This window comes from Bifidobacterium sp. ESL0798 (genome assembly GCF_029395415.1).
Taxonomy (GTDB): Bacteria; Actinomycetota; Actinomycetes; order Actinomycetales; family Bifidobacteriaceae; genus Bifidobacterium.
The window spans coordinates 2,190,249-2,236,570 of sequence record NZ_CP113914.1 but is presented as its reverse complement, the minus strand read 5'-3'; the positions used below and the strand labels follow the sequence as shown (position 1 = coordinate 2,236,570).

Annotated in this window: 24 protein-coding genes and 5 pseudogenes (1 of these 29 only partly in view); 14 read left to right on the top strand and 15 right to left on the bottom strand. The window is 56.4% G+C overall.

Features of this window, described 5'->3' with window-relative positions:
• The first annotated feature begins 403 nt into the window (after positions 1-403).
• From rpmH to OZX74_RS09035, 8 genes and pseudogenes are all read left to right on the top strand, one after another.
• Positions 404-538 (top strand): 50S ribosomal protein L34, encoded by a 135-nt coding sequence (rpmH, locus tag OZX74_RS09070; RefSeq protein ID WP_277145976.1) that lies wholly within the window; start codon positions 404-406, stop codon positions 536-538.
• Positions 539-556: 18 nt separating this feature from the next.
• On the top strand, positions 557-1,072 hold the full coding sequence (gene rnpA / locus OZX74_RS09065; RefSeq protein ID WP_277156577.1) for a ribonuclease P protein component: 516 nt from the start codon (positions 557-559) through the stop codon (positions 1,070-1,072).
• Between the two features lie 248 nt (positions 1,073-1,320).
• A complete protein-coding gene (yidD, locus tag OZX74_RS09060) occupies positions 1,321-1,611 on the top strand; it encodes a membrane protein insertion efficiency factor YidD (protein ID WP_277157485.1) in 291 nt (96 codons plus the stop codon).
• Positions 1,611-2,633, top strand: a complete 1,023-nt coding sequence (gene yidC, locus OZX74_RS09055) for a membrane protein insertase YidC (RefSeq protein ID WP_277156576.1) — start codon at positions 1,611-1,613, stop codon at positions 2,631-2,633. Before yidD ends, yidC begins: the two co-directional genes overlap by 1 nt.
• A 98-nt stretch (positions 2,634-2,731) precedes the next feature.
• Positions 2,732-3,259, top strand: a pseudogene (locus OZX74_RS09050) (R3H domain-containing nucleic acid-binding protein); the annotation flags it as partial.
• A 343-nt stretch (positions 3,260-3,602) separates the two neighbouring features.
• Complete coding sequence (gene rsmG, locus OZX74_RS09045) at positions 3,603-4,289, top strand: 16S rRNA (guanine(527)-N(7))-methyltransferase RsmG (RefSeq protein WP_277156574.1); 687 nt, start codon at positions 3,603-3,605, stop codon at positions 4,287-4,289.
• A 339-nt stretch (positions 4,290-4,628) separates the two neighbouring features.
• On the top strand, positions 4,629-5,576 hold the full coding sequence (locus OZX74_RS09040; RefSeq protein WP_277157484.1) for a ParA family protein: 948 nt from the start codon (positions 4,629-4,631) through the stop codon (positions 5,574-5,576).
• Between the two features lies 1 nt (position 5,577).
• Positions 5,578-7,101 (top strand): ParB/RepB/Spo0J family partition protein, encoded by a 1,524-nt coding sequence (locus tag OZX74_RS09035; RefSeq protein ID WP_277156573.1) that lies wholly within the window; start codon positions 5,578-5,580, stop codon positions 7,099-7,101.
• A gap of 530 nt (positions 7,102-7,631) precedes the next feature.
• Here the strand turns inward: OZX74_RS09035 and trxB are convergent.
• From trxB to OZX74_RS09020, 3 genes are all read right to left on the bottom strand, one after another.
• Positions 7,632-8,675, bottom strand: coding sequence for a thioredoxin-disulfide reductase (gene trxB, locus OZX74_RS09030; protein ID WP_277156572.1), 1,044 nt, complete (start codon positions 8,673-8,675; stop codon positions 7,632-7,634).
• Positions 8,676-9,036: 361 nt separating this feature from the next.
• On the bottom strand, positions 9,037-10,134 hold the full coding sequence (locus tag OZX74_RS09025; RefSeq protein ID WP_277157483.1) for a class E sortase: 1,098 nt from the start codon (positions 10,132-10,134) through the stop codon (positions 9,037-9,039).
• Between the two features lie 556 nt (positions 10,135-10,690).
• The gene (locus OZX74_RS09020) at positions 10,691-11,488 is read right to left on the bottom strand and encodes a DUF881 domain-containing protein (protein WP_277156571.1); all 798 of its coding nucleotides are present in this window, start codon (positions 11,486-11,488) and stop codon (positions 10,691-10,693) included.
• 87 nt (positions 11,489-11,575) lie between these two features.
• Between OZX74_RS09020 and crgA the strand changes: the two genes are divergently transcribed.
• Positions 11,576-12,097: a cell division protein CrgA gene (gene crgA / locus OZX74_RS09015; RefSeq protein WP_277156570.1), complete on the top strand. Its 522-nt coding sequence runs from the start codon at positions 11,576-11,578 to the stop codon at positions 12,095-12,097.
• Between the two features lie 823 nt (positions 12,098-12,920).
• On the opposite strand, the gene OZX74_RS09010 is transcribed toward crgA, so the two are convergent.
• Positions 12,921-16,397 (bottom strand): hypothetical protein, encoded by a 3,477-nt coding sequence (locus OZX74_RS09010; protein WP_277156569.1) that lies wholly within the window; start codon positions 16,395-16,397, stop codon positions 12,921-12,923.
• Positions 16,394-18,301, bottom strand: a complete 1,908-nt coding sequence (locus OZX74_RS09005; RefSeq protein ID WP_277156568.1) for a BspA family leucine-rich repeat surface protein — start codon at positions 18,299-18,301, stop codon at positions 16,394-16,396. The genes OZX74_RS09010 and OZX74_RS09005 overlap by 4 nt, the downstream gene beginning before the upstream one ends.
• Before the next feature lie 860 nt (positions 18,302-19,161).
• On the opposite strand from OZX74_RS09005, the gene OZX74_RS09000 reads away from it, so the two are divergent.
• Positions 19,162-21,201, top strand: coding sequence for an isopeptide-forming domain-containing fimbrial protein (locus tag OZX74_RS09000; protein WP_277156567.1), 2,040 nt, complete (start codon positions 19,162-19,164; stop codon positions 21,199-21,201).
• Positions 21,202-21,372: 171 nt separating this feature from the next.
• Positions 21,373-22,497 carry a class C sortase gene (locus OZX74_RS08995; RefSeq protein ID WP_277156566.1) on the top strand — a complete coding sequence of 375 codons (1,125 nt, stop codon included), beginning with the start codon at positions 21,373-21,375 and terminating at the stop codon, positions 22,495-22,497.
• Positions 22,498-22,759: 262 nt separating this feature from the next.
• Here OZX74_RS08995 and pknB read toward each other — a convergent pair whose 3' ends face one another.
• From pknB to OZX74_RS08950, 9 genes and pseudogenes are all read right to left on the bottom strand, one after another.
• The gene (gene pknB, locus OZX74_RS08990) at positions 22,760-24,841 is read right to left on the bottom strand and encodes a Stk1 family PASTA domain-containing Ser/Thr kinase (protein ID WP_277156565.1); all 2,082 of its coding nucleotides are present in this window, start codon (positions 24,839-24,841) and stop codon (positions 22,760-22,762) included.
• Positions 24,842-25,692: 851 nt separating this feature from the next.
• Positions 25,693-26,523, bottom strand: a pseudogene (locus OZX74_RS08985) (serine/threonine-protein kinase); the annotation flags it as partial.
• Positions 26,520-27,989 (bottom strand): penicillin-binding protein 2, encoded by a 1,470-nt coding sequence (locus OZX74_RS08980; RefSeq protein WP_277156564.1) that lies wholly within the window; start codon positions 27,987-27,989, stop codon positions 26,520-26,522. The gene OZX74_RS08980 and the pseudogene OZX74_RS08985, both read right to left, overlap by 4 nt.
• Positions 27,986-29,650, bottom strand: coding sequence for an FtsW/RodA/SpoVE family cell cycle protein (locus tag OZX74_RS08975; protein WP_277156563.1), 1,665 nt, complete (start codon positions 29,648-29,650; stop codon positions 27,986-27,988). Before OZX74_RS08975 ends, OZX74_RS08980 begins: the two co-directional genes overlap by 4 nt.
• Before the next feature lie 911 nt (positions 29,651-30,561).
• Positions 30,562-31,506 (bottom strand): annotated as a pseudogene (locus tag OZX74_RS08970) (PP2C family serine/threonine-protein phosphatase); the annotation flags it as partial.
• A gap of 222 nt (positions 31,507-31,728) precedes the next feature.
• Positions 31,729-32,286 carry an FHA domain-containing protein gene (locus OZX74_RS08965; RefSeq protein WP_277156562.1) on the bottom strand — a complete coding sequence of 186 codons (558 nt, stop codon included), beginning with the start codon at positions 32,284-32,286 and terminating at the stop codon, positions 31,729-31,731.
• A 25-nt stretch (positions 32,287-32,311) separates the two neighbouring features.
• A complete protein-coding gene (locus tag OZX74_RS08960; RefSeq protein WP_277145993.1) occupies positions 32,312-33,013 on the bottom strand; it encodes a DUF3662 and FHA domain-containing protein in 702 nt (233 codons plus the stop codon).
• A 226-nt stretch (positions 33,014-33,239) separates the two neighbouring features.
• Entirely contained in the window at positions 33,240-38,540 is a 5,301-nt protein-coding gene (locus OZX74_RS08955; RefSeq protein ID WP_277156561.1) for a BspA family leucine-rich repeat surface protein, read from the bottom strand.
• A 730-nt stretch (positions 38,541-39,270) separates the two neighbouring features.
• Positions 39,271-39,741: a hypothetical protein gene (locus OZX74_RS08950; protein ID WP_277156560.1), complete on the bottom strand. Its 471-nt coding sequence runs from the start codon at positions 39,739-39,741 to the stop codon at positions 39,271-39,273.
• A gap of 257 nt (positions 39,742-39,998) precedes the next feature.
• Between OZX74_RS08950 and OZX74_RS08945 the strand changes: the two genes are divergently transcribed.
• The 3 genes and pseudogenes from OZX74_RS08945 (at position 39,999) to OZX74_RS08935 (ending at position 45,376) form a co-directional block, all read left to right on the top strand.
• Positions 39,999-42,479 carry an alpha/beta fold hydrolase gene (locus tag OZX74_RS08945; RefSeq protein ID WP_277156559.1) on the top strand — a complete coding sequence of 827 codons (2,481 nt, stop codon included), beginning with the start codon at positions 39,999-40,001 and terminating at the stop codon, positions 42,477-42,479.
• A gap of 115 nt (positions 42,480-42,594) precedes the next feature.
• Positions 42,595-43,938 carry an alpha/beta hydrolase gene (locus OZX74_RS08940; RefSeq protein ID WP_277156558.1) on the top strand — a complete coding sequence of 448 codons (1,344 nt, stop codon included), beginning with the start codon at positions 42,595-42,597 and terminating at the stop codon, positions 43,936-43,938.
• 225 nt (positions 43,939-44,163) lie between these two features.
• Positions 44,164-45,376 (top strand): annotated as a pseudogene (locus tag OZX74_RS08935) (aminotransferase class I/II-fold pyridoxal phosphate-dependent enzyme).
• A gap of 178 nt (positions 45,377-45,554) precedes the next feature.
• On the opposite strand, the pseudogene OZX74_RS08930 reads toward OZX74_RS08935, so the two are convergent.
• Positions 45,555-46,322, bottom strand: a pseudogene (locus OZX74_RS08930) (2-dehydropantoate 2-reductase) (it continues 236 nt past the right edge of the window).

Below are 46,322 nucleotides of genomic sequence, written 5' to 3'. Positions count from 1 at the left end.
GCTCTTTCCTAGTTTCTTCGTACATTCCCGGCAACGATGCCTTGTCCATCGCACCAGTTTGATTCAATGTGGCACCACACTGCTGACTTCCGCGATGCAGTACTCTATATGTACTCCGACCTATAGAAAAGTTATCCACCGCCTTGCGTGTTGAAAACATTGAATTGTGAATAACATCAATGTAATTTGTGGATAACTTTCGGACGATAAACCGCGTAACTCCAACCTTTTATCTGTGTTGAGGTGCTGCCGTGAATTGTGAAAAAACTTGAAAAGTTATCCACATTTTAATTAGTGAAATTCTGTTTGGTTTGACTTGAGACTAGGGGTAAGAGTAATTTGGTAGAGCTTGACTCATGAGGAGCCATGCTTTTGCATGGCTGAAAACAACCGGGAGCATATTATGAAGAGGACATTCCAACCGAATAACCGTCGTCGCCACATGAAGCACGGATTCCGCGCTCGCATGCGTACCCGTGCAGGCCGCGCGGTACTCAACCGTCGTCGCGCCAAGGGCCGCAAGAACCTGGCTGTCTGATCAATCGGCGGCAAGGGCATGGATCGGCTGAAAAGCCATCGTGATTTTGTCCGGGTGCTGAAGCGTCGCAGAAAAGTCACTGAAAAGGATATCGTCGTGCATTTCTTGGTGTACGACGATTCTTGTTGCGGTTATGGCAATGGCCACAATACCGTCGAAGCACACGCGCAACTGGCTGGCAAGGCTATGGAAGCTATGAAAGGTTCCATAGCCTTAGACGCGGTCCGGCAAGGCAAGTCGGGGCGGCGCCTTGGGCTTGCCGTGTCAAAAAACGTCGGCAACGCCGTGGCGCGCAATCACGTCAAACGGCGTTTTCGAGTGTTGGCGAAAGCTTACGAGGGCTCGTTGCCGCAGCATTGCGATATTGTCATGCGCGCTAAACCAAGTGCAGCACGTGCCGATTTCTCGTCTTTGGATGCCCAGGTCAGTGAGCTGTTTGATGCGGTCAACCGCAAGGTTGGCCAAAACGGCAAGTTGCGCAAAGATCGGAATAAGGAACAGCCGATTACCAATCGCCAAGGTGGCCGATCATGACTGCGATGAGTATATCGAAAACCTGGCTGGCATCAGATGCCCGAACTCCTTCAAAGACGCCGGATCGAACGGTGCGGGCCGCAAAGACGGGTGAAACGGGCCAGATGGCTTTCCATGCTGACCAAGCCCCCTCTTCGAATGTTCCGCAAGTTTCGGAAGTCACGGAAGCGGGGAACATGCTTGTTGTCGCGGGTACAAGAGTGCCGGCAACTCCCGGCGACCAATCGCATTCCGCCGTCTGTCGTGCAATGCTTGCCGCCGTGCGCTGGTATCAGATCCATATTTCCGCCGGAAACCCACCTTGCTGCAAGTATTATCCGTCTTGTTCCAACTATGCGATCCAAGCGGTGACCCGTTACGGTGCCGCACGCGGGGGATTGCTTGCCGTGCTGAGGTTGTTGCGCTGCCGGCCTTGGAGTAATGGCGGCATCGATGACGTGCCCCAGCATTATTCGATTTTTTATAGATTTTCCTGGTCCAAGGCTCACGAAGAGCCGCGACTGACACCATTGGCCTCAGATGTGAAGGAGACGGCCTAATGCAGTTCACCAATCCCGATTACAACCACTTCCTTCTCGACCAAGGACTGTTTGGCTGGGTATACAAGATCCTGACACCCATCGAATGGCTGATGAGCGAGATCATGTATTGGTTCCACAAGCTCATGACCCTCATCGGTCTGCCGTCTAGAGGGCTATCGTGGATTTTCGCCATCGTCTTCCTTGTGCTCGTCGTCCACGCTATCATCCTGCCGATGTACATCAAGCAGATGCGCGGCATGATGAAAATGCAGGCCTTGCAGCCCAAACTGATGCATATCCAGAAGAAGTACAAGGGCAAGAAGGATCCGGCAAGCCGTGAGGCCATGGCTCGCGAGACCCAAAAGCTGTATTCGGACAGCAATTACAACCCGGCAGGTTCCTGCCTGCCTATGGTCATTCAGGGTCCCGTCTTCATGTGCATGTTCTACTTGCTTTCGGCCATCCCCTACATCGCGCACGGTTCCCGTGAAACGCTCGGTGCTTTCGACAAGGCCACCGCTTTGGAATTCGCCGACACCCATCTTTTCGGTCTGAAGATCTCCAATACGTTTGGCATGGCCAACGCTTCCGGCAAGATCGTCATCGGTATTTTTACCGTCCTGATGTGCTTGGCGATGTGGTACATGCAGTTCAACAACATGCGTAAGAACCTGCCGCCTGCCCAGATGGAAGGGCAGCAGTACAAGATACAGCAGATGATGACCTGGGTCTTCCCGCTGATGTACATCTTCTCCGCAGTCTCCATGCCGTTCGCAGTTCTTGTGTACTGGCTGACTAACAACATCTGCAATATGCTGCGTTCGCTTTGGCAGGTCCGTGAGTTCCCGACGCCGGGATCTCGCGCGGATGATGAGAAGAAAAAGCGCGACCACATCAACGAGAACAAGCGTCGCGAGAAGGCAGGCCAGATCTCGCTGGAGGAAGAGGCCTTGCAGAAGGCCGAAGAAGCGGCGAAAATACGCGAAGAGCATGGCTATCAGCGTGAGCAGCCGAAACGCAAACGTAAGAAGAAGAAGTAAGTTCGGGCCCGACCTCGTTGGTGTATGTGATACATATGCTATACGGGGTCGGGTTTGGGTTAGACTTAAGGACAATACGTCGGATAAAGGAGTTGGATATGTCTCGTGATGAGGAAAAGACGGTCGAGCAGCTCAATGACGAAGCTGACATCGCTGCTGACTATCTCGAGGGGTTGTTGGATATCGCGGATTACGAAGGTGATATTGAGATGGGAGTGCGTAACGGGCGCCCCACCGTTCAGATTGTCGCCGATGATGACGAGGATATCAGAAACCTTATCGGGCATAAGGGCGAAGTCGTTGATGCATTACAATTATTGACTCGTTTGGCTGTTCAGCAGAAGACCGGCGATAGGTCCCGTCTGATTCTTGATGTGGATGGTTACCTCAAGAAGCGCCGCCAGCATTTGCGCGATCTGGCGCTCGATGTGATTGACGAGGTCCGTGAGACCGGGGACCCCGCAAACCTTGACCCGATGAATTCCTTTGAACGTAAGGTTGTTCATGATCTGGTACGCGAAGAAGGTCTGAAGTCTCGTTCGCATGGCGAGGAGCCTCATCGCTATGTCACCATTTATGTAAAGCCACGTCCTGCGGAAGATGAGCTGGATGACGATGACGAGGAGCCTGAGGATACTGTTGTCGAAAATGTTTCACGTGAAACAATCGTTGATGACGATGAATCCGATGAAGATATTCAGGATCCAGAGGATGATCGTGAGTCTCGAGATGCTTTCGAAGATTCCGGTGATTCCGAAGATACGTATGATGACGATACTGATGAACAGCGATGATTCCAAGCATACGCAGTTCTGATTGATTGCATTCTTACGAAAAACGAGGCCACGGCTTATACAGTCTTGGCCTCGTTCTGATTTCGGTCCTTTCGAATAAAGAAGTTGGCGTCACATTCAACATGTGTAAAGCCTCTGGTAAATTATATAGTTATCTTGATAGATAGGGGATGAGATGGACGTTAAGATTCACACTGATGAAGAGCTGGAGAAGTCCGGATTATTGGAAAACCTCTTTGGTGATGTTTTCGACAAAATGGCGACCTTCAAGGAAAAACTTGCGAAAGAAGGCGAGGAGCGCGGCATTATCGGCCCACGAGATATCGATATTATATGGGAACGTCATATCTTGAATTCTGCAGCTGTCGTTCCGTTTATCGAGTCTTCAACTGAAGGTGAACGGTTCAAGACCGTAGCCGACGTCGGCAGCGGCGGTGGATTCCCAGGCATCGTCATGGCGGCGTGTCTGCCTGACCATGAAGTTACGCTCATTGAGCCGATGGAGCGCAGGGTAGAATGGCTCGACGAGTGTGTCGATCAACTCGAACTCGGTAATGTTCGCGTCATTCGTGCGCGGGCTGAAGAGTATGTCAAAGAGCTGAAGCATGATAAGAGCCTGCATCCTTTTGCAGTCGTCACCTGTCGAGCAGTAGCACCGATGACCAAACTGAGTGGATGGACGTTGCCGCTGATCAAACACGGAGGACAGTTCATAGCCCTCAAAGGACGTTCCGCGCCAGCTGAAGTTCGCAAAGCGGCAAAAGAGATTCAGAAGAACGGTGGCCGGAATCCTAACGTACTCGAAGCTCCAGTTGCCGAAGGTTTTGAGCCAACCCATGTAGTTATCATAGATAAGAAGTAATGGTAGCGTATTTGGTAATGTTGAATGTTTCACGTGAAACAATCCCTTATGAACGGAGTTATCCACATTTTCAACAATTCAAAAAGTTATCCACATTTTTAAATGCATTTCAAGGAGGTTCTGTAATTATTGAAATTTCAACGATTAAGCGAACAAATTTTCGAACACAAGAATTTGTGCACAAAAGTTACGCACACTTATCCACATCGGTGTGGATAAGTGTGTAGATGCAGAATCTGTCCATACGAATGACGAAACTAGAAGAATTAGAACAAGTAATTACTGTGCTGATCCCACAGTCTGTTATGTGCGGCGGATAGTCGTAGGGAGTTGATGGATATGGAATCTGCCTCGGAAACAATCAGACGTATCTTCGGCAGTAAAGGTGATTCTCTCGGCTCTGAGATGGCCGAGATTCGATCAAGGTATGAAGCCTTGAATAAGGTTCGTTTTCCGAAACCAAAGTCGACTCGGCTTATTGCGGTAGCCAACCAAAAGGGTGGCGTAGGGAAAACGACGACTACTGTTAACCTTACGGCTGCGTTGGCTTTTCAGAAGCAGCAGGTTTTGGTTATCGACATGGATCCGCAGGGCAACGCTTCTACAGCACTTGGGGTTAAACACAACACAGGGGAGCCGTCTATCTACGACGTGCTTGAAGGCAGGCTGACCATTGATGAAGTGAAACAGACTTCAGGCACTTTTGAAACATTGGATGTAGTTCGCTCGTCCATTGACTTGAGTGGCGCTGAACTAGAAGTCGCGGATTTAACTGATAGAAATGATTTGCTGAAAAAAGCATTGAAAAAATTCCTATCTTCTTCCACAAAGAAATATGATTATGTCATTATTGACTGCCCTCCAAGTCTCGGACTTTTGGTGATCAATGCTATGTGTGCAGTCAATGAAGTGCTGATTCCGATACAGGCCGAGTATTATGCGCTCGAAGGTTTGGGGCAACTCATTCAGACGATTGGTCTCGTTCAGGAACATTACAATCCTTCGCTGCTGGTGTCGACGATGTTGGTCACCATGTTCGATAAGCGTACGTTGCTGAGCAAAGAGGTGTATGACCAGGTTAAAGATCATTACCCAGACATCGTTTTGCGAACCACTATTCCCAGGTCGGTAAAGATATCCGAAGCGCCGAGTTTTGGTAAAACAGTCATCGAATATGATCCAAGGGGAACCGGGGCGGTGTCCTATCGCGAGGCTGCATTGGAAATAGCCAGAAGGTCGCCACAAGTATTGAAAGCGTTGGAAGATAGAAAGCAGAGGAGAAACTGATATGGCAGCGAAGTCACGTTTAGGAAAAGGCCTTGGCGCACTATTTCCAGCTCTGCCCGGGGAGCAGGAAAAAGTGAGTCAGGAGACTGACGTAGTTTCGGATGCTTCTCAGCGATCTTCAAAGCTCGATGCTGCTGATAATGTTTCACGTGAAACATCTGCTCAAAATAAAGTACTGGCAACTAACAAAACCGCGAGCAAGCCTTCAAAGACTTCAAGTAAAGGCAAAACGAAGAATGTTTCACGTGAAACATCCAAGAAAAAGAGCTCCGGAAGTGCAAAGTCGACTGTGCCTTCCTCATCAAAGGGTTTGGCCTTAAAAAGCAACAATGTCAAAAAGGATGGGGCAAAAAGCAGGAATGTTTCACGTGAAACATCCGTCAGCACGACCAGAAGACGTGTGTCCATGCCGTCGCTGAAAGAAGGAATGGCTCATCCGAGTGACCTGTTCTTCGGTGCTACCGTTGGCGATGGGGAAATCGATACTATAGATAAAGCGACTTCTGAAAAGAGAACAAAAAGCTTGGCCAAATCGGCGAACAACGGTAGCGAAATCGGATCTTCAACCAAGAAACCTATCAAAAACAATGATACAAGTCAGCTGGAAGCCAAAGAGTTGAAGCCGGTAGCTGGTGGATATTTGGTGGAACTCGACCTTGATGCCATAGGTCCAAATGCAAATCAGCCGCGAACGATTTTTGACGAAGACGAGTTGAAAGAACTTGCAGCATCGTTGAAAGAAGTCGGGGTGTTGCAGCCCGTAGTGGTGCGTAAGCGTCCGGCAAATCAGAAAATCGCTGATTCGGCTGACGCTAGCCATGGTGTAATCAGCAGACATGTGCAGAAGAACATGGATAGCGAATATGAGCTAATCATGGGCGAGAGGCGTTGGCGTGCGGCTCATTTGGCGGGATTGAAATCGATTCCTGCTATTGTGAAAACGACTTCTGATAATCAGATGCTTCGCGATGCTCTGCTTGAGAATTTGCACCGAGTGGCATTGAATCCGTTGGAGGAGTCGGCGGCTTATCAGCAGATGATGGAAGAATTTGGGCTTACGCAGGAACAGCTTTCCAAATCTGTCTCCAAGTCCCGTTCCCAGATTGCCAATACGCTGCGACTGCTCAATCTTCCGCCTTCAGTTCAGAAGAAAGTTGCGGCTGGTGTTCTTTCAGCAGGACATGCAAGGGCGTTGCTCGGTCTTCCCAGCGAGGAAGACATGGAGAAGCTGGCCAACCGTATCATCGCCGAGGGGCTTTCTGTGCGAAGCACCGAAGAAATCGTCGCGATGAAAACGAACGGTAAAGGCAGCTCCAGGAAGCAAAAGGCGAAGCAGAATAATCTGTGGGCTCAGTCGCCGATTCAGCATAAGTTGGAGAACCGTTTCGATACGAAAGTCGCCATCAAGGGCAATAAGGAACACGGCCGTATCGAAATTGTGTTCTCTTCTCCCGAGGATATGGATCGTATTGTCAAGTTGCTGGTTCCGCCGCAAAACAGCAACGGGCAAAATGGGTGGGTATAAAAGCCTATCAATAGTCAATCCTGCCAGGTTACCAATCGTGAAAACGATGAGTGTCGCTTGGCGGGATTTTTTTATTCGGGTCATTCTAACAGCGTATAGATGGCAGAAGGCGTGGGCCGAGAATATATAGAGACACGAAGAGACGCCAAGGTTTTGAATCTGAAGTGCAATATGAAGAGGGACTTGACACTTATTAGATAAATTATGATAGACTTCATTGCATTTGACCAAGCAGAATTGGCCTAAGTATGTGCACAGGAAATTGCTTGGATATTGTAATCATGCCATGCAGACTGTGCTTGTTATCTTCAGTTGTCGGAAATGTGAGTTGCCCCGTATTGTGGATCGCGCCAAAGGCAGGCTGTTATTTCAGCAGTGAAACCCATGCATGCCGAAACCTTGACTTAAAACGTAAAGCTCGCAGGCATCAAGCGTAACGAAAATATTCGGCATGCAAGGGTCAACCTGTAAAATCAGTAATTAAGCAAATAATAATATAATTGACTAATTACTGAATAAAGGTCGTCATATTACTTGAGACTATCCAGATAGTCCTGGGCATCCAAGGCGGCACGGCAGCCCATGCCTGCTGCTGAAACGGCCTGACGATAGACGCTATCGACCACGTCTCCGGCGGCGAAGACACCGGGCAGGGAAGTGCGAGTAGAAGCCCCGTCGACCTCGATATAGCCCTTGTCGTCAAGTTTCAGGGCACCCTGCATGAATTCGGTGGCCGGGGTGTTGCCGATGGCTACGAAAACGCCTTCGGCTGGAACCTCTGTGGTTTCGCCGGTTTTGACATTGCGCACGGTGACGGACTTGGCGCTTCCGTTTTCGCCGTTGATCTCGTCGATGACCGAATTGACCATGAACGACATCTTGTCGTTTGCCTTGGCACGATCGACCATGATTTTTGCGGCCCGGAATTCGTCACGACGATGAATCAGCGTCACAGACGAACCGAAGCGGGTCAAAAACTCCGCGTCGGTGAAGGCGCTGTCGCCGCCGCCGACCACCACAATCGGCTTGCCACGGAAGAAGAAGCCGTCGCAGGTGGCGCAGTAGGAGACGCCCTTTCCGGAGTATTCCTGCTCGCCCGGAACGCCCAGCTTGCGCACGTTGGAGCCGGTTGTCACCACGATGGCTGGAGCCTGGTAAACGTCGCCCTGATCGCACGTCACGCTTTTCATTGCGCCTTGATCCGAGCCGTCGCCGAAGTCGACCGACACCACGTCGTCGAAGACTATTTCAGCTCCGAACTTTTCGGCCTGCTTCTGCATGCTGTCCATAAGATCCGGACCCATTACGCCGTCGGGGAAGCCAGGATAGTTTTCGACTTCGGTGGTGTTGACGAGTTGCCCGCCGGGAGTGAGTGCGCCCGCGATGACCAGCGGTTTGTAACCCGCACGACCGAGATAAATGGCCGCTGTGTATCCTGCAGGGCCTGAGCCGACGATAATGACATCGCGCAGATTGTTCTCAGCACCATTCTGGGCATCGTTTTGGGTGCTGTTTGCAGTGTTCTTTCCTGTTATATGCAGAAAATTGATTTGCTGTGTATTCTCTTGAGTCATGAAATCACTTTAACATTGTGTGAGGCTTATCGGAACCTTCGGCAGCCGGCATTGATTCCAAGGCAGAAAATCGTGCTACGAGCCGCAAGCAACGTATCAGCAAATGCAAAAAGGCAGCAAAGAAAAACCCGCGAAAGTAAATAGGACATCAGGAGAGACCCAAACAGGAACTCAGAAAAGGCCTAAAAGGGACGCTAAGATTCTCTTAGGGATAATGACGAATAACTTCAATGTCGTCCTATGCCCGTTTTATCACCTTTTACGCGCTTGCTTGCCCGGTCTATGCAAAAGCGACAAACAGGTAAAGTGAATGTCGCTTATTACAACACATCAGGCACCTGGCTGCCGTCCAAGAAGTGCGTCAACTGGTCACAGCGACATAGTTCGACATCTGATGCAGGATCGGGATGTTGCTGGCCGCCCACGGGCAGGCCCACTGCAAGATGGCGAACGCCGCGGCCAGAAGCAGCAGCAGTACCAGGAGTATACGTATCCCCTTGATTCCCGGCTGCAGCCTGGTCAATCCGCCGTAAATGCTCGGGTCCGGCTTCCTTACATCGCCTGCCTTGATGGCGCGACGAAGCGGCCAACGCCAAGCGATGGCGGCGGCGATGAACAGCACCAGATACATAACGAGCAGTGCGAGGATGACAGGAATCAGCGAAGGAAGCTTGGCGAAAGGCGATTCCTTCTGATTATTGATGAACTGGACTTTGCCGTTCTGCCCCAGATGGGTGAGTTCCTGCGGGACGCCGTCGGAGACCTTCGCCCAATATTTGAGCTTTCCGTAAGTGATCCAACGATGCGTCGGCGTGGAGTATTTCGGTTCACAGGTCGTGAGCGTGATCATGCGTTCCGTCGGCGCCTCCGTCGGATTTTCCGGGTTCGGAGCAACCACTTCAACATGGTCCGGCGTCACGATTTTGAAACTCGTGTAGGTATAAACGTACCAGTAATCCTTGGTCCGCAGCACGATTGGATCGCCGACCTGCATCTTGTCCACGTCTCCTAAAGGCTGGCCATATCCATTGCGATGCCCCGCGGCAGCGAAATTGCCGATTTGGCCGGGCATTTGGGAATCCGTGTAATGTCCCATGCCGTGCTGATTGAGTGCGGTCATATCAGTGCCCTGCACGATGTTGCGTTGCCACTGGTCGCCGAAACGTGGGATGTAGATCTGTGCCACCAAATCGCCATGATTGGCGCTTTGAGGCTGGATCGGGGGAGTGCCGTCCTGAGCCTTTGCGATCTTGACGCCCTTGGAAGAGCTTAAGGCCTTGCTCGGATCGCTCCATGAAACGGATTGACGCTGGTTATATTGTGTGTGTTCGGACTGCACGCCGGTCCACCACATCTGCCAGACGACGTACAGCGCGCAAATCGCGGCAACGGTGAACAGCAGTTCGGCGAAAATCCCGAGTGCCGTCCACAAACGCCTTGATTTCGAGCGTGATTTGATGTCGCCGCCGTTACCGGTACCGTTGCCATTGCCGGTGTGCCGACCATGTTTTCCGCTCTCGGAATTATCGCTTTGCCCCGCGAGCCAGGGTTGTCCCGTGTTCTGTCCTGGCTGGGAGGGCTGGAGGGGCTGGAACACCTGCGTTTGCTCGTTTGCATCCCCAGCGTTGGCGGCAGCTTGGTTGGCGGCGGGCCCGTTCATTGCGGATTGGTTAACAAAACCCTGATTGCCAACCCCTGGATTGCCCCCAGGCTGTGCGAAAGATGGCTGAGTGTCTTGCGAAGCCCAAGCCGGAGCCTGAGGGGCTGAAGGCGGGTCGGGAACGCCGAAATCTTCGAAGGCTTCATCCAAGTCGGTCGGTTCGATGGCGTCTTTACGCCGGCCGTAGTCGTACTTGTCGTTATCAGCCATGAAATCCATCTCTCGTTCCATATCGATCTGTTATTGCCGTGCAATAGTTGAGGGCGTAAAATCGCCTATCGCTCTATCAGCCAGTACGCGTCAATTGTATCTGTTTGTATAGCCCTTTTTCGCTCGTAGCCTTTATTCGTTGCCTTTATTTGTCGCTGCCGGTTGTTTTGGCGTCACCGTCCTTATTATCGGTTTTCATCACGGTGGCATATTTGAGTGTCTGCAGCACCGGTGCCTCTGGGAAATGCAGGTTGTCTTTGTCTTCGACTTTCCAACCCAGCCCGAACGCGCTGACATATTCCTGATAGGTCTGGATTGCCTTCGAATCGTCCAGCGCGTCGCGCATGGTGTCGCTGGGGCCGATGGCGGAAATGGTATAAGGAGGCGAATACTGCTTGCCCTGAAGCATCAAGATATTGCCTTTGCAGATAATCGCTGAATTGTAAAGGACGCGCTGATCTTGGATCATCATCGCTTCGGCGCCGCCCCGCCAGAGGGCATTGACCACGGATTCGATGTCCTGCTGGTGGATGACATAATCGTTGATGTTCGTGGCCGTTCCGGTGCCTGAGTCCGAAACCATATGCTGCCAAAGCGGAGAATCGTTGAGTGTGACGGATATGCCCGGCCCGGTGACCGCCGAAAGCATGGTCCCTGCCCCGGGGTCTTCGCTGGAATTGTTGCTTTTCGCGCTGTCTTTGCCCGCGTATTTGTTGAGAGTGTTGATTTGCGACCCCAGCGATTTCACTTGGCTTTGTAATTTGTTGACCTGGGAGACGCGCTGCTCCACCAATTGTGCGGTATCGGAGCTGACCACGCTGGTTTTGTTGACACGGAGGTTGGTCATCAACAGGAATCCGGAAAGCGCGACCACAAGGAATACAGCCACCCCGCCAAGCCGCGAACGTTTCGCTTTGTGCTTGCCCTCCGGATTTTCCTTCATGCTATTCCAAATTCCTTGACTTACTCAATCTCTTGTTTCGAGTGTACACTAATATGTCGTTTAGGCTATTGAATGGAGACTACGCTTATGGCTGACGAAGAGCTGGACAAGGGCGCCGATGCCGCCGCTACGCAGGATAATGAGGCGCAAAAGGCATGGGACGAGCCTGGAACGCAGGCTGATGACGTTGCTGACGAACAAGACGCTGACCGTAAGTCGGATGGTGCGAATGGTGACGATTCTTCTGACTCGAAGGAAAGCGAGCAGAAAGATATCGACGATGACGACCTCGACCTGCCAATGGACAAGATCGATGCGTTGCTGAGTGCGACGAATGTCGACAAGAAGTCGATGACCCCGCAGTTGCGTCGCGTCGCTCAGCGTCAGGCGGAAAACAGCAAGCGTGTCGAAGAGACTATCAAGGGTACCAAAGCGAATCCCGGCTGGTTCGTACCGCTGTTCTGCTTCCTCATGATTCTGGGGCTCGCATGGGCTGTGGTTTATTACCTCACCAGCAAGTATCCGATTCCTGGCATCGGCGCATGGAATCTGCTCATTGCCTTCTGCATCGTGATGGTCGGCTTCATTATGACCATGTGGTGGCGTTAACCAATCGCCCGCTTTGCCGTTAAGACGAATCTGGTTTTTGCCGCTCGCAAATTGATTGGCCGTTGAAGCCGGTGCGAAATCGTTAGGCGTGTCTCCTGATTGTTGGAGACACGCTTTTTTTGTTGCCCTCGGCGTTTCTTTAGCTTGTCCTGTTTTTGACGACGTGAGTATGCAGAGGATTGTGCTTGTGGGTCTGAGGTTGCTGAGGTAAACCGCGTTGACCGGCTGAATATCTAAAGCGGGCAAACCCAAATGGTTAACTGCAGAGTTACCCACAAATGTGGATAAGTATGGTGACTAAGTGTGGATAACTGAATATGGAATTCAGTATCTTGCCGTGGTTTATGATCATGTGCATAACTGTTATCCACATATTCCACATTGAATAATCGTTGGAAAATAAAAGATTCTGAATATAGCCGTGGATAAGTATAAGAGTTTTACTCAGGTAACGCCCAAGTTATCCACAAGATTTTCCACATCGGTGGAAAACTACAGCGGTGTAATTTCTATTTTTATTGTTCTTAGGCTTGGTCGCTCTTGCGTCTATCGGGTTATCCGGTCGACATCGACGATGGAGCCGAAGAGGCCGATACGGCATCCCAGATACCTACATTGAGCGATATCCCTAGTAGACCGACGAACATAGATAGGTTCAACGGAGTCGGAGAGCTGTATGAGCAACCCCGGCTAGGCATCTGCTGCGCGTCGCCGGGAGTTTGAATAAAAAGTGGGTGAATATAAAAATTGGGGTTCACCGACCAAAACATCGGTGAACCCCAATTTTAGGTTCCGATTATTGCACCGGAATCAAGGGAGGACTTTATTCTTCATTGTTCGTGTGTTTGCGGCTGAAGTGGTAGCCTACGCCACCGACGGCCAGCAGGAGCACAGCAATAAGTGCGACCATCGCCACATCAGCGCCGCTGTTCGCCAGTTCGCCTTGCGGCTTGGCGACAGGCTTCGGCTGTGCCGGTTGTGCAGCGGGCTGGGGCTTGGGCTTCGGGGTGACGAAGGTGCCGAGCTTCAGAATCTGCTTGCTGGATGAATTACCATCAACATCAAGGCTCTGAATTTCAACTTGATCGCCGCTACGAACGTCCGCAGGCCAAGCGACGGTGAATGTGCCATCGGCATTGGTCGTGGCAGAGGTACCCGTGAAGCTCTTCAGCAACGAGGCTGCGTGCTGCAACGGTTTGCCGTTCGCATTCAGCCAGGTCAGCTGCACCGTGGCGCCACCTTCGGCCTTGCGGTTGGGCTGTGCGCTCGCGCTCGCGGATGAGACGACCTTGCCGGTTACTGTGCCGCCGTTCTCGCCGTTCTGGCCGACTGTTGCGTAACTGAGTGATTGCGCTTGAGGAGCCACCATATCAATCAGCGTATCGGTGAAGACAAAGGCCGAATACTTCGTGGTGCCGGGCTGCACAAGGCTGCGACGAGCACGGAAGACGAAGTCCTGACCAATGCCGATGGAATCCGGGAAGTCGGAAATCGGGAATGTCGCTTCCCAATCGCCGGTGGCCCTGTTGATGGTCACATTGCTCGCCGCGGTTCCCTCAGTCGGAACTTCGGAGGAAGAGCCGGCAGGAAGAGCTACGACCTGGACCTCATCATTGGCGTGAGGCGTTGGGATGCTGCCCTTTACCGTGACGACAGAGCCGGACATTGTGCCGTTGATCATCTTTGGAGCTTCGACGTCAGCGACGATGGGCGCATCGGGATCGAAGGACTTGGTGAGCACGCTTGCGGTGTTGCCTGCGGCATCCTTGGACTGCATGGTTACCTGATCGGCACTCGCTGCAGCAGCGGGAGGGGTGGCGCTGAACGTGCCATTGACTCCACTGGTTGCAGTGTCCGTCGCGAGCACATGACTACCCTTCATCCACTGAATCGCGATCGTATCGCCGATTTCGGGATGATGCGCGGTGTGCGTTGAAGGATACATGGTCGTCTCTTCGACGCCGGAGAGGCTGGCTGTCAGTTGCAGGCTGGAGACATCAACGCCAGGAGCCACCATATCAACCTTCTGAGCCTTGGGGGCAGCGTAGGCGGAATCGGTGGTGTCACGGGTCAAGCGGGCGTAGAACGTGAAGTTCTGGCCGCAACCGACATTGTCGGGCAGATCCGACGGATTGAATTCCGCGCTCCATGTGCCATCTGGTTCGATGGTCTGGCTGACAGCGCTTCTTCCGCTGATTGGCGCCGGGGCAGCAGTCGCTCCCGACACCACCATGGCTTCAATCGCATCTCCATCGACATACGTATAACCCGGCAGCGTTCCGGTGACCTTGACACGGCTGGTGACAGTCACGCCATTGGTCATCTTCGGAGCCTTGACCGACGTAATCGTAGGCGCATAGGTGAGGGTGAAATCGACATCGGTTGCGGCGGACGTATTGCCGGCAGCATCCTCGGCGTAGACCGAGACCTTGGTTGCCGCGGCTGCGTAGTTCGGAGGTGTCGCGGTGAACTTGCCGACAGGCGCCGCCGTATTGCTGCGCACGGTGGTGGATGTGCCAAGTGGCGTTCCATCGTGCTTCTCCCAAGTGAGGTGCAGCAGGACATCACCTTCATCGACAGCTGCGGAGCCGCCAGATCTCGTCGTACCAGTGACGCTGCCGGTCGGCTGCGGCGTGGCGACGCCAGGAGTCGGCGCAATCATATCGACGGGCTCCATCTTCGGCGTGCCATAAGCCGAGTCATGGCCGGAACGAATGCGGTAGGCATAGAACGTGAAGTCGCTGCCCTTGCCCACGGTGTCCGAGAAATCAGATTGCGGGAAGGTGGCGGTCCATGTGCGTGCGGAGCCGTTGACGGCAGTTGACGTTGCCACAGTGCCGCTCACTGGTGCTGCGACCAAGCTGGTATCTCCGCTCACGACTTCGACGTGAACATCGTCACCTACGGCATAATCAGGGAAAGTGCCGTGCACGACGATATCGCCGACAGCAGCAGCACCGTTGATCATCTTTGGCGCTACGACATCGGTGATGTCGGGTGCCTGCGAGTCGAACTGCACATTGACCGTGCCGGATTCGTTGGTGTCGGTGTCCTTCGCCTGAACGTCAACCTGGCTGATGCGTCCGGCCCAGGTATCGCTCGGGAAGGCGAAGTCCACCGCTCCATCTGTACCGCTTGGCGTGGTCGAAGTACCGAGCGTAGTACCAGCAGCATCCTTCCACGTAAACGTAAGGGTCACGCCGGTTTCCTTGGCACGGTTGGTTTGTATGGAGCTATCGCCCGAAGACCAGACGGTGCCGACCAGATGACCGCGGGATTGCGAGGCCCCCGTAGGCTCAAAGGCAGGAGCTACTTCATCGACCGATTGGTTGGTAAGGTCCTTGGTGGCTGCCGTTCCGCTGGAAACGGTACGTGAAGCGGTGAATGTGTATGCATTGCCCGTGCCGATCGGATCGGCGGTGCCGGTAGCGAAGTCGGTTGCGTGGAACGTGACGGACCAGTTGTTGCCGCTCCAGGCGGTGGAGCCATAGGAGTTGATGGTCACACCGCCGCGGGTCGCCGTCGCGGTGATGACATCGTCGTTGGCGACATGATGCGGAACGGTGCCCTTGAGCACGATATCACCGCTCAGGGTGCCGTTGGTCACATGCACAAGCGGCGTCTGAAGCGCCAGATCAGCCGGAGCATCCGGAGTCTGACGTGTCAGTATCTGCTTGTGGCTGAAGGTGTTGCCATCGCTATCGGTAACCTTCACGTTTACTGCCTTGAGGTTACTGCCGTTGACGCCGGAAGGCCACGACTCGTTGAACTTGCCTGCACTGGCGCCGGTCTCGGAGGTACCGGTGGTGGCGGCATGCACATTTGAACTAGGAGTGCATGCGGTATCACCACACCATTGTATTGCGTATGTTACGTCACCTTCAGCGATGCTGGAGGTACGGGTGTTGCTGTTGAACGCGGTCTTCACCGTGCCCTTCACTACGCCGTCGGCACCGCCATCGGCGGTTCCGGGCTCATAGGCGCTCCACTGTTCGCCATCGAAACCAGGCGCGACCAGATCAATGGCCTTGCTGACGGTTGTGTCGGCTGTATCATTATCGGAGTTCACGTGGGTGATGGTGAACGTGTAGGTTGCGCCGTTGCCGACGGTGTCTAGATTGGCAAGCGCCCGGAGCTGCGCACCGGAGAACGTAGCTGTTACGGTCTTTTCGTCGTTACCAGGTGTAGGTGGATCCCAAACGATGGAGCTTGCTGAAACAGCTGTGCCACTGCCGATCTTTCCGTTGACGATAATCGGAGTCGAGTTGTCGCCCGTCTGGTGCTTGACCGTGGCCGTCACCTTGAGATCTTGGTCAAGGTCGGATTAGATCCGCTGACACCGGTCATCTTCGGAACAGGCGTCACCACAGCGGCACCGGTAGGTGCCTCTGGAGGCGCTGCGCCGCGGGTGCTCAGCGTCAGCACCGTGGAATAACTGTTGCCGGCGGCATCAGGAGGGATACTCACCTGGACCTTGTCATTCTCCACAACACTGGCTGGCCAATTGATGGTGAACTTGCCGTTCGCATCCGTTGTAGCGGTGTCGATGGGAAGGGACAATGCCGCTCCAGTGGAATCGAGCCATTTCAGAGTGATGGCCTCCGAAGCAAGCTTGTTGCGGTCAGGCTGCGCGTTGGCGCTGCCGTCGCCGGAGGTGTATACGGTTCCGAAGACGATGCCCGTGCCGCCGTGTTCGGCAGGCGTCTTGTAATCCAGCTTGCCGGCGCCGGAGCCGAAGCCAGGAGCGACAATATCAAGATTGTTGTTGTGCTTGAACTGGTAATTCGTCTTGGTGCCATCATGGCTTACACGCCGTGCGCGGAACGAATAAACGGTGCCGGTTCCGACTTTATCCAGCTTGAGATCGGTGAAATCGGAAGCATGGAACGTTGCGGTCCAGTTGCCGCTGGCATCGAGCGTGACGGAAGTGGCATTTACGGCATCGCCACTTGTGGTGGATGTGCTGCCGGCAGTCTTCATCAGGCCGACCTCGATGGTGTCCCTGTTCGGATCGGAGATGCCGGTGCCGAGGTCGGCGCCGGGAGCTGTGCCGGAAACGGTGATGGTGTCGTCTGGCGTGTAGCTGCCATCAACGCTTGTCGGCCTGGCAGTGATGCCGTCGATAGTTGGCTCGGTGGCATCACGCGGTAGCCAATGTGCCTTGAGAAGGGCGTTGTTATCAGATTTAGGCGGATTGCCAGGCGTTGGATCAACCCATTCATTCCATGTGTCCCACCGATGCCAGTTGAAATCGATGGAATCCCCTGGCTCATAGGTTTTGCCCGGATTTTCGGCATCCGTCCATCCGCCGAAGGTAAAGCCAGTTTGTTGTGGAGCTGTAGGGGGAATTGACAATCCGCAAGGCGTGTCCGGCCAGCAATTGCTTTGGGTTGGCAGGTCACTGGGCATGTCGGTGACGGTTGCCGGCGTATTTTTGTCGAATTTCACGCTCATGCTCGGCGGATTGCCGTACCACGCCGGTGCCGAGGGAGCAGCAATGCCGTTACTCGGATCAAAACCGGGAGTGACGGCTCCTTCCTTGTTCCATGTTCCAGGCGTAGGGTCCTCTTCCCACTCCCAGTGTTCTGGTGTAGGTGCTGGGGCGCCGGTTGCGTCCTTGTGGACCATGTTGAAAGGCCCGGGCTTCAAACCGCTGTTGGCCGATACCTGTGAATTTGGCCCTAGACGCAGCAAACGAATCGGGGATCCGCGGAACATATACATCATGTTGCTTCCAGTGGTGTCGAAACCGGAGATATCGAGTTTCTGCAGATTCGAGCAGCCGTCGAACATTTGCTGCATATTCGGATGCTGGCTCGTGTTGAAATTGGAAAGATCGAGGGAAGAGACCCAGCTTCCGGCGAACATTCCGCTCATGTCTGTTACCTGGCTGGTGTCCCAGGTGCTGAAGTCAGGGGTAACCAGGGAATATGTGTTGTTGAACATGTTGTCCATGTCCGTGACACGCGCGGTGCTCCATCCAGGGCCGAACGTGATGGTTTGCAGGTCTTTACAGGCTTCGAACATGGACGCCATGTTGGTGACACCTGATGTGTCGAACCCGGAGAGATCTATCGATTTCAATGAATAGTCATCACGGAACATATATTTCGTACCAGTCAGACCGGTTATGGTGGCATTGGAAAAATCAATGCTCGTGACGTTATGCAACCATTGGAATACATAGCTGAAATCGCCGGACATTTCAATCGGATCCGCAATGACGACTTTCTGAATGGAATCTGGATTTACACCGTTTTTCCAAGGATAACGATTCGAATCTTCTACGGTAGGCGTTGCTAGCGCCCATTTATTCCAGCTAGGCTTTGACGAATTGAAAAGCTCGATCTTCAAGGTACATTGTCCGCCGACGTCCGCTACTTCCCAGGCGATATTCCTTTGACGGACGGGTACGAGGGCCCCCAGGATTATTTTGCTCTTTGCATGAGATACGCAAGCCGGCACATCTTGGGGCCCGACTTGTGGGCCACCGCGGGTCAACGATGAACCTTTCGATTGCACTGGGCTGCTGACCTGTGGCAATGCGCTTGCCATCTGCGGGGCAGCACCTATGGCGAGTGAGGCCAGTAACGCCACACCGCCAGTGAAAATTTTGCGTAGCTTCACGATACGCGTTCCTTTCTTCTTTGAGTGGGCACACCATCAGCCACTGTTAAAGTGTATGACTATACTGACACCAGTCTACAGGGTAATATGACAAATATTACTATTATTGTCTATTCTTTTGCTATTTTGCTGTGATATGTCGAGGTATATAAGATATTTCTGTCGAGATAACCAGAATTTTCTTAAAATATGTATTGTATTTCACAAAAGTCTTGGAAGAGTGTACAATAAGTAAGACAACTCCTTGTTGTATATGTACCGTTTGTAACGGATGAGAAGAATATGCTGGAATAGTTGTTGGAGTCACAGCGGATTCCCTCATCGGTTCCAATGGCGCGTAATTAAGGACGAAATTGGTACAGCGGTCAATGAAGTGCTGCTTCTGAAATCGTTAGCCAAATCCGTTGTGCTGCTCAAAAGAGTAAGGATGCGAGAACATGAAATTAGGGAAACAGATACGTTCGGCGGTGGGAGTAGTACTCTCGGCCGCTACGTTGCTGGCTCTCGGTGTAACCGGAGTCGGTACAGCGAACGCTGACGATACCATTGCCGATCTTGCCACAAGTGGCGACGACGGCCAGATTACCATCAAGAAGGGTGATGGCGGATATTACGACGAAGGTGGCGGGTCCATTTTTTACGCTTTGCGTATTGGGGATTACGGGAAGGCCGCCACGAGGACTACCTCAGCCCCTGAAACCACCATCGAAGGCGTGGAAGTCAAGGGAACGGCTGATAAGGTCACTCCTTACTCTGGCAACCCGGTGGCAGCGGGTACTCCGACAGAGATTAATCCTATTATGGCCACTGAAGTGCAGGCTGTGTTGGATGAAGCAAACCCGGGAACTTCGCATCAGCTGACAGATGACGAGAAGGCCAACCCCATTGGCTATGTTGCTCGGCATTGGTTGGGCTATACGAAGACGGATACCACTGAGAGCGCAACCAACGACGATGACCAATCCAAGGATATGCATAAAACCGGTTTGCTGCGTAAGTTTGCGACAAAGTTGCAGACCAATACCACGTTGAAGTCGGCTTTTGTGAATGATGCTCCGGAGCTGCAAGCTGCCGATTGGGATGCAACAGCCAAGACTTACAAGCTGACAGGCCTTAAAGAAGGTATCTACCTTATTGAGGATGTGACAGGCGGCACCAATGCCATGTCCATTCCGATGATTGTCGGTTCCACTGTCGGGCCGAACAAACTCGAGAAGTTCACCGGTGGAAACACAAATTTGGGCACGGTCGAAGTAAAGGCTGAAATTCCTTCTGTCGACAAGGAATTGATGAAGGTAGACGGTACGGAAGTCCACGGAGTCGCTTCCGGAATCCATATCGGCTCCATTCTTACCTACAAGGTAACGGCGAAGGTACCTAACTACACGGGCTTCAGCTCTTATATGTACAAGCTCATTGATAAGCCTTCAAACATGGAGCTTGTTGACGCCGCTGCTGGCGGTGCGGATATGACGGTAACTGTTAGTGGCGCTTCGAAGACACTGACTACGGTCGCTGATGTCGATGCTCCGTCGGCTCCTACCACAGGTATTCTGTATCAGGCCCCTGTCACGACCGGCCCGAACCAGACTCCAAACTTCACGCTCAAATTCCTCGATATCATGAACTACACGATTGGCGATGACATTGTCGTCAACTACACCATGAAGGTCAATGGCACTGGTGCTGCGAACAATATCGACGAGCAATGGTCGAACAATCCGAATGATCCCGGCAGCAGTGGCGACCACGAAGAAACTGGGCATGATCATGGCAGCAACGATCCTGGCCACCATTACGCCACGTCGTTCACCATTGACATGTCGAACCGTCTGAGGGATTCCAGCGGCACCTTGCTTGCCGGAGCGACTTTCACTGTCACCAAGCATGGTACAACGGATAAGCTGTACTTCGTCAGCGATGGCGATGGATCCTATGGTGTTGCGGCTCAAGGTGTAAGCGGTGCGACTGACACAGTCACAGTCGGTACGGTCACTACAGGTGGCACTCCTACAGTAGGTAAGTTGGTGCTGAAGGACGTTCCCGAGGGAACGTACGATATCGAGCAGACGAGTGACGCAACCGATCATCACATGGTGGCCGGAAAGCCGAGCTTCACGTTGAGCGTTGCGAACGCACGATACGACGCTGGAGATACTGGTATTGGTGGTCCTAACCCTGTTTACGACACCAGCCATGATAAGCAGGTCAAGGCGAAGATTACCAGTGCTGGTTTGTGGGGCTTGGTAACCGCAACTACAGATGCTTCTGGTACGTATGCTGGTTTCATTACACCGACCGGTACCGATTTCAACACTGCGCCGCTGACTGTGGCCAACGTTGATTCCTTGGCACAGCTTCCGTTGACTGGTGGCGCTGGCGTCATTCTCATCGCCGCCTTGGTTGTGGTGTGCGGTGCGATTGCAGCTGGTACGTCGGTACTTCGTCGCAAGAATGCGATGAGGATCCAAAAGTAGTAGGTGCTGTCTCTGCTTTAAGCAACATCTGAGAATCGAAAGAATCGATGAGGCTACTTGAGTAGATGAGGGAGAGGCCCTCTTGAAGCAATGCTCCAAGAGGGCCTCTCGCTCTCTGTATGCTTAGACGGAAATACTTGTTGTTGCTGACTGATAACTGTGAATGATTTGATGGGTACTGGGGACATGGGTGCTGGAAATAAAAGCAAGGACTTGGACGTTAAAAAGTCGAGTGCGCCTCAAACAGGTTTTTCCGCACCTGAGTTCGATGAAATATTACGCCCTGTTCATCATTGGAAGCAACTTTTCACCCGCATACTCATTGAGGTGATTCATGATTTCTTTGTCCTTTTGACTATTGCGTTGGTGCTGTGGGTGCCGCTCAATCGTGCGGTGCATGCACGCCAAGAGTCGATTGCCTCCATCAATGCAGCAAGGGAAATGGCGAAATGGCCTCGTGGACGTACCATCAAGGAGTACAAGGATGCTCAGATTTATAATGATGAGATTTATAAATCAGGGCAATTCACATTAGGCGAGCTTGTCGATCCGTTCCAGAACGATATCAATGACGATACTTCTTCGGCTTCGGACAAGCAGTATCAATCCATGCTGAAGTCAAGCAACGGAGTAATGGGAACCGTTCGAATCCCTGCGATCTCATTGAGATTGCCCATTTATCACGGAACGTCAGCCAAGACGCTGAATGACGGCGTCGGGCATCTTCATGGCTCGAGCCTGCCAGTCGGCGGCAAATCAACCAACTCGGTCCTTACCGGCCACCGTGGTTTGCCCGAGGCAACCTTGTTTACCAGGCTTGATGAGCTGAATAAGGGCGACAGCATTTACATTCAGACATTGAACCGAACCATGGGCTACAAAGTCATCGATATCAACGTGGTCAGTCCTGATGATGTCCATCTTTATAAGGTCGTACCGGGCAAAGATTATCTCACGTTGATGACTTGCACACCTTATGGCGTTAATACGCAGCGGTTGGTTATTACCGCCGAACGCGGCAACATCCCCAAAGATGTGCCGGAGTTGAGCGACCGACCTGACGCCCGATTGGTGGCGGGATTTGCCGCCGCAGGTACGCTGATATTGGGCATAGCTATTTGCCTGACCCGCAACTATCGGTTGCTGGTGCCGCCGCCGTGGCACTATGATGGCACGCCGATTCCTCGTTGGCGTCTGCTGCCTCACCGTCCGGATCGTCGTGGCCTGCCGCCTATGGGCGAAGTGCCTGCTCATCCCAAGCACATCAGTCAGACGCGGACTGGTCCAAAGCGATGAACACCGGTACACACCGGTAAATGTTGACTAAACGTCGGGTGAACGCAGGGTAAGTACAGGTGGTGAACGCAGGTAAGCGCTAACAAAGCACCTGTAAGCACGTAAGCGCCGGTGAACGCCGGCTAAGACTTTAAGACCGGTAAGCATAAGAATGGCCTTTCCTGAAATCATAACGTTTCAGGAAAGGCCATTACATTAATTCAGAGCGATAGTCAGCCCACTCTCGTAAGTTGCTGGTCTTCTGGCGATGCCCAGATCTTGACTATTGCTTGCTGGCGCCTCCGGTTTGGCCGTTGCCGCCAGCATTGCCGGTGCCGGAGGAGCTGCCGGTGCTGGGGGTGGGCTGCTGGGCCGGTGCCTGCGTGCTCAGGGTGATGGTGTCGCCCTTGGTGGCTTGCGAGCCTGCGGTCGGGGAAATGCCGATTACCATCAGGTTGTCGTTGCCTGTCTCGGGATTGACCTTAAAACCTGCAGCCATGAGAGCGCTTCTCACCTGGGCGACCGTCGATTTGCCGCTGGTATCGACGTTGGGCACCGTCACCTTCGGCTTGCCGGAGGAAACATAGACGGTGATATTGCCCCTCTGCGCAAGACTGGAGCCGGCGGCTGGGTCGGTGCGGGTAACAAGACCTTGGTTCACATTATCCGATGTCTCCTGCTGAACGACGACGGTGAATGCCTTGAGTTGGTTCAGGGCCTGATCCTGCTGCTGGCCGGTGACGTCAGGCACCTTGGCCATGCCGGAGGAGATGTACAGCATCAACGACGTGCCCTTGTCGGTGGCCGAGCCGGCGGCGGGGTCGGTGCGCGTGACCATGCCTTGGGCCACGTCCGAGCTGTCTTCGGTCTGGGTGGCGGGAGACACTTTGAAACCGGCCTTTTTGAGTATGGCCCTGGCGCTTTCCACCGATTTGCCCTTGACGTCGGGTACCTGACCCGACTGCGGGCCGGTCGAGAACCAGACCTTGACGGTCGATCCCTTGGGAGCCTTGGCGTTGCCCGCAGGATTCTGCTTGGTAAACGTACCTTTAGGCTCGCTCGAATCGGTATCCTGCTCGACCTTCATCTTCAGCCCCACTTCGTCGAGCTGTTCTTCGGCCCGGGCCTGGGTGGTGGTGGAATTGAAGGTGGGGACGGTGACCATTTCCGCCTTCTTCATGTGGGTGACGCCGTAGACGATTCCCACGATGGCGAGGATGGCGACAACGGCACCGATGACCGAGCCGATGATGATCTTCTTTTTCTTTTTCGCTTTCTCTTCCGCGGCTTTCTCGGCACGCGACTTGAGAGCGGTGCCGGTGTTCGGCGCCAGCTGTGTGGCGGCAGGATTGCCGTACGTGCCCGTAAGCGGGTCGAAAGCCTGCGTGGCCGTGGTCTCAACGGGGTTCATCGCCTCGGTGGCGGCGGTCTGCTCGGCCTGCTTGCGTTCCTTCATGTTGGCGAGGTCGGTGAGCGGGTTGAACGCCGCGGCGACCGGGATGCCGCCGTTCATGTAGGTCAGAATATCGTTGCGGAACTCGGCGGCCGTCGCGTAGCGGTTCTGCCGGTCCTTGGCCATCGCCTTGGCGCAGATCTGATCCCACATCTTGGGCAGGCCGGGCACGATGGCGCTGGGCGGGGTGGCGACCTCCGAGACGTGCTGATAGGCGATGGCCACGGCCGAATCGCCCGTGAAAGGCGCACGTCCGGTCAGCATTTCGTAGAGCACGCAACCGGCGGAATAGAGGTCGGAACGCATGTCGACGGCCTCGCCGCGTGCCTGCTCAGGAGAGAGGTACTGCGCGGTGCCGACCACGCCCTGCGACTGGGTCATGGTGGCCACGGAATCGTCGAGCGCGCGAGCAATGCCGAAGTCCATGACCTTGACCATGCCCTGCTCGCTGATCATGATGTTGCCGGGCTTGATATCGCGGTGGATGATGCCCATCCGGTGCGAATAGTCAAGAGCGTTGAGGACTCCCAGCATCACCTGCTCGGCGTCGCGCTGGCTCAGCGGCCCGTTCGCCTTGATGATGTCGCGCAGGGTCTGGCCCTTGACATATTCCATGACGATATACGGCACGCGTTCGGTGTTGCCGTCTTCGGTGGTGATGGCCTCTTCACCGGAATCGTAGATGTTGACGATGTTGACGTTGTTCATCTGGGCGACGGAGTGCGCCTCTCGGGCGAAGCGGCGCAGGAAGATATCATCGTTGGCGAGGTCGGAGCGCATGATTTTTACTGCGACGACGCGTCCCAGGCGGGTGTCTTGGGCGATATGGACCTCGGCCATGCCGCCGCGTCCGATTAATTGTCCCAGCTGATAACGGCCATTTGCCAGTGAAGTTGGCATATTGGTGCTCATTGCTGCTCCTTCCGGTTTTCAGTATTCGCTGCCTGGTCGTTGACTTGAGTGACCGGAATGTTGGTTTCGGCAGCTTCTGAAGAGGGGTTTGACGAATCGATGGCAGCGGGTTTCTTCACGGTTTCGCGGTCAGGATTCGTTCTATTGGTGTCTGAAGTTATAGATGAGGAAATCGGTTTGCCGCTGGCGCTCGCGTCTGTATCCGCACTTGTGGTTACGTGCGTATGCGCGCTTGCAGTTTCGGTTCGCGGAGATGATTGAGGCGGCTTGTCGTCGACAGGTACGCTGCCATCAGTCTTTATGGCTGGAATCTGATAGTTCGTAATCGCTTGCAGTGTCTGCGTCATTGTCTGTATTGCTGCCCGTGCGGCCGGTGAAAATTCTTCATTGACATCATCGTCGGCTTCGCTGGCTTCGGTTTCGGTAGCGTTGTCGGTTTCGTCGGATGAATTCTGGCTGGTCGCCTCAGAGACGTCGCTTGTGGAAGCGGCATTCGAAGCGGTGCCATTGGAGACATCGCTTTCGTCGACTTTGCTAACATCGTCGGTCTGCGTCTCAATCTGATTGCCGGTTTTGCTGTTTTCTTCAACGTTCGCGGCGTCATTGATGATGGCATTGCGGGTTTCGCTGCCCAAAGTGGAGTCATCTATGTCGTTGTCGGCAATGTCGCTGTTGACTTTGCTTTCAACGCCCCGGCCTTCGTTGCCGCCTTTTTCCGAGACTGGTGGGTCGTGCCTCGGCGTGACGGCAGGGCTGCCGGATACCGAACCGTCGGAAGAATATGGGGCGCTGACCACGCGTCGCGCGATACGCCCGTCACGGGAGACCATAGTGGTTTCGTTCAGCGTTGCTTCCTGATCGAAAAGCCGACGCTCGATATGCGAAAGCGTGCGGGAGACCACCAGTGCGTCCTTCGGTCGGTCGAGTGGGTCCTTGGCAAGCATCGACATCACGAACTGTCCCAGTTGCACGTCTACCGTGTCCGGCAGAGGCGGGACGGCGTCGTTGACATGTGCGGCGGCGATATCCACCGGCGTGGCACCGGTGAACGGGCGCTGCCCGCACAAGCCTTCGTACGCCACCACTCCCAGCGAATAGATGTCAGACTGCGGGGTGGCCTTCTTGCCCTGGGCCTGCTCAGGCGAAATGTATTGCGCCGTACCGACGACCATGCCATCCTGCGTGATTTGCGCCTGGTTGGTGGAATAGGAGACGCCGAAATCGGTGATCTTGACCTGCCCGTCCTTTGAGACCATGATATTGGCGGGTTTCACATCACGATGGATGACGCCATGGGAGTGCGCGACGTAGAGCCCACGGGCGACCTGCACCAGAATCGGCAGCAATTCCAGCGGATCCATCGCGCCCTTTTCGTGGTACAGGTCGGCCAGCGACTCGCTGTCGACGAACTCCATGATCAAAAAGCCGATGCCGTCGTGCTCATAGTAATCGAACAATGCGGCGATATTCGGATGGGCCAGATCGGCGGAATTGTGGGCTTCGATACGCAACCTGCGCCGCTTCGCCTCCACGTCGGTCAGGTCTCCACGCAGCGCTTTGATGGCGACCACGCGTCCGAGCTGGATGTCATAGCCTTTCCAGACCTCACCCATCCCGCCTTGCGCGAGCCGGTGATCAAGGCGGTACCGGTTGTGAATCAGTTGACCTTCAACGAGCTTCATTTGCCCAGTGCCTCCCTCATTATCGCCTTCATGATTGGTCCGGCCGCATCACTGCCTGCCCTATCTGTATTATGAACGACCACGGCGACCGCGATTTTCGGGTCGTCTGCGGGTGCGAAGCCCATGATCCAACCATCGTTGCTCTGGTTGCCCACACCGATTTGCGCGGTGCCGGTTTTGGCTGCGATCGATACGCCGGGAATCGCAAGATTCGGGTTCTCCTTGGTGATGACGGCCTTCATCATTTCGGTCAGTTTATTGGCCGTGTCCTTGCTCATCGGCTGGCTCATCACGCTCGGGTTGGTGTTCGAGATGACCGTCAGATCGCTGGAACGCACACGGTCGACCAGCGTCGGACGCATCAGCGTTCCGCCGTTGGCGATGGCCGAGGCGATCATCGCGTTCTGCAAGGGCGTCTCCTGGGTGTCGCCTTGTCCGATGGAAGCCAGCGCGAGGCGGTCCGGGGCAGGATTGTCCGGGAATTTCGAAGCGATGGCCTGCATCGGCTCCCCGGTCGAATTGGAGCCGTCGATACGGATCGAGGAACCGAAACCGAACTTCTTGGCCGTGTCCTGAATGGTCTGTGCGCCCAGCGTTACGCCGAGCTGCGCGAAAGCGGTGTTGGAGGAATAGGCCAGCGCGTCCTCGAACGAGATCTGGCCGTCGGCGCCACCGTTTGCGGCGCTTGCCTGGTTCGTGAGTTTCGTATTGGTGTTGGGCAGCGTATAGCTTGCGCCGGCCGGAATGCGTGTATCCAACTGGTATTTGCCGCTTTCCAGCGCTGCCGTGGCTACGACGGTCTTGAAGCTGGATCCAGGCGGGTAAAGCTCGGAAATCGCGCGATTGAGCATCGGGTTCGCCTGGTCGCCGGTGAGACGTGAATAGTCCTGATTGACTTTCGTTGTATCGTGGCTGGCAAGTACGTTCGGGTCATAGCTGGGCGTCGAAACCATCGCCAGAATGCGGCTGGTCTTCGGCTCGAGGACCACCACGGAACCGCTTTTGCCGGCCATCTGCGCATAAGCCGTGGTCTGCAGCTTCGGGTCGATGGAGGTTTCGATGGAAGCGCCTTTGTTGGCCGAACCGGTGAACAGCGACTTGAACTGCTGCCAGAACAGTTGGTTGGATTCGCCGGTCAGCAGTTTGTTGCGAGAATCCTCGATACCGCGGTCAGCGCGTTGGCTGATGGAGAAGTAGCCGGTCACCGGCGCGTACAACGGACCGTTGGCATACGAGCGCTGGTAGGCGAACGGATCGTTGACCGGGTCGGATTTGGCCATCACCGTACCGTCGGAAGCGAGTATCGAGCCGCGAGGGGCGTCGAATTCGTGGTACAGTCCTCGCTGGTTGCGCGGGTCATTGTTGAGCTTGTTGGCGTGGATGGCCGTGATCATGGTGCTCGAAAGTCCCAGAATCGCGAAGAGGATGATGACGGCGGTAAAAAGCTGACGGAGGTATTTGTTCATCGTTTGCCTCCCAGCAGGTCATCAAAGTTCAGGTTTTGGATTCCCGGATCATTGTCAAAACCGCCGGGATTCGCAGGCTCGACGATGTCGGAATCATGGGTTTCCGTCGGTGCCGATATGACATTGGACCGAGGGGATTGCTGCGATGCCGCCGATGACGAAGCCGATCTTGGCTGCCCTGCGGGCTGATCTGTCGACTGTTTTGTCGCCTCGTTTGCACGGATGGAAGCGAGCGGGAACGTCGAAGTCTGGGTGGCCGGCGAGGAATGCGAATGCTTGGCTTCGCGGTTCTTTTTCTGTGCGCTGCGTTCGTTGAGCGCCGCCATCGCCTCGTACTGCATGGTGTTGGAAAGTTCGCCTTCGGGCTCCGGCTTATTGGCCTCGTTGGAAATCACGATCAGCAGCGCCGCAAGGATATAGTTCGCCACCAGCGACGAACCGCCTGCAGCCATATACGGCAGCGTCAAGCCCGTCATCGGAATGACCAGGGTGAGGCCGCCGACCACGGTGAATACCTGGAAGGCCATGGTGAACACGAGGCCGGAAGCCAGAAGTTTGCCGAAACCGTCCTTGATTTTCATAGCCGTGAGCAAGCCGGAAGTGATGATAATCAAGTAAAGCATCAAAATCGCCATCAGGCCGGCCAGACCAAGTTCCTCGCCGAGGGACGAATAGATGAAATCGGAGTTGCCGAGCGGGGTGAGTCCGGGGTGCCCTTGCCCTATGCCGGTGCCCAGGAGCCCGCCGGAAGCGAGCCCGAAAATACCGGTGACCAGCTGATAGGAGCTGCCGTACTTGCGGTTATAAACCGCGGCGTCGAAAGGATGCAGCCAGCCGTCGACACGATAGCCGACGTGGGCGAAGAACTTGACCGAGAACACCGCCGCGACCACGAACGCGATGCCGCCGATGATCAGCCAGCTGCCGCGGCCGGTGGCGACGTAAAGCATCGAGACGAACATGGCGAAGAACATCAGCGAGGTGCCAAGGTCATGCTGGACCACCAACACACCGATGGAGGCGAACCACACCAGAATCAACGGGCCCATGTCGCGTACGCGGGGAAGCTGCAGGCCGACCACTTTCTTGCCGCCGACGGCCAGCTGGTCGCGGTGGTTGAACAGGTAGGCCGCAAAGAAGAAAGCGAGGAACAATTTGGCGAATTCGCCGGGTTGCAGGGTGTGCGAGCCGAAGCCGATCCAGATGCGCGCACCGCCGATTTCCTTGCCGAGGCCCGGGATCATCGGGGAGAGCAGAAGCACCAAGCCGACGATCATGCTCACATACGAAAAGCGACGTAATACGCGGTAATCGCGCAGCGCGATGATGAAAATGCAGGTCAGCACCAGTGCGACGCACACCCAGATCAACTGGCGGTAGGCCACGGTGGTGTTTTTGGTGTAATCGATGCGGGCGATCATCATCGTGCCGATAGCCGTCAGCAGCAGCACGCACGGCAGGATTTGCTGGCTTGCGTAGGGCTGGAATTTCAGCAGCAGCGCCCATAGCACAATGAACAGTATGGCCACCGCCACCAGAGCCGTGACGAGGTTGGTGGGGAAGCCGCTGTAGACGCGCGCGAAAAGCTGAAAAAAGGCGATGCCGCTGATCGCGATGGCGAACAGCAGCAGACCAATCTGACGGAAGCGGGTGGCGATCATGCGCTCGCCGCCTTCTGAGGCGTGTCTTCTATCGTTGCCGGCGTTGCATCGGAACCGGGGCTGCTGGATGTGGATTCGCTTGATTCAGAACTGCTTGATTCAGCAGAACTACCGGAAGCTTCGGTTGACCAAGGCAAAGGGGTGTCCTTGCTCTTGGACTTGTCGAGGGTTTTGGCCTCTTTCCTGATCATGGTGACATGGCTTCTCGCCTCGGCGAGCGTGTCGACGGCGATGCCTTCATCCAGCGCATCGTTCCAGGATTGAGGCAGATTTGTCAGCTTGATATCAGTGGATTCGACCTTGTGCGAAAGAGGCAGGCTGAACAGATTGGTGTTGACGCCTTGGTAAATGGCGACGGTGCCGTCGCTCGTTCCCACGTAATATTTCGTTTGACTCCATCGATATGCGCCGAATCCTACGCCGAGCAAAGCGCCCAGCGCAATAATGAAAGCGATGATAACCGCTATACGGCCTCGATTGTGCTTTCGACGCTCTTCCCTGCGTACACGCAAATGTTCGCGGCGGATGGCGCGGGCGACCTCCGGATCGTTGGGATCGGCGGAGACGCGGCCGTCCTTTTTCTTGACCACCGGAATCTCGCCGGTATCCATGTTGGCCTTGTTGTCGTTCTCGTCACGCACGGCCGAAGGCTGGGCGACGTGGACGATATTGCCGTTATCGCCTTCGGCGCCGGCGAGAGAGGCATCGTCGAGATGCCTGCTCTTATGATGATGGTGAGTCTTTTCAGCGGATTGGTCACCTTGAGCGTCTGCGGCGGAAGGCTTGTCGCCGGTCCCGCGGGAAGTGTCGGTATCGGTGGAAACCGAGTTTTGAGCGTTCGGAGGGTATTGGTCTTCAGCGCCTTCGGCGCCGCCGTCATTGTCGCCGGTGTCATCGTATCCGCTGTGTGTCAAAGCGGCGGCCCGCTGTGCCGGGGACTGCTTGCCAAGCCGCAGAGCAGGCGAGGAAGCGACCGGCTCTTTGATGATGTCGGCGATGGCCTCGAGATTGGAACTCGCTGCGCCGCCGACAATCGGGGTCTGGTGAGGCAGATCGAAGGAACGGGCATCGAGCGCGAGGGTCGCATCTGCGATGACCGCCGTGACGTTGTCGGTGCTTCCGGCCTTCAGCGCCATCGCGACCAACTGCTGGGCGCATTCCTCCTCGTCGGAAACCGTGGCAAGCATGTGCTCAAGTGTGTCGTCTTCCAGCACGCCGGAAAGACCGTCGGAGCACAGCAGCCAGCGATCGGTGGGCTTTGCGGTCAAGATCGCGATGTCGGGGTGCGGGTCGATGTCGAAATCGCCCAGCACGCGCATGACCACATTGCGCTGCGGGTGGTTGCGGGCCTCGGCTTCGCTGATGCGACCGGTATCGATCAAGTGCTGGACGTAGCTGTGATCCTGCGTCATGCGGCGGATCTTGCCGTCACGAAGCAGGTAGGCGCGTGAATCGCCGATATGGGTGATGACCCAATGGCCCGAAACAAGGCCGACGGCAGTCACCGTGGTGCCCATGCCTGCCAGGGTGCGCTCGCGCTTGGCTTTGCCCACGATGGCGTCGTGAGCCGCCATCACGCTGGTTTCCATCATCGAGGCGATGGAGGCCACGTCGTTTTTGGTGCCGCTCTGCTCGATGTGCGCCAGGGAGCGGATGGCGATGGTGGAGGCGGTGTCGCCGCCTGCGTGCCCTCCCATGCCGTCGCAGATGGCGATGAGGCGCTCGCCGGCGAATGACGAATCCTGGTTGTTGCTACGTACGGTGCCGACGTCGGAAACCGTTGTGGAATAGAGGAAAAGCTGTTGGCTGTTGGAAGTGCCGGCATGAGTGGTGGCCGATGGAATCACTTGGGGCATCTTTCCCGTTTTCCCTGCCGGTTCGACGGCGATGTGTTGCGTATGCGGCGCGCCTGCGTCGTTAGCGTCGTGGGTCTGATTCTCGGTTACAGGGATTGAAGGCGGCATTGCGGAATCTGCATGATTCTTTTGCGTTGGCGAAGGCGGCTGCATCGAAGTGCGCTGTATAGAAGGGCCTTCTGCCGAAGAAGTTGAAAAGTTCGAGGTATCTGGCATTCGCAATCACCTCAATTCGAACGTCGTAGCGCCGATACGCACGGGCACTCGCGCGGGCAGGACCACGGGCGAGGTGATGCGGCGGTGGTTGACGATGGTGCCGTTCGTGCTGCCAAGGTCTTCGATGGCCCAGGAACCGGAGGCCGGGTCTGCGTAGACGCGCGCATGTTGGGAGGAAACGAATTCGTCGTCCAGGACCACGGTGTTGGAGCTGGAACGGCCGAGGGTGATGGTGCCGTTGCTCAACGGAACGGACGAACCGGCGAGCGGCCCATCGATGATGGTCAGAAGCGTTGGCCTGGCATTGACACCGGACCTGCCGGCATTGCCCATCTGTAAGCCGGGGTTCCCGCGGTGCGACGTGGCCACAGGGGCGTTGGCCGGCATGGGGTTGGACTCGGCGGCCTTGCGCGCGCGGCGGGCACTTTTGCGGTGCGACCACGATTTGTGCGGGCTCAGCGTCTCGACGTCGCGTTTCAGCGAACGGACGGCAAGCCATACGAATACCCAGAGCAGGGCGAGGAACCCATACTTGAGAATCGCAAAGGTAAGTTCTGTGATCATAGGGGATGTACCTGGGGTCTGGCCGTTATTCCTGATCCTGCTGAGAAGCCCAATAGAGGATACGGGTGTGGCCGATGGTGATGGTGTTACCGTCGAGCAGGGTCGCGGCCGGCACTTGATGCCCTTCCACGTAGGTTCCGTTGGTGGAACCCAAATCGCGGGCGATGGTGCCGTTCGGAGTGATGTCGATTTCGAGGTGGTTGCGCGAGATTCCCGGATCGTCGATGACGATGTCGCAGCCTGATCCGCGGCCGACGATGGTCTTCTCTTTGGTCAGCAGGTATTGGTTGCCGTTGATCTCGAGCATCGGGCTGTCTTGCGACTGGTTCTCGGTGGTCACCGGAACGGCGTTGCCTTGCACAGATTCGCTGGTGAGTTTGAAGTTGCCCTTGCTCAGGTCAAGGTCTTCCTCGAAGATGACCACGACGGGGCCGACGAAGGCGTAGTGCTGGCTTTTGGCGTACTGCGTAAGATTGTCTGCAAGCTCGTTGGCAAGCGTCTCGCTGCCCCACTGTTCGATGCGGTCGAAATCGGGTGTGCTCAACTTGAATCGGTATTCGTTCGGGGCAACGGTGCGATCGCGCCCGACCGGCATCGCTTCCGCGTCGATCTCGCGTTCAAGAGCGCTGGAGAGGTCAACCGGTTGAAGGTCTTTCGAGCCGAATTTCGAGAAGACACCGTTCACGGCTCCCTCAACGCTTTTCTCAAAACGATCAAAAACGCTCATCGTAGCCCCTTTCTTATCAGATACTATCTTACGCGAGGCCGCAAACGAGTGATGATTTTCCACCCAATCCGTGCAATTTCTTCATTGTGGGGTGATTGACGTGTGTGCTGTTTTATGCGGCTGCGATTGGGGTTTGCGGATTTGCTTGATGCCGAATGCGTACCCGGAATGCCTGCTGGGACCATGGGGCGGCATGGTCTATTGAACGTTGCCGCCCCATGTGTGGCTATCTGTGGTGGTCGGCCTGACGCTTCCGGTTGCGCAGATCGGTGACTGCTGCAAGAAGGGTGAGGACGGTGACAAGAGCGGCAACCAGTAGTATGACGAACCGCCACGACCTGCTTCCTGTCAAGGGCAGGTCGACGAAGCCGGGTCCCATGACCCAGAGATTCGTGATGCTACCGGTGTTGCTGATGGTGCTGTTGGCTGGCAGTCTCCATGTATCGCTGGTCGTGATAGTGGCCGTCAGATCATAGTGGCCGGCAGATGGCATATCGTCCTTGTCAATCATATGGGTGGATTTGTAATCTGTGGTGCCGTTCCAAGAACCGGCGGGAACCGTGTCATTCCAGCAAGTAGCAGGGAAGCTGCCGCCAGCAACAGCGGAGGGGCTGACGCAGTAGCGGATGGTGTCGCCGGCGGCCAATGGCTTACTGGTGGCAGTCACTGCGACTTTGTTGCCCTTGGCAGGCTCACGGATGGCAGTGATGGTGGGCTTGGCGAGCGTGTGCCATACGGCGTAGAGGGTGGTGCTCTTGTCGGCCTCGGTGGTGCCTAGCAGAGGCTTGCCAGGATTGTAGGTGTCGTCTGCCTGCGTGGCGCTGATGCTGGTGGACCAACCGGCGAACACGTCGTAGTCGCCCTTGGTGGGGATGGTGTCCCTTGGAATCTTCACGACGGTCTGGTGGGTTGAGGAGTCGGCGAACGCGCTGATGGCGGCGGGCACGTCCACGGCTGCGCCGTTGCCGTCGAACGTGGCCTTCGCGTATTCCAGATAGCCGTGCTTGACGGTGGTGCCGCCAGTCACGGGGTTTTGCGTGATCGGGTCGATAAAGCCCGGGGACGTTGCCGTCAGCGTATATTGTGCGCCGGGCGTGGCTTCCAGATATGCGACCGGGTTCCCGATCACCGTGCAGGTGTTGTCCATGCAGGTCCAACTATGGGTGGGGTTGGTACTGTCCGTGCCACTGGTCAGGGTTGTTGCCCCCGTGGCGGTTACATCGAATGTCGCGTCGCCATTGCCGGCCACGTGTGTGGCCGCGTCGCCAATGAATGGCTTGGAGGTCTTCCATTGCGCATGCACGACCATGATGCGGCATGGCGTGTATTGGCCTTGGGCGAGGTGGATCACGGTGCCTTCGGTAACAGGGTTGCCTTCATCGTCGTACCACCCTTTGAACAGGCTGGCTGCTTTGTTGTTGGTCAGTACAGTGGCCATCGGTACCGTTGCATCGCCGGGGCCGTCGGTCGTGTTGGTCAGGGCAGGTTGGAAGTCGGTGTTGCCGCCGTTGGCGTCCACCTCGATCTGCAGGCCGGAGAGGGTGGCGTCGACGTACACGCCCTGCGGGTTCGCGGCCACGCGTGTCGACAGGGCGGCTTTGGTCGGGAAGGTATCGGTCACCGAGGCGTTGACGCCGTAGCCGCTCAGCCGCTTCCATGACGGGGCACGCACCAGATTGAACGCGTCGGCGTTCTTGAGCTTGGTGTTCGGCCCCAACACGAGCACGCGCAGCGCCTCTGGCATCATGTTGGTCATGCTGTCGTAGGTGGTGACACTTCTGGTGTCCCAGCCCAACAGGTCGAGGCTGGTGAGGCCGGTGCAGCCGGCGAACATGCTGTTGGTGTTGGTCAGGCTGTGGGTGTCCCAGGTGTGCAGGTCGAGGGTGGTGAGTTTGGCCTGGTCCTGGAACATGCCGCTCATGGTGGTGGCGGAGCCGGTGTCCCAGGTGTCGAGGCCGGTGATGGCGGTGAGGTTGGTGGGGTTGTAGGTGTGGTCGGCGTGGAAGAGGTTGCTGAGGTCGGTGACGTTGGCGGTCTTCCAGCCGGTGACGTCGACGCTGGCGAGCTTGGTGTTGCTCAGGAGGCTCTTGGCGCTGGTGCCCTTGCCGGTGCCGGTGGTGGCGGCGAACTTCCAGTCCCGGGCGTTGAGGGTGGTCAGGTTGGCGAGGTTGTAGAACCAGGCGCCGATGGTGTCGACGGCGTAGGGGGAGGAGGAGGTGTCGGTCTTGGAGAGGTCCCAGCCGGTGGCGTCGAGGGTGGTCAGGTTGGTGATCTGGGCGAGGATGTTGTTGATGCCGTTGGTGATGTTGTTGTGTTCGCCGTCGGCGGCCCAGTTCTTGGCGGTGACCGTGGTGAGCTTGGCGCAGTCCTTGAACATGTTGCCCGTGGGGCCGAGGTTGTGGAAGTTCCAGCCGGACAGGTCGACGCTGGCCAGCTGGGTGCAGCCGTTGAACATGTTCTCGGTGTTGTTGAGGGTCGCGGTCCTCCAGCCGGACAGGTCCGCGCTGGTGAGGGCCGTGTCGCCCTGGAACATGTAGGACGTGTAGAGCAGGGAGTCGGTCCTCCAGTCGGCCAGGCTGGCCGACCGCAGGCCCGTGCAGCCGGAGAGCATGTTCTGGGCTTTGGTGAGCTTGCGGACGTCCCATCCGTTGAGGTCGATGCTGGTGAGCCCGGTGTCGCCCTGGAACATGTTGGCCATGTCGGTGACGTTGCCGGCGTGCCAGCCGGTGACGGTGAGGGTGGTGAGTTTGGCCTGGTCCTGGAACATGCCGCTCATGGTGGTGGCGGAGCCGGTGTCCCAGGTGTCGAGGCCGGTGATGGCGGTGAGGTTGGTGGGGTTGTAGGTGTGGTCGGCGTGGAAGAGGTTGCTGAGGTCGGTGACGTTGGCGGTCTTCCAGCCGGTGACGTCGACGCTGGCGAGCTTGGTGTTGCTCAGGAGGCTCTTGGCGCTGGTGCCCTTGCCGGTGCCGGTGGTGGCGGCGAACTTCCAGTCCCGGGCGTTGAGGGTGGTCAGGTTGGCGAGGTTGTAGAACCAGGCGCCGATGGTGTCGACGGCGTAGGGGGAGGAGGAGGTGTCGGTCTTGGAGAGGTCCCAGCCGGTGGCGTCGAGGGTGGTCAGGTTGGTGATCTGGGCGAGGATGTTGTTGATGCCGTTGGTGATGTTGTTGTGTTCGCCGTCGGCGGCCCAGTTCTTGGCGGTGACCGTGGTGAGCTTGGCGCAGTCCTTGAACATGTTGCCCGTGGGGCCGAGGTTGTGGAAGTTCCAGCCGGACAGGTCGACGCTGGCCAGCTGGGTGCAGCCGTTGAACATGTTCTCGGTGTTGTTGAGGGTCGCGGTCCTCCAGCCGGACAGGTCCGCGCTGGTGAGGGCCGTGTCGCCCTGGAACATGTAGGACGTGTAGAGCAGGGAGTCGGTCCTCCAGTCGGCCAGGCTGGCCGACCGCAGGCCCGTGCAGCCGGAGAGCATGTTCTGGGCTTTGGTGAGCTTGCGGACGTCCCATCCGTTGAGGTCGATGCTGGTGAGCCCGGTGTCGCCCTGGAACATGTTGGCCATGTCGGTGACGTTGCCGGCGTGCCAGCCGGTGACGGTGAGGGTGGTGAGTTTGGCCTGGTCCTGGAACATGCCGCTCATGGTGGTGGCGGAGCCGGTGTCCCAGGTGTCGAGGCCGGTGATGGCGGTGAGGTTGGTGGGGTTGTAGGTGTGGTCGGCGTGGAAGAGGTTGCTGAGGTCGGTGACGTTGGCGGTCTTCCAGCCGGTGACGTCGACGCTGGCGAGCTTGGTGTTGCTCAGGAGGCTCTTGGCGCTGGTGCCCTTGCCGGTGCCGGTGGTGGCGGCGAACTTCCAGTCCCGGGCGTTGAGGGTGGTCAGGTTGGCGAGGTTGTAGAACCAGGCGCCGATGGTGTCGACGGCGTAGGGGGAGGAGGAGGTGTCGGTCTTGGAGAGGTCCCAGCCGGTGGCGTCGAGGGTGGTCAGGTTGGTGATCTGGGCGAGGATGTTGTTGATGCCGTTGGTGATGTTGTTGTGTTCGCCGTCGGCGGCCCAGTTCTTGGCGGTGACCGTGGTGAGCTTGGCGCAGTCCTTGAACATGTTGCCCGTGGGGCCGAGGTTGTGGAAGTTCCAGCCGGACAGGTCGACGCTGGCCAGCTGGGTGCAGCCGTTGAACATGTTCTCGGTGTTGTTGAGGGTCGCGGTCCTCCAGCCGGACAGGTCCGCGCTGGTGAGGGCCGTGTCGCCCTGGAACATGTAGGACGTGTAGAGCAGGGAGTCGGTCCTCCAGTCGGCCAGGCTGGCCGACCGCAGGCCCGTGCAGCCGGAGAGCATGTTCTGGGCTTTGGTGAGCTTGCGGACGTCCCATCCGTTGAGGTCGATGCTGGTGAGCCCGGTGTCGCCCTGGAACATGTTGGCCATGTCGGTGACGTTGCCGGCGTGCCAGCCGGTGACGGTGAGGGTGGTGAGTTTGGCCTGGTCCTGGAACATGCCGCTCATGGTGGTGGCGGAGCCGGTGTCCCAGGTGTCGAGGCCGGTGATGGCGGTGAGGTTGGTGGGGTTGTAGGTGTGGTCGGCGTGGAAGAGGTTGCTGAGGTCGGTGACGTTGGCGGTCTTCCAGCCGGTGACGTCGACGCTGGCGAGCTTGGTGTTGCTCAGGAGGCTCTTGGCGCTGGTGCCCTTGCCGGTGCCGGTGGTGGCGGCGAACTTCCAGTCCCGGGCGTTGAGGGTGGTCAGGTTGGCGAGGTTGTAGAACCAGGCGCCGATGGTGTCGACGGCGTAGGGGGAGGAGGAGGTGTCGGTCTTGGAGAGGTCCCAGCCGGTGGCGTCGAGGGTGGTCAGGTTGGTGATCTGGGCGAGGATGTTGTTGATGCCGTTGGTGATGTTGTTGTGTTCGCCGTCGGCGGCCCAGTTCTTGGCGGTGACCGTGGTGAGCTTGGCGCAGTCCTTGAACATGTTGCCCGTGGGGCCGAGGTTGTGGAAGTTCCAGCCGGACAGGTCGACGCTGGCCAGCTGGGTGCAGCCGTTGAACATGTTCTCGGTGTTGTTGAGGGTCGCGGTCCTCCAGCCGGACAGGTCCGCGCTGGTGAGGGCCGTGTCGCCCTGGAACATGTAGGACGTGTAGAGCAGGGAGTCGGTCCTCCAGCCGGCGATATCGAGGCTAGTGAGCTTGGTGTCGTTTTGGAACATGCTCTGACCGCTGGAACTGTTAAGGGTGACGTTTACGCCGGATGTGGTGTCGATGCTCTGCAATGCGGGCCACGATTGGAATGCGCCGCTCACGTTGATAGCGAGATCGCCGTTGAAGATTATCTTGGTGGCGTTGTGGGCTACCGTACTTGCCCCGCTGCTGTTGCCGAAGGTGGCCTGGCTGTTGGTGCTGCCGGTGTCGCCGGCTCCGATGGTGAGGGTGCAGTCGCCGCTGAGGCTCCAGGAGGCCGTGCCCCATTTGTTGCTCGGTGTGCTGTCTTGGGGCGTGCATACTGCCTGCGTGCCTACCGATGGCTGGTCTCTCAGAAGGGATTCAGGATTTGCCGGCATGGGTGTGGAACCTGCCTGATGATCTTGGTTCGTCGGCTGCGACGGGGTGGGCGTGAATTGCGCTTGATGGGTGACGCCGAACTGAGGGCTGGCGCTGCCGGTTTTGGCGTAGGCGTGGCGTGCGCAGTGCTATGGTTTTTGGTGCTTTGGAATGCGCGATGGACAACGGCATCTTTGGGAAGCAGGGAGGTGAGTTTACGGAATATGGTGGATTGGGCTGTACCGTTTGGCGTAGCCGAATCTTGCATATGGTGAATCTGCGTGGGAAGTGGGATAGTCGTCAGAGCCGTGCACAGTAACAATACGACCAGATTGTGAATAACACCCATAAGAACCAACCTCTTCAACCTTGACAAGATCGCATTATGCATTACATCGAGCGACCGCGATAACATCCCGAATCTTCTATATATATATATTACATATATCCCAAACTTATTACATAGGTTTTAGCTATTTATATAAATAATTATATTATTTTTCATATCTCGCTGAGTAAATGAGGCACAAAAGGAAGTTGACTCAATGAGTCCGCTTTCCTCCTTTGGAAACAGGAGTTTCATCGAATGGTTCTTCTCGGTATCCCCTGGGATTTTGCCTGTCTCTTTGCGGAACGGCGGGAGAGATGCAAGGGATTGCCGTAACCTAAAAGCAGGTCTATCTCTTTAATAGAGAAGTCAGTGTATTCGAACAACGCCTTGGCCACCTTGGTGCGCGACGAAGTAATGTATCACAAAAGATGAAACCCCAACATATCCCTTGAAGCCCTGGTGGACCGCATATTTCCGGCCATCCCTTTTGAAGTGCGGGTAGTCGTCATCAACAATAGCAATTGGTAGTCCTTTCGTCCTCGTCGGCCTTGGAAGTAATATGCGGTGTCCTCGTATGGCGCAAGAGTCATGTGCCAACCGACCGGATAGATGTATGCTCTGTCAGTCGGAGCCGGCTTCCTGCCGGTCTGCGTGCTGTCGGACATGAATCCCTGAATGGACAGTGCGGCATCGGGCTTATACCAGCTTGAAGTGTCCCCGCCTTTGAAGGCGTAGACGATATGCGCCGGCCAACGTTCCACCTCGGGAGTGGTCTGGTAGCTGTTCTTGCAAGCCGACCCCTTAGTACCGTTTTGGCAGAGGTAGTCATTGTTGGAACCTCGGAATTCCAGAAACGGCGAACCGGGCTTGACGTTGCGGGCGTCGGTCACATATTCGGAGGCGGGCGAAAGAGTGAGCTGGGTCGAGTCAATGCCTGCATTTGTTGCAAAACTTCATCGTTTTCCCTTTTCTCGGCTTCTCTTGCCACAACTCTTTATTTATATGGTACGACATTCTGCGCCGAACTGTCGCATGATTATTGAACGCTCATATGAACCCATGGTTGCCAAAAGATACTGTACGGATTCCAAGCGGTTACTTTTGGCAACCATGAGTTGGTGTGAGGCTCGTTCTTTATACTTGGAATATGACTTTAGACAAAAGTAAAAATAACGACGATTTGGGTTCGCAAGTCAAGGCGATTGCGCAGTTTCCGGGACGCAGGGCGCGTTCACTGCGGTTCACGGGCGGGGCGCCTCGGTCCGCGTCGGTGATTGGAGACGGGTCGCGGGCGCTGTTTCTGCGTTCGGATGGGCCGGAGGATCTGGTTACCTCGCTCTGGATGAGCGTGATTGGCGGCGGCGATGGGTCGCATCGTGAGGTGCTGCTGGCCGACCCGCGTGAACTGCTCGCCGATGCCGACAACGAGGACGTGCCGGCCGAGGAGAAGGCGCGGCGCGAGCGTGCCCGTGAAGGCGGACAGGGCATCGTTTCGTATTCCGCGGATTCGATGGGGCGTCGCGTGGCCTTCACCATTAACGGCCAGCTGTTCGTCAGCGAGATTGACGAGGATGGCGACGGCGCTCGTACACGGCAGATCGCGATTGGCGGCCAAGGGGATGATGGCGGCAAGTGGTTGCCGGTGCTGAATCCTAGGATTTCGCCGGATGGACGGCATATCGCCTATACGACCGGCGCGCGTTTGGTGATGGTGGATATCGCCGATTGGGGTGATAGCGGATTCGATGATGCAGCTCGTCGGTCTCATGATCACGCGCATCCACACACTTGCGCAGCTGAGGCGCAAGAGGCTTATGAGGCAGGAAACGTCAGCGATGCCAACACTTCCGGCGACCGGTTCAGCACCGTGTGGAGCGTTGGCAACGATCCGAACGGGACGCTCAAAATCGGGTTGGCCGAGTTTGTGGCCGGTGAGGAAATGGACCGTTACGACGGCTTCTGGTGGGCCCCGGACTCGCGTGGACTGCTTTTCGAAATGTATGATAGCTCGCCCGAACCGATGTGGTATATCAGCGATCCGGCCCATCCTGACAAGCCTGCGGCTGGGCGGCGTTACGCGAGGGCGTTGACCAAGAACGCCATCACGCGGCTGATGCTGGCTCATCTTGAGTTCGATGACGGGCGCGACGAACACTATGCAGGTTGCGATGTGCAGAACGTTTCGTGGGATCGCGAGGCTTACGAATATGTGGCGGCCGTAAGCTGGAAGGCTGGCCACGAGCCGCTGGTGCTGGTGCAGAACCGTCGGCAGACGCGCGACCAGGTGCTGGAGGTGCAACCCGACGGACGTACCCGCGTTCTGGAGGAGCACGCCAACGACCAGTGGATCGACCTCGTACTTGGTACTCCGGCCTTCACGCCGGATGGACGGTTGGTCTGCGCCTTGAACGATATGGATACCGACACCAACCGGCTGACTGTCGACGGCAAGGCGTTCACGCCGGTCGACTGGCAGGTGCGCGAAGTGCTGGATGTCGGCGACGAGAACGTGCTTGCGGTGGTGCAGCGTACGCCTGATGAAAATGATGTGTTGAAGCCGAAAGTCCCTGCCGCTTGGCAGGGCGACGAAGCGCTCCACGACGCTCGTAGCTACGATGTGGTTACCATCGGTTTTGGCGGGAATATCACGCCGATCACCGCGCATCCAGGCGTGTGGACGGCCAGCCGCGCAGGTAACGGCATCGCGGTGTTCGGCCATGATATGGCGCATTCCAGCGCGATAATGGTGTGTGCGCTTGCTGGCAAATCAGATCATAAACGTAGCGACAACGTACTGACAAACGACTCCGGCTACGTGACGGAAGCCCCAGTCGCCAGCCATGCCGAAACCCCTGGTTTCACGCCGAATACCGTGTTCGTACGCATCGGCGAGCACCGCATGTTCACCGCTATCACCCGCCCGAGCGCTTCCAGCAAATTTGCCGGCGCAGCCAAGCTGCCGGTGCTGATGAAGCCATACGGCGGCCCCGGATTCCAGCAGGTCACCTTCTCGCAGGCCAACTATTGGGAGGCCCAGTGGTGGGCCGATCAGGGCTTCATCGTGGTCACCGCCGACAACCGCGGCACCACCGGGCGCGGCCCGAAGTGGGACCGCGAGATGTTCGAGGACATGAAATTCGTCTCGCTCGACGATCAGGTGGAGGTCGTGCACGCGCTGCCGCAGGTCGCGCCCGAAGCCGATCTCGACCGCGTGACGATGATCGGGTGGTCGTTCGGCGGCTTCCTTTCGGCACTCGTCGCCATCGATGCCCCCGACGTCTTCCGCGCGGCCTGCGCCGGTGCGCCGCCAACGGAATGGACGCTGTACGATACGCATTACACCGAACGTTATCTTGGCCTCGACCCGGCGGTCTACGAGCGCAACTCCATCGTCGCCGACGCGCCCAAGCTGCGCCGCCCGCTGATGCTCATCCACGGTTTCGCCGACGACAACGTCAGCATCGCCAACTCGCTGCGGCTTTCCAAGGCGCTGATGGAGGCCGGCCGTCCCCACACCTACCTGCCGCTCACGGGCATCACCCACATGACCAATGACCCGAAGGTCGCCGAAAACCTCCTGACCCTCCAGCGCGACTTCCTCTACGATGCGCTGGGAATCGAGGGCTGAACGAGGTTGCTGCATAGCGAGGTCGTTTTCCCGCTTTCGTTTCGCTTTTAAATTGCGAACATATGTGTATGGAACCGGTGCGAAATGTGCCAGCGGTTGCGGATAGACTAGCGGTATGCATATGCCGTTGATTGACGAGAACCATTACGCCGACGTGATGCGCGAGACCGTGTTGCCGGCGCTCGCTCATTGCCGCGAGGAAGGATGGATGTCGCCTGCCGGGGTATCTGACACCGATTCGGCTAACCTCACGGTGCAAAGTAGCGCGTATCAAAGCGTTTCGGGTGATATCGGTAATCCCGATACTGTCGATGGCGGGAATGGTACGGATGCCGATTCCCGAGCCGCGGGTTCGGCTGCCTCCGATATCGCAGGCGACGCCAGCGGCACCACCCACATCGGTATGGGGGATGCGGGTATCGGAATCAGCGGCGGCGGCATCGACACCGGTCCGGACGAAGCGGACGAGCAACGAATGATGCACAGCAAGCTCTTTGGTATCTCGTCGTTGCCCGCACCGCCGACGCCCGGGGCATTGCATTATGTTTGCTTCGACGCGCACAAGTTCGACGCCCTCAATATCGACGGTGCCAGCGCCAAATTCCGCGGTTCGATCGTCTTCTCGTTCGGCTTTACGGAATTCGCCGCCAAGCACACCGAAATGACCTGGTATTTCCTGCTCGCGGGTTATTCCGTCTGCATTTTGGAACATCGCGGCCACGGCTATTCCGTGCGCGACGTCAGCAATCCCTCGCTGGTCTGGATCGACGATTGGCGGCGATATGTCGCTGATCTCGCCAAATTCGCGCAGACCGTCGGACGGCAGTACGCAGGCGATCAGCCGATGCACTTGTATTCGCACTCGATGGGCGGCGGCATCGCGGCGGCGACGCTCGAAAGCTTCCCGATGCTCTTCGACCGCGCTGTGCTTTCCTCGCCGATGATCGATCCGGTCACCGGAATGTCCAATGCCATCGCCGGGCCCGCCACTGCGCTCGCCAGTGCAGTCGGACTTTCGCGCCGCCGTGCACCCGGGCAAACCGAGTTCTCGCCGACCATGAAACTCAAGGGATACGAGGGTGCCGAGCAAGCGCGCGTGCAATGGTATTTCAGCTGGCGTGTGAAAGACAAGCACTACCAGACCAACGCCGCCACGTTCGGCTGGGTCAATCAGGCGCTTAAGATGTCGCGCGCGATTCTGCGGCGCGAGGCCTGTTCGCGTATCGAGACGCCGATTCTGCTCTTCCAGGCCGGCCGCGATACGTGGGTGCACAATGGAGCGCAAAACCGTTTCGTCGAGCGCGTCCGCGTCGAAAGCGGGGACGTGGTTTTGGAACGAGTCGAGCCGGCGGTCCACGAGATTTTCAGCATGCCCAACGCGATCCTCGGCCCCTACGTCGACCGCATCATCGACTTCTACGGCGAATCCGTGGATGACATGGTCGCCGAAGAGGAATAGCGGGGTTTCGTTTGATCCGTTGCGAAACGTAATAAAAGGAATACCGCGAACATTGCAACTCTGAGCCGACGCGAGTTTTGACTTGTTGCCGGCCTGCCCGAAATATGGTCGTAGCATTTCTAGGAATCATCGGTTGTACAGTGGAGTGATACGGAAGCAATGACGTATAAAATGCAGCGATAGTGTGCAAAGCTGCTACGTATCGCGATAAATAAAGGAGCAAGAATGAAGTACGATTTCACGTCGATTATGGACCGGCACGGCAAGGATGCCATCGCCGTTGACGGGCTGGGTGCGGAGCCTGGCTTTACTCCGGAACCGCCGAAGGATGGTTACGACGTCATTCCGATGTGGATCGCCGACATGAATTTTCCCACGGCTCCGACAATCACCGGATGCCATCATCGAGCGTGCGAAGCACCCGGCGTTCGGCTATTTCAATCCGAGCGATGAGTATTACAATTCCATCATCGACTGGCAAAAGACGCGCAACGGCGTGACCGACCTCAAGCCGGAGGATATCGGCTACGAAAACGGCGTGCTCGGCGGGCTGGTCTCCACGCTGCATTCCTTTGCGACCCCCGGCGACTCGGTGCTCGTGCATCAGCCGACCTACGTGGGCTTCACCAATGCCATCGAATCCAACGGCTACCACATCGTCCACTCGGCGCTCAAGCGTGACGACAAGGGCGTTTGGCGCATGGACTTCGACGATATGGATAAGAAAATCAAGGAAAACGACATCCACGTCGCCGTCTTCTGCAGCCCGCACAACCCATGCGGCCGCGTCTGGGAGCGCTGGGAGATCGAGAAGGCAATGGAGGTCTACCGCGCCAATGACTGCGTGGTCATCTCCGACGAAATCTGGTCCGACATCATTCTCGAGGGCCACAAGCACGTCCCGACCCAGTCGGTCAGCGACGATGCCCGCAACCGCACCGTCGCGCTTTACGCGCCGAGCAAGACCTTCAACCTCGCCGGCCTTATCGGTTCGTATCACATCATCTACAACAAGTACCTGCGTGACCGCGTGACGGCCTACAGCTCGAAGGCGGTCTACAACGAGATGAACGTGCTGTCGATGCATGCGCTGATCGGTGCCTACAAGCCTGAAGGCCACGAGTGGCTGGACGAGCTGCGGCAGGTGCTCACCGGCAACGTCGACTATGTCTGTGATTACTTTGCCCAGCATTTCCCGGGTGTCACCTTCGCGCACCCCGAGGGCACCTATATGCTCTTCCTCGATTGCACCGGCTGGTGCGAGGCGCACAACGTCACGCTTGACGAGGTGCTCAAGCGCGCGTGGAATGTCGGCGTCGCCGTACAGGACGGTCGCCAGTTCAAGGCTCCGTGCGCCATCCGTATGAACGTCGCCCTGCCGCTTTCCCGCGTGCAGGAAGCGATGGATCGCCTGTCGAAGTACGTTTTCGTCGACTGAGGTTCTGCGCGAGGCTACTGATTATTTGTTCGTTTGGATATCAGAAACCGCTACCAAGTATGTGCTTGGTAGCGGTTTTTATGTTGAAACGTACGAGTTGTTATCTCGGTTTCTTCGGTTTGCTTGGCTGTAAAAGTTTCGAAATCAAGCAAACCGAAAAAGGCAGTAGTTTCTTGATTTACTTGCCAGCGGCAGCAGCCTTTTCGGCGGCTTCCTTTTTGTGGATCTGGAAGGCGAGCTCGGCGACGTGTACGCCGTTGGTCACGAACTCGTGTACACGGCACGGGCAGTCGTTTTCGCGGCCGACCCGGGCGATGTAGCCGTTGATGTAGTCCACCTCGGTCTTGCGGCCGTTGTGCATGTCCTGGTACATCGACGGATAGTGCAGCGGCATGACGACCTTGCTGGAATTCTCCACCTCATGAATGGCCTCGGCACGGGTCTGGATGGGCTGGATTCCGCCGCGTTCCAGCGCGTCGTAAGCCTCGTTGACCAGTTGTGTGGTCATGTCCATCGCGCCTGGATAGGAAATGAACTGACCCATACGGATCTGATACATGGTGCACAGCGAGTTGACCACGGAATTGAAGATGATCTTCGCCAGGCAGGTGCCTTGCAGGTCATGCGAAATTATCGGATTGAAATGAGCCTTTCGAAGTCATCGACCAGCTCTTGCTCCACGGGTGTCACCTCGCCGCTCATCGAGCAGATATGCATGCTTCCGCCGCCAAGCTTGCCTTGGAAATCGACTTCGCCGGGTCCGAGGAAGGAGCTTCCGACCATCGCGGTGCCGCCGTAGATGCGTTCTTTGGGGAAGTAGTTGAGGATTTTGTCGAAGTGGCCCCAGCCGTTCATCGCCGAGAAGACGACCTGATGGTCCTTGAAGATACCCGCATCGGCGCAACGCTTGAGCGCGTCGGCAAGCTGCATCTGCTTGAGCATGATG

What these genes read in the sequence shown, in the direction of transcription:
- OZX74_RS08965 (WP_277156562.1), bottom strand. Translation starts at nt 32,286, where the DNA reads ATGATCACAGAACTTACCTTTGCGATTCTCAAGTATGGGTTCCTCGCC.
- OZX74_RS09040 (WP_277157484.1), top strand. Translation starts at nt 4,629, where the DNA reads ATGGAATCTGCCTCGGAAACAATCAGACGTATCTTCGGCAGTAAAGGT.
- crgA (WP_277156570.1), top strand. Translation starts at nt 11,576, where the DNA reads ATGGCTGACGAAGAGCTGGACAAGGGCGCCGATGCCGCCGCTACGCAG.
- pknB (WP_277156565.1), bottom strand. Translation starts at nt 24,841, where the DNA reads ATGAGCACCAATATGCCAACTTCACTGGCAAATGGCCGTTATCAGCTG.
- OZX74_RS09035 (WP_277156573.1), top strand. Translation starts at nt 5,578, where the DNA reads ATGGCAGCGAAGTCACGTTTAGGAAAAGGCCTTGGCGCACTATTTCCA.
- rpmH (WP_277145976.1), top strand. Translation starts at nt 404, where the DNA reads ATGAAGAGGACATTCCAACCGAATAACCGTCGTCGCCACATGAAGCAC.
- yidC (WP_277156576.1), top strand. Translation starts at nt 1,611, where the DNA reads ATGCAGTTCACCAATCCCGATTACAACCACTTCCTTCTCGACCAAGGA.
- OZX74_RS09020 (WP_277156571.1), bottom strand. Translation starts at nt 11,488, where the DNA reads ATGAAGGAAAATCCGGAGGGCAAGCACAAAGCGAAACGTTCGCGGCTT.
- OZX74_RS08955 (WP_277156561.1), bottom strand. Translation starts at nt 38,540, where the DNA reads ATGCCGGCAAATCCTGAATCCCTTCTGAGAGACCAGCCATCGGTAGGC.
- trxB (WP_277156572.1), bottom strand. Translation starts at nt 8,675, where the DNA reads ATGACTCAAGAGAATACACAGCAAATCAATTTTCTGCATATAACAGGA.
- OZX74_RS08975 (WP_277156563.1), bottom strand. Translation starts at nt 29,650, where the DNA reads ATGATCGCCACCCGCTTCCGTCAGATTGGTCTGCTGCTGTTCGCCATC.
- rnpA (WP_277156577.1), top strand. Translation starts at nt 557, where the DNA reads ATGGATCGGCTGAAAAGCCATCGTGATTTTGTCCGGGTGCTGAAGCGT.
- OZX74_RS08960 (WP_277145993.1), bottom strand. Translation starts at nt 33,013, where the DNA reads ATGAGCGTTTTTGATCGTTTTGAGAAAAGCGTTGAGGGAGCCGTGAAC.
- OZX74_RS08995 (WP_277156566.1), top strand. Translation starts at nt 21,373, where the DNA reads ATGGGTACTGGGGACATGGGTGCTGGAAATAAAAGCAAGGACTTGGAC.
- OZX74_RS08940 (WP_277156558.1), top strand. Translation starts at nt 42,595, where the DNA reads ATGCATATGCCGTTGATTGACGAGAACCATTACGCCGACGTGATGCGC.
- OZX74_RS08980 (WP_277156564.1), bottom strand. Translation starts at nt 27,989, where the DNA reads ATGAACAAATACCTCCGTCAGCTTTTTACCGCCGTCATCATCCTCTTC.
- OZX74_RS09005 (WP_277156568.1), bottom strand. Translation starts at nt 18,301, where the DNA reads ATGTCCGGCGATTTCAGCTATGTATTCCAATGGTTGCATAACGTCACG.
- OZX74_RS09000 (WP_277156567.1), top strand. Translation starts at nt 19,162, where the DNA reads ATGAAATTAGGGAAACAGATACGTTCGGCGGTGGGAGTAGTACTCTCG.
- rsmG (WP_277156574.1), top strand. Translation starts at nt 3,603, where the DNA reads ATGGACGTTAAGATTCACACTGATGAAGAGCTGGAGAAGTCCGGATTA.
- yidD (WP_277157485.1), top strand. Translation starts at nt 1,321, where the DNA reads ATGCTTGCCGCCGTGCGCTGGTATCAGATCCATATTTCCGCCGGAAAC.
- OZX74_RS08945 (WP_277156559.1), top strand. Translation starts at nt 39,999, where the DNA reads ATGACTTTAGACAAAAGTAAAAATAACGACGATTTGGGTTCGCAAGTC.